The following is a 57,395-nucleotide window of genomic DNA, read 5'->3' as shown; positions in this document are numbered from 1 at the left end:
TGGCCCCGCATGCGCGTGCCGAACTGGCTGTCGTAGTCCTTGCCGCCGCGCAGCTGCTGGATGGTACTCATCACATGTGCGGCGCGATCTGGATGATGGGTGTCCAGCCACTCGCGGAACAGCGGTGCCACTTCCAGCGGCAGGCGCAGCAGCACATAACCGGCGGTGCTGGCACCGGCATCGTGTGCAGCCTCCAGCACGGCTTCCAGTTCGCTGTCGTTGATCCACGGAATCACCGGCGCCACCATCACGCCCACCGGAATACCGGCTTCATGCAGGCGCTTCATCGCGCGCAGCCGCGCATGCGGTGCAGACGCGCGTGGCTCCAGCTTCGCGGAGAGGTGCGGGTCCAGCGAGGTCACCGAGAAATGCACGCTGACCAGGTTCTCCGCCGCCAGCGGTGCAAGCAGGTCGATATCGCGCTCGACCAGTGCGTTCTTGGTGATCAGCGAGAAAGGATGCTTGGTCTCCAGCATCACTTCGATCAGTTGGCGGGTGAGTTTGAACTTGCGCTCGATCGGCTGATACGCGTCGGTGTTGATGCCCAGCGCGATCGGCTGCGGCACGTAGCCCGGCTTCGACAGCTCCTTGCGCAGCAGCTGCGGCGCATTGGTCTTGGCGAACAGCTTGGTTTCGAAATCCAGGCCCGGCGACAGGTTCAGATAGGCATGCGAGGGGCGTGCAAAGCAGTATGAGCATCCATGCTCGCAGCCGCGATACGGATTGACCGACTGGCTGAAGCCGACGTCCGGCGAGGTGTTGCGGCTGATGATGCTGCGCGCGGTCTCGGCACGCACTTCGGTACGCAGGCGAGGGGCAAGGAACTCCTCGCTCTCGTCGACCGCCCAGCCGTCGTCCACCGCCTCGCTGACAGTGCTTTCAAAGCGCCCGGCAAGGTGGGACGTGGAACCTCGGCCCTTGATCGCAATACCCATTGCGGCAGGGTACGTCGCGGCCGTCTCAGTGGCTGCGACGGCCGCCTGAAGGGTTCAGCGCCCCCGTAGAGTCGAGCCGTGCTCGACTCCCACCCAAGGTGGCCCAAGACCGAAGTCGAGCAGGGCTCGATGCTACAGGGGAGGGGTCAGAGCAGCGCCAGGTACCCGCGCACCGTGGCGTCCAGCCCGTCGTACAGCGCCTCACCGATCAGCGCGTGGCCGATCGACACCTCCAGCACGTCCGGCACGTTGGCCAGGAAATCGCGCAGGTTGTCCTGCGACAGATCGTGGCCGGCGTTCACGCCCAGGCCAACGGCCTGTGCACGGCGTGCGGCAGTGGCGAACAGCGCCAGCATCGCGTCAGCATCACCAGCCGCATGCGCCTCCGCATAGGGCCCGGTATACAGCTCGATGCGGTCCGCACCCACTTCGGCCGCCTGCTCCAGCAACGGGTTGCCGGCATCGACGAACAGGCTGACCCGGCAACCCATCGCTTTCAGTTCGGCAATCAGCGGGCGCAGTCGTTCGGCATCCCGCTCGAAGTCGAAACCATGATCGGAGGTGATCTGGCCGTCGCTGTCAGGCACCAGGGTAGCCTGCGCCGGACGGGTCTGTGCACACAGCGGCAGCAGCCCCGGATAACCCTCGCGCGGCGGTGCGAACGGATTGCCTTCGATGTTGAACTCCACCCCACGCGCACGGGTCAGCGTGGACAGGGCCAGCACGTCCTCGGCGGTGATGTGGCGACGGTCCGGTCGCGGATGCACGGTGATGCCGTGCGCGCCGGCATCCAGGCAGGCCTGGGCGGCGCGTACCACGTCCGGTTCGGCACCGCCGCGCGAATTGCGCAGGACGGCGATCTTGTTGACGTTGACGCTGAGCTGGGTCATGGAACGAAACTACTTGGAAAGAGGGGATGGATCGTGATCGTTGGGGTCGTCACCGCGGCGGGCCTGGGCCTGTTCGCGCAGGCGGCGCAGTTCTTCGGCATCGACCAGTGTGGACGGATCGCGCTGTGGATCACCGAAACGGGCCACATAGCGGCCGCGTACCCAGGCCAGCAGGAAGGCGAGGGCGGCCAGCAGGCACAGGGTCATCAGCCCGGGGCTGGGGGTCTTCAGCGCGAAGGCGAAACAGCCCAGCGCCAGCAGCAGGTACAACCAGTACATAGTCGGGCTCCCCGGATGATCGGCGCAGTGTAGCGCTGCGTCAGAGCAGCGGCGAGGCCAGCCGGGCGAAGGCCTCGGGCAGGCGGTGCAGCCACAGCGAACGACCGGCCTGGTCGTGCACCCGCGCGGAACGGTCGAATTCGCCCTGCAGCAGTTCGGCCAGCGCAGCCACCCGGTCACGGTCGCTGATCATCATCGACAGCTCGAAGTTCAGCCGGAAGCTGCGGTGATCGAAGTTGGCACTGCCGACGATGCAGACGTCGTCATCGGCGATGAAGGCCTTGGTATGCAGCATGCGTGGGCCGTACTCGTAGATCTTCACCCCGGCATGCAGCAGCTCGTCGAAGTAGGAGCGGGCGGCCTGGGTGACGAACCAGGAATCGCTCATCTTCGGCACCAGCAGGCGCACGTCCAGCCCGCCCAGCGCGGCCGAGGTCAGTGCCATCCGCGCCGCTTCGCCCGGCACGAAGTAGGGCGTGACCAGCCAGACGCGCTCGTGCGCTTCCTGGATCGCCGCCACATGCAGGCGATGGATCGTTTCCCAGCCCGAGTCCGGGCCGGAGACCAGCACCTGGGCGTTGATCGCACCATCGCCGCGCAGCGGCATGTCAGCTGGCCACAGACGCGCGATGTCCATGCGCGAGGGATCCTGTCCACTGGCGTAGAGCCAGTCCTCGGCGAACACCAGCTGCAGGCTGCGCACCACGTGGCCGCGGATGCGCATGTGCAGGTCGCGATAGGCATCCGCCCTGCGGCTTTCATCCTCGTCGTCGGTGATGTTGATGCCGCCGGTGAAGGCGAGGCGGCCGTCGACGATCACCAGCTTGCGGTGGGTACGCAGGTTCAACCACGGGCGCTTGAATGGCTTCAGCAGCTGCCGTGGGTGGAACCAGATCGCTTCGCCACCGGCGTCGAGCAGCGGCTGCAGGAAGCGGCGGGGCAGGGCCGACGAACCCACCGCGTCGAGCAGCAGGCGCACCTGCACGCCCGCGCGGGCGCGCTCGACCAGGGCGTCGCGCAGCGCGGTGCCGGCATGGTCCGGGTTGAAGATGTAGTACTCCAGGTGCACGTGATCGCGGGCCTGCGCGATGGCGTCCAGCAGGGCCGCGTAGGTTGCCGCGCCATCCACCAGCCAGGTGACTTCGGTGGCGCTGCTCGGCGCGAGCCCGGTCGTGGCCTGTGCGACCTTGGCCAGCTCGGTGCAGTCGGCGTCGGGTGGGCAGACATCGCTGTAGTGCTCCATCCCCGAGCGGGCACGGCCACGGCGCAGGCGCTGCCGCTTCACCTTCTGCGGGCCCAGCAGGTAGTAGATGAAGAGACCCAGGTAGGGCAGTAGCGCCAGCGACAGGATCCAGCTCAGCGTGGCCACCGGCTCGCGCTTCTGCAGCATGATCCAGCCCGCCAGCGCGAACAGGTACAGCAGATAGGCGACCGCCAGGATCGTGCCAAGGTGGGAGATGCCGTCGAGCCAGTGGCGCAGGGAGTCGAAGAGGGCGAGCATCCGCCGATCATAACGGTCCAGACCGTCAGGCATAAAAAAGACGCCCCTGTTTCCAGGGGCGTCTGCAGTCGCGTCATGACTGTTGTATTGCGGTGTAGCAGTTACTGCTGCACAAAACCGATCTTCTTCATCTGAGCGTTCTTCGCGGCAGCCAGAACCTTGGCCATCACGTCGTACTCGGAATCCGGGCTCGCATCGATGCGCAGTTCCGGCTGGTTGGTCGGGTCCTTCTGGACCTCGTTCTCCATCCGCTGCTGCAGCTCGCTCGCATTGATCGGGCTGTTGTTCCACGAGACCTGGTTGCTGGCGTCGATCTTGAGTTCGATCGGCGGCGGCGGTTCGACCAGCTGCGGCGGTGGGTTGAGCACGCGCTGCGGCAGGTCCACGGCGATCGGGTACGTCATGATCGGCGCGGTCACGATGAAGATGATCAGCAGAACCAGCATCACGTCCACGAGGGGCGTGACGTTGATGTCTGCCATGGGGCCTTTGCCACCACCACTACTGAATGCCATGGCTTACTGCCCCTTCTCTTTGGTCGCGACGAAGCCGACGTCCAGCATGCCCTGTTCCTGCGCGATCTTGGTCATCTCGTTGATGACACGCATCTTGGTGGTGCGGTCACCACGCAGGTTCAACGGCGGCTGCGGGGTCTGCTGGGCGGCGGTCGCCAAGCGCGACTCGAGAGTCTGCTTGTTGATTTCTTCGTCGTTCCAGTAGATCGAGCCATCTTCCTTGACTGCCAGGGTGATGGGGCCCTTGCGGTCGTTGGTGTCGTCCGGCTTCTGGACCAGGTTGGCCTCCGGCAGATCCACCTTGACCTTGTGGGACATCAGGGGCGCCGTGATGATGAAGATGATCAGCAGCACCAGCATCACGTCCACGAGGGGCGTAACGTTGATGTCGGCCATTGGGCCGCCGCTGTTACCACTACTGAAAGCCATAACGGGCTCCGTCTAGATCGTGTTGACTACGTTCTCGCTGGGTACAGCGCGTCGCAATTAGCGGACGCGCGAACCGGTGGCGAAGAAGTCGTGCAGGTCGTGCGCGAAGGTATCGAACTTGCTGATGGTCGCGCTGTTGATCTTGCTGAAGAAGTTGAAGGCGAACACGGCCGGGATCGCGACGAACAGACCGATCGCGGTCATGATCAGCGCTTCACCCACCGGGCCGGCAACGGCGTCGATCGAAGCGGAGCCGGTGGCACCGATCTTGATCAGCGCGCCGTAGATGCCCCACACGGTACCCAGCAGACCGACGAACGGAGCGGTCGCGCCGACGGTGGCCAGCAGGGTCATGCCCGACTGCAGCTTGTTGCTTTCGCGGGTCACGGCCTGACGCAGAGCGCGGTCGACGAACTCCGAACGGCTCAGGTTCTCACCCACGCCGCCGGTGGCGCCGCCTTCAGCGCGCTGGTGGTGGGCAGCCGCCTGGGCAGCGTCCAGGGCGATCTTGGAGAACGGCTCGGAAGCCGGCTGTTCTTCCATCGCACGGATGGCGTCCTGCGCGTTCGGGGTATCCCAGAACAGGCTGACGACGCGATCAGCGGCGCTCTTCAGGCGGGTGGCGCGGAAGATGTTGATGACGGTCCAGTACCAGGACATGGCCGACATGACGACCAGGGTCAGCAGCACGACCCAGGAAACCGCGAAATCACCCGGCTTGGTGGTCATTTCGTGGATCAGGTGCTCGAAGCCCATCTGCGACAGGGCGTTGGACGGATTGCCCCCGGCAGCAGCGGCGATGAAAATTTCCTGCAGCATGACGCTTACCTTTGTTGTGTGTGGTGATAAAGGGTGTAGCTAAGCTAAACAATCGAACTGGGAGCGGGGGTGGCCAAGCGGCCACCCGGACGCATCAGTTCAGCGCAAAGTTGACCGGGACGCGAACGCGACCTGCCGCCTTCTTACCGCCAGATTCAGCGGCGTTGAAGCGCCACTTGCGAGCTGCTTCCATCGCAGCACGGTCCAGGTCGCGGTTACGGCTGGACTTTTCCACCGTGACATTGGTGACGTTGCCGCTGGCATCGACATCAATGATCAGGATCACTTCGCCCTGGATACCCGCGCGGAAGGCTGCCGGCGGGTAGCGCGGCGGGTTCATGGCCTTCGACGAGATGTCCACGCTGGCCTCGATCGAGGTCGGCGGAGCCGGCGGCGACGGAGGCGACGGCGGGGTGACGATATCGCTCGGGCGCGGTTCCGGCACGTCCACGACCGGCGCCTGCGGCGGCGGCGGGACCGGCGACGGCTTCGGCGGCGACAGGTTCTTCACCGGCGGCGGCGGAGTATCCGTCGGCGGCGGCGGCGGCGGCGGCGGTGGCGGCGGCGGCGGGGCGTCGACGATCGTCACCATGACGTTGCGCTCCTTCTCAGCCACGGCCTTGGGAGCCACGGCGGGGATCAGGAGCATCATGAACGCGGCCAGATGCAGGGCAATTACAAACGCGATGCCGACGATGCGAGGCCAGCTCAGCCCCTTGTCATCGGGTTGTTCGTACCGGTGAACGACTAGTTGTTCCGTCATGCGCCAAGAGCTCAATAGTGGGGCCGGGATGCCGGGGGCGGAATCCCTGATCAGCGGTGCATGACACCGCAGGAACCTCCAAGCTTATACCAATCCTGAGCGCCTGCGCATCAACTGTGCAGGCATTCAGGCGTTATTCCTACTTACTTCAGGTTGATGATTTTTTTGGCATCAGCCTGGTTCTTCACACCCTTCGCCAGCGCCTGCTGGGCGGCCTGCTTGGCCTCCGGGATGCGACCTTCGGCATGCAGGACGCGTGCCAGGTTCAGGTAGGTCTCACCGTCCTTGGACAGCGGGGCAGCCTTCTGCCACGCATCGATCGCCTGCGGCACCTGGTCGGAGTAGTAGTAGGACTGGGCCAGCGCCAGGTAGACCTGGTAATCCGGCTTCAGGATGCCCTTCTGCAACCCTTCGTTGATGACCGCGATGACGTCCTTTTCCTTGTGTTCGGTGTTGGCATAGATCGAGTACAGCTGCTTGTACTCGCGCTCTTCGGTGAGCTGGCCGCTGCTGCGCAGCTTGTCCATCACCGCGGCAGCCTTCTCCATCTGATCGGCCTGCATGTACATGCTGGCCAGGTTCAGCTGGGCCTTCTTGTCGTTCGGGTTCTTGGCGGCCAGTGCCTCGGCTTCCTTCACCGCTTCACCGGACTGGCCGGCTTCGGAGAGGGCCGCCATCAGCAGCTGGTTCCAGTTGTCCTTCGGTTCGGTGGCGCCGGCGATGGCCTGCTTCAGCACCGGGATCGCTTCCTGGTAGCGCTCCAGCTGGTACAGCGCCTGGCCCTTGGCGATCAGCTCTTCCGGCTTGGTCGACTTGCTCTCGGCGAAGTACTTGTCCAGGGTCGCCAGGCCTTCGGCGGTCTGGTCTTCCTGCAGCTGCAGCTGGCCCAGCATCAGCATCGACTGGAAGTGGCCGTTGTTGTCCAGGCCGTTGAACTGCAGGACCTGCTTCAGGTAGGCCACGGCAGCCGGGGTGTCGTCGGTCTGGTAGGCGGCCTGCGAGGCCAGCTGCGCGGCCAGCGACTTGTCGTACTCGTTCGCGGCGCTGTCAGCCAGGATCGCGTCGGCCTGCGTGCGCGTCTCCGGGAACTTTTCCTTGTTGTAGCTGTCGATCATCTTCTGCAGCTTGCTGCCCAGCTTGGCCGATGCCTTGACGGTCGGCTCCTCGCGGGTCGCGTTCGGGTACAGCGCTTCGGCCTTGGCCTGCTTGCCGCCGCGGTTGCCACGCTCGGAGGAACGCGAGGACTGCGCGAAGGCATCGGTGACCACGGCGCCGGTCAGGGCGGTCGCGACGAGGACGGAAAGCACAGCTTTGTGGTTACGGAAAATCATCGTTCACCTCGATCGAACCGCCGGATAGCGGCAAAGTCGGACTGTCAGAAAAATCTGAGCCGCCAAACGTATCAGAAACAGATGGCGTGAGAAATCGTTTTATGTGCTGCAATACAGCATAGAACTGCGCACTCATCCGCACTTTGGCCGCAGCCCGGCCGCCTGCGCCTGCTGATAGACCGGCGTCAGTCCCGGTGCATCGCGTCGCAGTTCCTGGATACGGTTGGCTGGATCGGGGTGGGTGGACAGCCATTGCGGGCTGCGGCCGCCACTGGCGGCCATCATGTTCTGCCACAGGTCGACCGCCTGCGCCGGGTTGAAACCGGCCTGGGCCATCAGTCGCTGGCCGATCACGTCGGCCTCGCTTTCCTGGGTCCGTGAACCGGGCAGCAGGAAGGCGGTCTGCGCGCCCATGCCCCCGAGCTGGTTGACGGTGCTGGCAGCGCCTTCTCCGTAGGCCGCGCCGGCCAGCGCACCGAGCACGGCCAGCCCGGTCTGCGCACCCATCTGCCGGGTGATGCGCTCTTCGTGGTGGCGGGCGATGACGTGGCCGATTTCATGGCCGATTACGGCAGCCAGCTGATCCTGGTTCTTGGCGACGGTGAAGATGCCGGTGTTCACGCCGACCTTGCCACCGGGCAGGGCGAAGGCGTTGGGCTCCTTGTCGACGAACACGGCCGTCTCCCACCGTACGCCACGGTATTGAGGCGGCAGCTGCGCGACCAGGGCGTTGACCACGCACTGCACGTAACCGTTCTGGCGGCCGTCGGTGCTGATCTTTTCCTTCTGCTTGGTTTCGGCGAACGCCTGTGCGCCGAGCTGGTCCAGCTGCGCCTGCGACACCCCGCCCACCATCTGCCGACGGCCGGTAGGAGAGGTCGTGGTCGCGCAGGCGCTGACCAGGGTGGTGATGACAAGGGCCAGCAGCAGTTGTTTCATGGATCCACCCCCGTGTTCATATGCGCAGTGTGTAGCGTAGCGGCTTAATCTTTCGTCAAGCGGACACGGCGTTACGTTGCCCCGAAGAACACAAGCGCGGCAAGCGCCACGCCGTTGTTCAGCGCGTGCGCGGTGATCGCGGCCCAGAGCGTTCCGGTGCGCTGGTACAGCCAGCAGAACGCGGCACCCATGCCGCCATAGACCAGCCACAGCTGCGCGATCTCGGCCGGGCCGTTGGCACTGGTGCCAGGGATTTCATGGATCAGGGCGAAAGCAAGGCTGCTCAGTACCACGCCCAGCCACGGGCGCCCGGCCTTCCACAGGCGGCCAAACAGCACGCGGCGGAACAGCAGCTCCTCGTAGGCCGGTGCCAGTACCACCGCGAACAGCACCAGGAACAACGGGAAGCGCGCGATCGCACTCTGCATCAGCGCCAGATTGGTGGGAACCGGCTCGATGCCGAACTGCTTGGCCAGGAAGGCGATGCCATTGCTGCCGAGCACGATCAGGGTCGCCACCAGCAGGGTCCAACCCCAGGTGGAGGGACGGCGCAGCGCCTGGCGCGACGCGTGGCGCTCGGCGGCATTGGCCGGCCGTCGCCAGAAGTACAGCAGCAGCGCGGCGCCGCCGGTGGCAAACAGCGCCATGAGAATCTGCGCAAGCGCGCCCGGCTGGCCCAGTGACGCCGCTACCGAACTGGCGTCGGGGGCACCAGCGCCGGCCTGCGCGTTCGCGTAACCGACCACCACGCCACGGTACAGGCCCCATAGCAGGCCGCTGATCAGGCTCAGGCCGAACAGGGTGACAGCGGCGATACCCAGGTCGATGAAAAACCCCGCCAACGGCGAAACGGCACGCGGCGCGGCAGAAGCCGGCGGAACCGGGGGCGGAGCGGAAACCGGGGCGGATGCGGACATCAGGTACCTGCGTTCAAGAGTCGAAGGCCGGCGCGCCTCCCCGCGCACCGGCCGTGTCCCGATTGTGTCAGATATCCAGGTTTGCGACCTTCAGCGCGTTGTCTTCGATGAAGTCGCGACGCGGTTCGACGACATCGCCCATCAGCGTGCTGAAAATCTGGTCGGCAGCGACAGCATCTTCGATGCGCACCTGCAGCAGTCGACGGGTTTCCGGATTCACCGTGGTGTCCCACAACTGCTCCGGATTCATTTCACCCAGACCCTTGAATCGCTGGATCTGGCGGCCGCGCTTGGCCTCCTCGAGCAGCCAGTTCTGTGCCTTGGCAAAGCTGTCGACTTCGATCGACTTGGCACCGCGGGAAATGGTCGCGCCTTCGCGGACCAGACCGTGCAGCAGCTTCGATGCCTGGTGGATCGCGCGCAGTTCGCCGCTTTCGAAGGCCGACATCGGCAGCACCTGGATGTGCTGTTCGCCCATGTGGCGACGGGTCACCAGCACAGCGGCCGGGCGCTCGTCGTTGGCGTCCTGCAGTTCCAGCGTGAAACGCGGGCTGCCCAGGCTGCCCTGGTTGAGACGCTTGGCCAGTGCATCCAGGCCCTCGCCTTCGCCGGCAGCGCGCAGGCTTTCCAGGTCCATCGGGACGAAGTCGACCAGCGCTTCAAGCAGGTTGCGGTCGTAGCGGTGTGCGTTGCGCTCGATCGAATCCAGCGCCGCCGCGTAGGCCAGCAGCAGCTTCTCCAGCGCCAGGCCTTCGATGCCGGGCTCGCCGGTGGCCGGCACCAGTGCAGCGTTTTCCACTGCGCTGCTGGCCAGGTAGCTGTCCAGCGCCGGGTCGTCCTTCAGGTACAGCTCCTGCTTGCCCTGCTTGATCTTGTACAGCGGCGGCAGGCCGATGTAGACGTAACCGCGCTCGATCAGCTCCGGCATCTGACGGTAGAAGAACGTCAGCAGCAGGGTGCGGATGTGGGCGCCGTCGACGTCGGCGTCGGTCATGATGATGATCTTGTGGTAACGCAGCTTGTCCGGGTTGTACTCGTCACGGCCGATGCCGGTGCCCAGCGCGGTGATCAGCGTGCCCACCTGGTCGGAGGACAGCATGCGGTCGAAACGCGCGCGTTCCACGTTGAGGATCTTGCCGCGCAGCGGCAGCACCGCCTGGTTCTTGCGGTTGCGGCCCTGCTTGGCCGAACCACCTGCCGAGTCACCCTCGACGATGAACAGTTCGGACAGCGCCGGATCCTTTTCCTGGCAGTCGGCCAGCTTGCCCGGCAGGCCCGCGATGTCCAGCGCGCCCTTGCGGCGGGTCAGGTCGCGGGCCTTGCGCGCGGCTTCACGTGCACGTGCGGCATCGACGATCTTGCCGGCGATCGCCTTGGCTTCGTTCGGGTTTTCCTGCAGGAACTCTTCCAGGCGCGCACCGAAGGCGTTTTCCACCGCCGGGCGCACGTCGGAGCTGACCAGCTTTTCCTTGGTCTGGCTGGAGAAGCTCGGGTCCGGCACCTTCACCGACAGCACTGCGATCATGCCTTCGCGCATGTCATCGCCGGTCAGGTTGATCTTGGCCTGCTTGGCGATGCCGTTCTGCTCGATGTAGTTGTTGAGCACACGGGTCAGCGCACCGCGGAAACCGGCCAGGTGGGTACCGCCGTCCTTCTGCGGAATGTTGTTGGTGAAGCAGTACATCGTCTCCTGGTAGGAGTCGGTCCACTGCAGCGCCACGTCCACGACGATGCCGTTGTGCTCGCCGGTGACTGAAATGACGTTCGGGTGCAGCGGGGTCTTCAGCTGGGCCAGATGCTCCACGAAGCTGCGGATGCCGCCTTCGTAGTGGAAGTCATCGCGACGGCCGTCGCCACGCTCGTCGGCAAGGACGATCTTGACGCCGGAGTTCAGGAACGACAGCTCGCGCAGGCGGCGTGCCAGGATGTCGTAGTGGAATTCCACGTTGTCGTGGAAGGCGACAGTCGACGGCCAGAAGCGCACGGTGGTACCGCGCTTGGTGGTGGCTTCCAGCTTGGCCAGCGCAGTCACGGCTGCGCCGTTGCTGAATTCCTGCTGGTAGTGGGAGCCATTCTGGAACACGTCCACCAGCAGCTTCTGCGACAGCGCGTTGACCACGCTGACGCCGACGCCGTGCAGGCCGCCCGAAACCTTGTAGCTGTTGTCGTCGAACTTGCCGCCTGCGTGCAGGACGGTCATGACCACTTCGGCCGCAGACACTTCGCGACCGAGCTTGGCGCTCATCTGCTCGTGCTTGCCGGTCGGAATACCACGGCCGTTGTCGGACACCGAGACCGAGCCGTCGGCGTGGATCGTCACTGCAACGTGGTCGGCGTGGCCGGCCAACGCTTCGTCGATCGAGTTGTCGACGACCTCGAACACCATGTGGTGCAGACCGGTGCCGTCATGCACGTCGCCGATGTACATGCCGGGACGCTTGCGGACAGCCTCCAGGCCTTCCAGGGCGGTAATGCTGTTGGCGTCGTAATTGCCGTTGTTTGCCGGGGTGTTCTGTTCGTCGCTCATTGCGCTTGCCGTAGGCTCCGCAGGTCGGGCACCGCTTGGGGCGATGCGCCGAGAATGAAAGGATTCCAACCCGAATTATACCAGCCGGGGTCGAGCGGCCCTGGTGTGCTCACTATGGCACAGCCACGATCTGTGCATGTTCCACGTGGAACCGGGCGATGTGGGTCAGTTCCTGCAGCGCCGCTGGGGTTTCGGTGGCGGTAATGAAGATCTGTGCGGGCCCATTGAGCAGACGCTCCAATACCCGCGCCTGATGGGTACGATCCAGCTCCGAGGCCAGATCGTCCAATGCGATCACCGGCCATTCGCCGCGCTGTTCCGCATAGTCCTCCGCCTGTGCCAACAGGCACGCCAACGCTGTCAGCTTGGCCTGGCCGCGGGACAGCGCATCACGACCTGGAATGCTGTGGAAATCCACACTCCAGTCCGCGCGGTGCGGGCCCACCGAGGTATACCCGGCCTGCCGGTCACGTTCCCGGGCCAGAAGCAGGGCATCGGCCAAGGGAAGCTCATGCCGCCGCCAACCGGGGCTCAGCTCCAATCCCTGGATACCGAGTTGCGGAGCCAGGCTGGCGGCCAAGGCTACCGTGCGCTGCTGCAGACGCTCCAGGTAGTGCTGGCGGCGGCTGGTCAGCGGTTCTCCTGCCTCGGCCAGCTCGTGATCCCAGGTATCGAGCATCCGCGACGGCCCGCCCTGCTTGAGCAGGGCATTGCGCTGCTTCAGCGCCCGGGAATAGCGACGCCACAGGGACAGAAAATCCGGTTCCACGTGGAACAAGCCCCAATCGAGGAAGCGGCGGCGGGGTTCACCACCACCACTCACCAGTGCATGGCTCCCGGGCTCGAACGTCACTACGGCCAGCGCTGCGCAGAGATTACCCAGCTGTGCGACATCCTCGCCGTCCAGTCGCCCCTTCCAGTCCTGACCACTGTGGCGCAGGCCGGCTTTTCGGCGGTGGGGCGGGTGATGGGCACGCTGTTCGTCCCATTCCACGAAGATTTCCAGCGCTTCCTGGCCCTGGCGTACCAGACCGTCGCGCACCCGGCCACGGAAGCTGCGGCCATAGGCCATCAAGTGCAGGGCTTCGAGCACGCTGGTCTTGCCGGCACCGTTGTCGCCGGTCAGCAGGTTCAATCCCGGCTGGGGCGACAGGTCCACCGCACTGAAACGACGCAGTTGATGCAAGGCAAGGCGGCGGATCTGCATGGGGCGCGAAAGACCATCCGCACAAGGCGGTAGAGGGGCAGGGAATCCATCAGCTTACTGCATCGGTCAAGCCAGCCGTGCCGCGCCAGACATCGCCACTGTGCTGAAGCCTCCGCCTGGCAACCCTACGCGTGTTCCACGTGGTGGCGCTCCCTCACCTGGGCTCGCCTGGGTCTGGATACGCCCGGGAATCCTTGAATTCTGAGCGGCGGCGCAGGGTACCGTCCCTCAGATTTCAGCGATTTCAGCCCCATTCCGCGAGCATCGCCAGGTGCCCCGACGGTGGTTTGCGCGAGCACCGCGCAGATTTCTTTAAATCTACGATGCGATGCCCTGGAGGGTTCCACAGATTTCAAGGAATTCGAGCCCGCCGATTCACGCTGTCCACAGCAGGTCTGTATGACTTATACACAAGGTATGGGCAAACTGTGGATAAAAAAGCCCTTTTGCCCGACCTGCGAAACTATCCACAGGTTCCCCCCCAGCCTGAGGGGCCTCTATACAGGGGGTTTCAGGTGCATAAATATCTTAAAAATCAACTAGATAATGCATTTCTCCACGAAATCTGGGCCTACCATCACCACCATGCTTTAGATTTATACCCAGATTTAGAAGCTAGGCTGGCCCCGACCCGACCCCAACGAGACCTGTGGACAGTGGCGTCTGCAGATGAAGCAACCGCAGCGTTGCGACCCACGATCTGCTTCACCCCTCCGGCAAGTTCGGGGAACGTGCATCAGTCTGAAGACCCAGAACGGCATACTCGATCGAAAGCGGCTGGACAGCGCCCAAGCTCACAACCTGGATTCCAATCGCTCAGCACCGATTGCATCGGAAGGGCAGCCAGCATCAATCGGCAACCAGCAATCTCAAGGAAGGTATTCACCCATACCTGGAGATCCGGCCATCGCGATGCTCCACGTGGAACCTGCAAAAAAAACGCCCGGGAAGGTCCCGGGCGTCGTTCGGTTCCACGTGGAACAGGCTGCCGTCAGAGACGCAGCGGCATCACCACATGGCGCGACTTCTCGCTGCTGGACTCACGCACCAGTGCCGAGGAGTTGGAGTCGCGCAGCTGGATGATGACTTCCTCGTCGCGCAGGGCAGACAGGGCATCCAGCAGGTAGTTCACGTTGAAGCCGATGGCCAGATCGCTGACCGTGGTGTCGGCCTCGATCTCTTCCTGGGCTTCTTCCTGTTCCGGGTTGTGCGCGCTGATCTTCAGGTTGCCCGGCGAGACTTCCACGCGGATGCCGCGGTACTTCTCGTTGGACAGGATTGCGGCACGCTGCAGCGAGGCACGCAGTGCTTCGCGATCAACCTTCACTTCGCGGTCGGCACCGATCGGAATCACCGCTTCGTAATCCGGGAAACGGCCGTCGATCAGCTTCGAGGTGAAGGTGACATCGTCGCGCTTGACGCGGACGTGGCTACGGCCGACTTCCAGCTCGATCTCGCGATCGCCGCTCTCCAGCAGGCGCTGCAGTTCGGTCACGCCCTTGCGCGGCACGATGATCTGGCGCTTGGAACCACTGGGCTTGGCCAGGTCGGTTTCACACAGCGCCAGGCGGTGGCCGTCGGTGGCGACGGTACGCAGCGCATCGCCGCGCAGATCGAACAGCAGGCCGTTGAGGTAGTAGCGCACGTCCTGCTGGGCCATCGCGAACGCGGTGCGTTCGATCAGTTCCTTCAGGGTCGCTTCGCCGATGGCCACGCGCTCGGTGGCTTCCACTTCGTCAACCGACGGGAAGTCGTTGGAGGGCAGGGTAGCCAGGGTGAAGCGGCTGCGACCGGCCTGCACGGTGATCTTGTCACCGGTCTGCGAGACCGTGATCCGGCTGCCGTCGGGCAGGGCGCGGATGATCTCGAACAGTTTGCGGGCGGGGATGGTGGTTTCGCCGTCCTGGGCATCTTCAACCGCGATCCGCGACACCATCTCCACTTCCAGGTCGGTACCGGTCAGCGACAGCTGGCCGTTCTGCACCTGGACCAGGAAATTGGCCAGAACCGGAAGGGTCTGGCGGCGTTCGACCACGTTGACGACCTGTGCCAACGGCTTGAGAAAGGCTTCGCGCTGCAGTGTGAAACGCATGTGGTTCCGTGCCCCTATGCTTTAAAAAATGTGGAATAAATCAAAAGCTTGGTGGTGCTGGTAGAGACAGAATCGCTGGAAAACAACGCTAAGTCTTTGTAAATAAAAGAATTTCATACCTCGAAACCCTCTGTATTACCGACCCCCAGGGGGTGGGGAAAGCTGTGGATAAATCCAGCGCGATTTCAGACGCCATTTTTATCCACAACGTGTCCCGCGCTTGCTACCGGATTCTGCACCGTTTTGTGCGATGACGCCTCATCGGCATCCGTGCATCATTCGCTCAGCTTCCGGATCAGCTTGTCCCAGTCCTCGCGGAGCTTGCCGTCGGTTTCCATCAGGGTCCGGATCTGGCGGCAGGCATGCAGCACCGTGGTGTGGTCGCGACCGGCAAAGGCGTCGCCGATCTCGGGCAGGCTGTGCTCGGTCAGTTCCTTGGTCAGGGCCATGGCGACCTGGCGGGGGCGGGCCAGCGAGCGGGTCCGACGCTTCGACAGCAGATCCTTGATCTGCAGGCCGTAGTAGTCGGCAACGGTTTTCTGGATGTTGGGAATGCTGATCGCCTGCTGCTGGGCGCGCAGCAGGTCGCGCAGGGTTTCCTGGGCGAATTCGGTGGTGATCGCGCGGCCGGTGAAATTGGCGCGGGCGGTCAGGGTATTGAGCGCACCTTCGAGGTCGCGCACGTTGGAGCGCATCTTCTTGGCGATCAGGAACGCAACATCATCGGGAATCTCTGCACCGCGTTCGCGTGCCTTGGCCAGCACGATCGCAGCGCGGGTCTCGAAGTCCGGCGGTTCAATCGCGACCGACAGGCCCCAGGCAAGCCGCGACTTCAGGCGTGCTTCCAGGCCTTCGACCTCGCGCGGATAGCGGTCGCAGGTCAGGATGATCTGCTGCTTGCCATCGAACAACGCGTTGAAGGTGTGGAAGAACTCTTCCTGGGTGCGGTCCTTGCCGGCGAAGAACTGGATGTCATCGATCAGCAGCGCGTCCACCTGCTGGAACTGGCGCTTGAACTGATCCATGGTCTTTTCCTGCAGAGCCCGGATCATCGCGCTGAAGAACTGTTCCGAACGCAGGTACAGCACCTTCGCACCCGGATTGGCCTGGCGCATGGCATTGCCGGCGGCGAACATCAGGTGGGTCTTGCCCAGGCCCGTGCCTCCGTACAGCAGCAGCGGGTTGTGCGCGCGGTCGCCCGGCTTCTGCGCTGCCTGGAAGGCGGCGGCCAGGCCCAGCTGGTTGCTGCGGCCTTCGACGAAGTTGGCGAACGTGTAGTGATTGTCCAGGTTGCCGGCAAACGGCACCTGCGGTTCGCTGGACACATGCGCCGACGGCGTGGAAACCGGCGCGTTCTGCGCCTCCACGGGACGCGGGCGCGAGCCGATTTCAAGAAAAACGTCGCTGAAACCGGCGAAATGGGCCAGCAGTTCGCGGATCCGGGCCAGGTACAGCTCGCGGACCTGGTCGACGATGAAGGCATTCGGTGCATACAGCACCAGGCTGTCCACGCGCAGATCGGCCTGCAGCGGCTTCAACCAGGTATGAACGTCTTCCGGCGGGAACTCCGCTTCGAGGCGCTCGAGACTACGGGACCAGGCATCCATCAGCAATAATCGTCCGGTGGCCGGGGCATGGACGCGACAAGGCGCCCAAACACAGGCCGGAAAGGGGGGAAATGGATGGCTCAGACTACCACCGAGCGCCCGCCTTCGGAATGCTTGTCCCCTACTTATTCACAAAAACATCCACAGCTATTGCACAGCCCAGTGAATTCGCGTAGCTGCCAGGGGTTGACTTGGGGCGGGGTACCTCTCTAGAATTTCCGGTTCTTTCCGTCCCATTCATACGAGAGGCCCCCAATGGCCACGAAGCGCACCTACCAGCCCAGCAACCTCAAGCGTAAGCGCGACCACGGCTTCCGTGCCCGTATGAAGACCGCTGACGGCCGCAAGATCCTGTCGCGTCGCCGCGCCAAGGGCCGCAAAGTCCTGAGCGCCTGATTGCCATGCCGCACATCGCGGCAGACGCAATCCCTTCGACAGTGAATACTGCAGACCCGCGCAAGCGATTCCCTCGCTCTGCGCGGGTTCGCACGCGTGCCGAATACTCAACGGTCTTCAACGGCGCCCGCCGTGTGTCCGATCCGCTGATGACCCTGCACTGGCTGCCGGCTGACCGGCCGGCCAGGCTGGGTCTGGCGGTTTCCCGCAAGGTTGATCCGAACGCCGTCGGGCGTAACCGGATCAAGCGCGTCCTGCGCGACATCCTGCGTCAGACACGTACCGACATCCAGCCAGGCGACTTTGTCGTCGTGGCTCGAAGTGCTGCGCGTTCCGCCAGCAACGACGAGATCCGCCAGGCCTTCCTGCGCCTGCTGCGTCGCCTGCGTGCATTGCCCACGCCGGGCGTGGACGGCACAATGCCGCCGCCTGATGGCATCGCAACTCCTTCTTTGACCGAGCCGGCATCGCGTCCCGGCCCCGCCGAGCCTGTCCGCTGATGAACCAGACCCGCGTATTCCTCATTTTTGCCTGGCTGATGGTGGCCGTGCTGCTGTGGATGGAGTGGAGCCGTGAAAAGGCTGCTCCGACCCCGGCACCGACGACCACGTCGGCCCCGGCCGCCGCACAGAGCGTTCCGGGCGCAACCCCGGGCGCCATCCCCAGCGCCCAGGTGCCGGGTGCCCCCGGCCAGGCCGCCGTGCAGGCCCAGGCCAGCGCCACCCCGGCCAGCCAGCGCGTGACCGTCACCACCGACGTGCTGCGCCTGGTGCTCGACGGCGGCCGCGTGCTCGATGCCGAGCTGCTGCAGTTCCCGCAGACCAAGGACGAAGGCAGCCCGCCGGTCCGCCTGCTGACCGAAGACCCCGCGCACCCGTACAGCGCGATCAGTGGCTGGGCCAGCGAAGACAAGAACACCCCGGTCCCCGGCGCCGACGGCTTCAAGCTGGTCGGTGACACCAAGGACTTCGTGCTGGCCAAGGGCCAGAACGAGCTGCAGATCCCGTTCGTGTGGACCGCCGACAACGGCATGACCATCAAGCGCACGCTGACCGTCTCGCGCAACGAGTATGCCGTGCGCTTCAAGGATGAAGTCAGCAACGCCGGCGCCGCGCCGTGGAACGGCTACGTCTACCGCACCCTGGACCGCACCCCGACCATCCTGTCGCGGAGCATGACCAACCCGGATTCCTTCAGCTTCAACGGTGCCACCTGGTACGACAACGACAAGAAGTACCAGCGTCGTGCGTTCAAGGACTACCTGGAAGACGGCACGCTGAACCAGAACATCACCGGCGGCTGGCTGGCGATGCTGCAGCACCACTTCTTCACCGCCTGGATCCCGCAGAAGGACCAGACCGCACACTACGTGCTGTCGCAGGTGGCCGGTCGTGACCTGATCGAAGCGCGTGGCCCGGCCTTCACCGTGGCCCCGGGCCAGTCCACCAGCACCGAAGCCCGCCTGTGGGTCGGCCCGAAGCTGGTCAACCTGATCGCCAAGGAAGACGTGCCGGGCCTGGACCGCGTGGTCGACTACAGCCGCTTCTCGATGATGGCGGTGATCGGCCAGGGCCTGTTCTGGGTGCTGAACCAGGTGCACAAGCTGGTCGGCAACTGGGGCTGGGCGATCGTCGGCCTGGTGGTGCTGCTGAAGCTGGTGCTGTACCCGCTGTCGGCGACCCAGTACAAGAGCGGCGCCAAGATGCGTCGTTTCCAGCCGCGCATCGCGCAGCTGAAGGAACGCTATGGCGATGACCGCCAGAAGTTCCAGACCGCGATGATGGAGCTGTACAAGAAAGAAAAGATCAATCCGATGGGCGGCTGCCTGCCGATCCTCATCCAGATGCCGATCTTCTTCGCCCTGTACTGGGTGCTGGTGGAATCGGTCGAACTGCGTCAGGCGCCCTGGTTCGGCTGGATCCAGGACCTGACCGCACGCGACCCGTACTTCATCCTGCCGGTGATCAACGTGGCGGTGATGTGGTTCACGCAGAAGCTGACCCCGGCACCGGGCATGGACCCGATGCAGCAGAAGATGATGCAGTTCATGCCGCTGGTGTTCGGCGTCATGATGGCCTTCATGCCGTCCGGCCTGGTTCTGTACTGGGTGGTCAACGGCGGCCTGGGCCTGCTGCAGCAGTGGTGGATGACCAAGCGCCACGGCGGCGAGCCAGTCCCGGCCACCACCGCCCCGGCCCCGGTCAAAAAGAAGTAATCCGACCGGCAGGTCACCTGCTTGGTAGAGTCGACTGTTAGTCGACTGCTCCTGGCCCGACCGACCCGCAGAAGCCCGCCGCAAGGCGGGCTTTTCGCATGCGGCGTTAGAATCGCCGGCACACCGTTCCTCCCACCTTCGAGTCCACCATGCCGCGTGCGTCGTCGTTCCGCCTGTTCCTGCCCTCGCTGTTGTTGACGCTGGTTGTTGCCGGCTGCGGCGACAAGGACGCGAAGGCACCGGTAACCGGCGTGACCCAGCCCAGCGCGCAGGCCGCGGCCGCCGCCGACCCGGCCGCCGCGCCGTTGCTGGCTGCGCTGCAGAAGCAGCTCGACGGTTACCGTCGGATCATCGTGCTGCTGGCCGACGAAGAACAGCAGTCGGCCGCCGACCGCGGCACCTCCACGCGTGTGGGCCAGCAGCTGTTCCATGATGGCCTGGAGCAACGTACGGCCATCGCCGCGCAGTTCGACACCCTGCTGCGCGGTTCCAGTCCGCAGCGCTTCGCCACCCTGGGTACCGTGCTGGACTACATCGAGTCCGCGCCGGAACTGTTCGATGCCGACCGCCTGGCCTTCCGCGAAGTGCTGCGTGATCTGCATGAGCGGGTCGGTACCGATTCGTCGCTGCCGGCGGTGAAGCTGCACCAGCGCATCGGCGAGGACCTGGAGGCGCTCGACGAGATCGAACGCAACTACAACCAGGAACTGACCCGCATCTTCAGCCGCTTCGAGCGCACCCGCGCCATCGAGCTGAAGCGCGAGAAGTGGGACGATTACATCGCGCACCTGCACAAGGACTACAGCCGCGAAGCGATCCTGCGCGACTACGGGGTGATCGAGCCGTACCCGATGTCCATGAAGGACAGCGACCGCGAAATCTTCGGCCGCGACCTGCCGGCCAAGACCGTGGTGCTGACCTTCGACGATGGCCCGCACAAGGCCTACACCGATGAAGTGGTGGCCATCCTCAAGCGCTACGACGTGCCGGGCGTGTTCTTCGAAGTGGGCCGAAACCTGGGCAAGGTCGAGGCCGATGGCAAGGTCAGCCTGGGCCCGATGGCGAAGATCAGCCGTAACCTGATGGAGGAGGGCTATGCGGTCGGCAACCACAGCCTGACCCACGCCCAGCTGTCGCGCACCACCGGCGACGCGCTGCGCCAGCAGGTGCTGGACACCGACACGCTGCTGAAGGACGTGGACAGCAAGCGCGCGCCGCTGTTCCGCTTCCCGTACGGCGCGCGCAACGCCGAAGGCCTGCAGCTGCTCAACGAGGCCGGGCTGAAGTCGATCATGTGGAACATCGACTCGATGGACTGGGCCGACCCGGTACCGGAGTCGATCGTGCAGCGCGTGCTCGACCAGGTGAACAAGGAACAGCGCGGCATCATCCTGTTCCACGACATCCACGATCGTGCGGTGAAGGCGCTGCCGCAGATCCTCGACCGGCTGATCGCCGATGGCTACCAGTTCGCCGGCTGGAATGGCCGCGACTTCACCGTCGCCCGTGCGCGAAAGGGCGACGCCGGTGCCGCCACCGTCACCACCGGCTACGAGAAGTCATGGGCGATCGTGGTCGGCATCGACAACTACGCCAAGTGGCCGAAGCTGGAATACGCCAGCCATGATGCTCAGGCAGTGGCCGATACCTTGACCGGGCAGTTCGGCTTCCCGTCCTCGCAGGTGATCGTGCTGAAGAACGAGCAGGCCACCCGCAACAACATCCTGGCCGCCTTCCACGACCGCCTGGCCGACGACCGCACCGGTAAGAACGATCGCGTGTTCGTGTTCTTCGCCGGTCATGGCGCGACCCGCCAGCTCGCCTCCGGGCGCGACCTCGGCTACATCATTCCGGTCGATTCGGATCCGAAGGAATTTGCCACCGACGCGATCGCGATGACCGACATCCAGAACATCGCCGAAAGCATGCAGGCCAAGCATGTGATGTTCGTGATGGATGCCTGCTACAGCGGCCTGGGCCTGACCCGTGGCGGTCCCTCGTCGTCGTCGTTCCTGCGCGAGAACGCGCGACGCAGCGCGCGGCAGATGCTGACCGCCGGTGGTGCCGACCAGCAGGTGGCCGATGCCGGCCCCAACGGCCATTCGGTGTTCACCTGGGTGCTGCTGCAGGCGTTGGCCGGCAAGGGTGACCTCAATGGCGATGGCCTGATCACTGGCACCGAACTGGCCGCCTACGTGGCGCCGGCGGTGTCCGCGGTCTCGCACCAGACGCCGGCCTTCGGCAGCCTGCCCGGTTCGCAGGGCGGCGAGTTCGTGTTCCAGGTGCCGGACAGCCAGGAATTCCTCAACGCCGATACGCGCCAGCTGACCGCCGATGCGATCGCGCTGAACAACAAGGTGGATGCCGCCAGCGAGGCCAAGGGCAGCCAGGCACCGGTAACCGTGGCCGACCTGCAGGGTGGCAAGGCCAAGCTGGTGGTGCCCACCGCCGGCCCGGCGTCCGACCGCCAGCGCGCGCAGCAGGCCAATGACCGTGGCCTGCAGCTGTACCGCGAGAAGCAGTACGACGAAGCGGTAGCCCAGTTCACCGAGGCGCTGAAGCTGCGCCCGGACTTCGCCCAGGCCGCCAACAACCTCGGCTTCGTCTACTACCGCCAGCAGCGCTATGCCGAAGCGGCGCGCTGGCTGGAGAACACACTGAAGATCGACCCCTCGCGCGCCGTGGCCTATCTCAACCTGGGCGACGCCTACTTCAACGCCGGCGACAAGGCCAAGGCCAAACAGGCCTACACCACCTACCTGGCGCTGCAGCCGCAGGGCAGCGGCGCGGCCCAGGCGCGTGCGCAGCTGGAGAAACTCTGAGCCATGAACGACGCGATCCGCACCGACACCATCGTGGCCATCGCCAGCGCGCCCGGCGCCGGCGGTGTCGGCCTGCTGCGCCTGTCCGGCCCGCGCGCTGCAGCGATTGCCAATGCGCTGGGTGCACCTGCACTGCGTCCGCGCCACGCGCACTACGCGCGCCTGCGTGATGCCGACGGCGAGGTCATCGACGATGGCATCGTGCTGTGGTTCCCGGCACCGAACAGCTTCACCGGCGAAGAGGTGGTGGAACTGCAGGGCCATGGCAGTCCGGTGCTGTTGCAGCAACTGGTCGCGCGCTGCATCGCGCTCGGTGCGCGCCAGGCGCGCCCGGGTGAGTTCAGCGAACGCGCGTTCCTCAACGGCAAGCTCGACCTGGCCCAGGCTGAGGCCATCGCCGACCTGATCGCCGCGGGTGACAACCGCGCCGCACGCGCTGCACGCCGTTCGCTGGACGGCGTGTTCTCCCGCCGCATCGACGCGGTGGTCGAGCAGTTGGTGCTGCTGCGCATCCATGTGGAAGCAGCGATCGACTTCGCCGACGAACCGCTGGATACGCTTGGTGGGGCACAGGTGCGGCGTGGCCTGGAGCAGGCGCGCGGCGATCTTGCCCTGCTGCGGCGGGATGCCGAGCGCGGCCGCCGCCTGCGCGATGGCCTGCATGCGGTGCTGATCGGGCCGCCGAATGCCGGCAAGAGTTCATTGCTCAATGCGCTGGCCGGCAGCGAACGCGCCATCGTCACCGACATCGCCGGCACCACCCGCGACACCCTGCGCGAGACCATCCGCCTGGACGGCCTGGAGCTGACCCTGGTCGACACCGCGGGCCTGCGCGACGGTGGCGACGCCATCGAACGCGAAGGCATGCGCCGCGCGCATGTGGAAATCGAGCGTACGGACCTGGCGCTGATCGTGCTGGATGCGCGCGATCCAGCGGCCGGCGAAGCGGCGCTGGGCGATGCCGTGGCGGCGGTGCCGCACAAGGTCTACATCCACAACAAGTCGGATCTGCTGACGGCGCTGCCGACGCTGGACGATCCGGATTGCGTGTTCGTCTCGGCGGCCACCGGTGCTGGCCTGGACGACCTGCACGCGCGCCTGCGCTCGATTGCGTCGGCCGGGGCAGGCGAGCAGGTGGATGGCGAGTTCTCCGCGCGCACCCGCCACGTCGATGCGATCGAGCGCGCGCAGGAACATGCGCAGCGCGCCGATGGTGAGCTGGCGCATGAGCACCTGGAACTGGCTGCCGAGGAACTACGGCTGGCGCATGATGCGCTGGGCGAGATCACCGGGCAGATGAGTGCCGATGACCTGCTGGGAAGGATCTTCTCCAGCTTCTGCATCGGCAAGTAAGGTCGGGGTCAGATCCCCGGAGGGATCTCTGACCCCGTCATCGATCAATCGCGCGGCTCATGCTCTGGCAGGCGCCAACCTTCGCTCTGGTAGGTGCCAACCTTGGTTGGCACAGGACGCCCGGGGTCGTGGACGCCGGCTGGCAGAGCGCCGACCAAGGTCGGCGACTACCGGATCCATGGGGTCCCCCGCCTGTCACATTGCCGCCGCATACTGACGCCCATCACATACCGCTTGGGGAAGTCGCAGTGAAGTCGTGGGGTTGTGCGTTGCTGTTGTCGCTGGCCGTGGCACCATCGGTGGCCATGAGTGCTGAATCCTCCACCCCGGCCGCACACAAGGTGTCGGTCTATGGCCACCGCGGGGCAAGCGCACTGCTGCCCGAGCACACCCTGGCGGCCTACGCGCAGGCCATCGCCGATGGCGCCGACTACATCGAACCGGACCTGGTCATGACCAAGGACGGGGTGATGGTGGCCCGCCACGAGAACGAGATCAGTGGCACCACCGATGTCGCCTCGCATCCCGAATTCGCCAGCCGCCGCACCAGCAAGGTCATCGACGGGCAGAAGGTCGATGGCTGGTTCACCGAAGACTTCACCCTGGCCGAGCTGAAGACGCTGTACGCACGTGAGCGCCTGCCGGAACTGCGCAGCACCGCCTACGATGGCCAGTTCCGCATCGCCAGCCTCGACGAGATCCTTGCGTTCCTGGTGCAGCAGGCCGGCCGCGCCAACCGCGGCATCGGCCTGGTGCCGGAGATCAAGCATCCGACTTACTTCCAGTCGATCGGCCTGCCGATGGAAGACAAGCTCCTGACCGCGCTGCGCGGCAACGCCTATACCAACGTGGGCCCGGTCACCATCCAGTCGTTCGAGACCGCCAACCTGCGCTACCTGCGCGGCAAGATCGGGCGGGGCAGCAACATCCGCCTGCTGCAGCTGCTTTGGAAAGGCGATACCCAGCCGGCCGACATCGCCAAGGCCGGTGGCAAGCTGACCTACGCGCAGATGATGACGCCGGCCGGACTGAAGGACATTGCCAGCTACGCCGACAGCATCGGCCCGGAGCTGCGCTCGATCATTCCGCTGGACGCCAAGGGTGCACTGGGGACACCGACCACGCTGGTACAGGACGCACATGCAGTGGGCCTGATGGTGATTCCGTATACCTTCCGCCCGGAGAACCATTTCCAGGCCAGCAACCTGCGCAAGGGCGCCGACAACGCGCGCAATGCCGAGGGGTCAATTGCCGAGATGCGCGCCTACCTGGCCACCGGCATCGATGCCTTCTTCACCGACGACCCGGCACTGGGCCGGCAGGCGGTGGATGGCATGGGCGCGGCGGGGAATGCGGCGAACTGACCGGCCAATGCCGCCGGGCATGGCCCGGCGCTACCGGATGTGACGGAATGCTCTGGTAGTTGCCAACCTTGGTTGGCATGCAGCGGGAGCGCCGACCAAGGTCGGCCACTACCGGGTCATGAAGGTGCCGGACCCCGTCACCCGATCAACTGCGCGGCTCGTCCGGCCGGCGGAACGGGATCACCACGTAGTCCTGGCCCTCGCGCGGCTGCCACAGCACCGGCACGCGCTGCGGTGACGGCGGCTCCAGCTCGTCGTCGGCCAGCGGTTCGACGTCTTCTTCTTCGTCTTCCCAGCTGTAGCGCGGGCGCGGCGGCAGCGGGTCGGCGTTGCGGAACAGCAGCGCAGCAATGATGCCGGCGAAGGCGCCGCCCATGTGCGACTGCCAGGACACACCATCGGCGTGCGGCAGGATGGTCATCAGCATGCCGCCGTAGAACAGCATGCCGATCAGGCCGGTGGCGATGGCCGCGCGATCGCGGCGCAGCAGGCCCAGGCTGGCCAGCAGGAACATCAGGCCGTGGGTCACGCCGCTGGCGCCCAGGTGCACGCTGCCCGGATTGCCCAGCATCCACGCACCGATGCCCGAGCCCAGCCACAGCAGGGGCAGGGCGCGCACGGTGGCTTTCGGGTAGACGCTGCCAGCCAGCGTGCCGAGGATCAGGATCGCGATGCTGTTGGCGGCGATGTGCTCGACCGAGGCATGCAGCATCGGGCCGCCGATCAGGCCAAGCAGGCCCTTGGCTTCCAGCGGCGCGACCGCCCACGGTCGCCAATCGAACGTGCCCTGCAGGGCGAACACGGCCACCAGCACCAGCACGGCGGCCAGGCTGACATTGAACGCCCGCAGGATGCGCGAGCGGTCATTGCGGGGGGCCGGCACGTCGCCAGCGGGCAGGGGCACGTTGTTGTTCATACCTCAGCAATGGCGGTGGTTGGCGCGAAACCAAGGCCACCGCCGCGGGAGAGTGGAAACGGCCGGCGGGACAATCCCACCGGCCGCGCCATCCAGCGGGTCAGGCTCAGGCCTGGCCTTCGCCTTCCTTCGGCGGGTACTTCAGGCTCAACACCACGGTAGCGGCGATGATCACCGCCACCACGCCCAGCGAGATCGGGGTCGGGATCTTGAACAGGTCGATGATCATCATCTTGATGCCGATGAAGCCCAGCACCAGCGCCAGGCCGTACGGCAGCAGGTGGAAGCGGTCGGCCATGCCGGCCAGCAGGAAGAACATCGCACGCAGGCCCAGCACCGCGAACACATTGGAAGTGAGCACGATGAACGGGTCGGTGGTGATCGCGAAGATCGCCGGGATGCTGTCCACGGCGAAGATCACGTCGGTGACCGCGATCAGGATCAGCACCGCGAACAGCGGGGTGAACCAACGCACGCCGTCGCGCTTCACGCTCATCGCGTTGCCGGCGTAATCCGGCAGCAGGCGCAGGTGCTTGCGCATCCAGCGCAGGGCGGGGTTGGCCTCCAGGTCCGGCTCCTGCCCGGCGGCGAACCACATCTTCCAGCCGGTGAACAGCAGGAAGGCGCCGAACACGTAGAGCAGCCAATGGAACTGGGTGATCAGCACGCTGCCGGCGAAGATCATGATCGTACGCAGCACGATCGCGCCCAGGATGCCGATGATCAGCACCTTCTGGCGCTGCTCCTCCGGCACCGCGAAGTAGCTCATGATCATCAGGAAGACAAAGATGTTGTCGACCGCCAGCGCCTTCTCGACCAGGTAGCCGGTCAGGAATTCGAGGCCGACCTTGTTGGCCACCACCTGGCCCGCGGTCTCATTCAGGTAGTACCAGAGGCCCGCATTGAACAGCAGGGCCAGCGCGACCCAGCCGATGGACCACCACAGGGCCTCCTTGAAGGTGACCTTGTGCGGCCCACCATGGCGCATCAACACGAGGTCGACCAGCAGGGCGATGACCACCACCGCTGCGAAGCCGCCCCACAACCACACGTTACCGATCGTCTGCATTGGGAATGTCCGTTGGAAAGATGAATGCCAGGCCGGACGGCGAGGATCTGCAACGGAGGATCGGGAGGGGGATCCAGGGACAGAGCTTCGCCAGTACGGCGAAGGTCTCGCTCGCAGTTCCAGTCGCCTGGAACTGCCGTTGCACCGGAGCCTGCGGGCTCGAAATGACGGCGACAACGTCTGGGAGCTACTCCCCTTCTGGCGCCGATTCTGCGGCCTGGCCGGGCTGCCGTCAAATGCCGGGTGGCCGGGGCCCCCGCCCTGGTAGATGCCAACCTTGGTTGGCACGCCGGCCGGCCCGCCCTGGTAGGTGCCAACCTTGGTTGGCACGCCTTGCCCGGGCCGTTCAGCAACGCCCGTCGAGCCAGCTCGACTCTACGAAAGCGCCCCCCGGCTACAATAGGTGGATGAATACCCCCCTTCCGATTGTCCGCCTCAAGAATGCGTGGCGTTCCAGCCACCCGTGGATCTTCCAGAAACTGGTCGAGAAGCCGACCGTCCGGCCCAAGCCCGGTTCCATCGTCGACGTGGTCGGCATCGACGGCGAGTTCATTGGTCGCGGGTTCTACAACGGGCACTCGCGCATTGCCGTGCGCATCCTTGAAACCGACCAGAACGTGCCGGTGGATGCCGGCTGGTTCTCGCACAAGATCGCCCAGGCGGTGTCGCTGCGCCGTGAGGTGCTGAAGCTCGACGCGGTGTCCGACGCCTGGCGCGTGGTGCACAGTGAGGGCGATGGCTTGTCCGGCCTGGTGGTGGACCGCTACGGCGATCTGGTGGTGGTCGAATTCTTCGCCGCCGGCATGTTCCGCCACCGCGAGTGGATCTACGACGCCCTGCGCGAGCAGTTCCCGGGCTGCCGCTTCCACAGCTTCGCCGACGAGCACGTGCAGAAGCAGGAAAGCTTCGACTTCCACGGCAACACCACCACCGAAGCGGCGGTGATCACCGAGTACGGCATCAAGTTCCGCGCTGACCCGGCCGGTGCGCACAAGACCGGCTTCTTTGCCGACCAGCGCGAGAACCGCGAGTGGCTGAGCCAGCAGGTGGAAGGCAAGAGCGTGCTCGACCTGTGCTGCAACACCGGCGGTTTCGCCGTGTACGCAGCGGCGCGTGGTGCCACTGAAGTGGTCGGCATCGACATCGATGAAGACGTCATCCAGATCGCCAAGGGCAATTCGCGCCTGAACAACGTGCGCCCGAAGTTCGTCCAGTCCGACATCTTCCCGTGGCTGCGCGACGCCGCCAACCGCGGTGAGCAGTACGACGTGGTGATCCTGGACCCGGCGAAGATGACCCGCGACCGCGACCAGGTCATCACTGCGCTGAAGAAGTACCTGGACATGAACAAGCTGGCGCTGGGCGTGGTCAAGCCCGGTGGCCTGTTCGCCACGTTCTCCTGCACCGGCCTGGTGGCCGAGGACCAGTTCCTCGACATGCTGCGCCGCGCGGCCTATTTCTCCGGCCGCACGATCCAGATCCTGAAGGTGGCCGGCGCCGGTCCGGACCATCCGTTCATGGCCCACGTGCAGGAATCGCGTTACCTCAAGGCCGTGTTCTGCCGCGTGGTGGACTGACGGTCCGCTTCTGCGTTCGCCGGGCATGAATCATGTCCACTGCCCGGCGGTCAACTTTCCGCGCATTGCGATGCGTTCGTGAAAGTGGCGCCCCATTGATGAGGGGGCGCAGCTCGACTCTACAAATCCGCGGGCCGCAGCGCTATGGTCGGGCTCTTCCCATTGCCGGTGAGAGCCCATGCCATCGTTGCGCCACCTGTCCGTCGTGCTTGCCCTGGCGCTGTGCGCGCCGCTGTCGGCTCATGCCATCGAGTTCAGCGCACAGGAGCTGGCGCGCGCCAAGGCCCTGCAGCAGCGCCTGGTCACCCTCGACAGCCACCTGGATACGCCGGCCAATTTCGGCCGAACGGGCTTCGACATCGAGCAGCGTCACGACCGCAACGCGCTTTCGCAGGTCGACTACCCGCGCATGGTCGAAGGTGCGCTGGACGGCGGTTTCTGGGCGATCTACACCGATCAGGGCGACCGCAGCCCCGCCGCGCACCTCGCCGAGCGTGACCATGGCCTGCAGCGGCTGCTGGAGATCCGCGAAATGCTGGCGGCCAACCCCGAGCGCTTCGCGCTGGCATTGACCGCCGATGACGCGGCGCGGATCAAGGCCGCCGGCAAGCGCGTGGTCTACATCAGCATGGAAAACGCCAGCCCGCTGGTGGAAGACCCGAGCCTGCTGTCGTTCTACCACCGCGCCGGCCTGCGCCTGCTCAGCACCGTGCACTTCGCCAACAACGAGTTTGCCGATTCGGCCACCGACCCCAAAGGGGCGGAGTGGAAAGGCCTGAGCCCGGCGGGCAAGGATCTGGTGCGGCAAGCAGTGAAGCTGGGCATCGTGATCGACCAGTCGCATGCGTCCGACGCGGTGTTCGACGACCTGCTGGCGATGATGCCGGTGCCGTTCGTGCTGTCGCACAGCTCGGCCAAGGCGGTCTACGACCACCCGCGCAATCTGGATGACGCGCGCCTGCGCAAGCTGGCCAAGGCCGGCGGCGTGATCCAGGTGAACGCCTATGGCGGCTACCTGATCGACACCGCAAAGACGCCCGAGCGCAAGCAGGCCGAGGAAGCGCTGAGCAAGCAGCTGGGTGGCTGGGAAGGCATGGGCATCGAACAGGGCGTTGCCCTGCTGAAGGCCGAGCAGGCGCTGGACCACGAGCACCCGGTGCGCCATGCCAGCCTCGACGACTTCTTCGCCCACTTCGAGCACATCCTCAAGGTGGTCGGCCCCGAGCACGTGGGCATCGGCCTGGACTGGGATGGCGGCGGTGGCCTGAGCGACCTGCCCGATGTCAGCCAGCTGCCGAAGATCACCGCGTGGCTGCTGCGCAAGGGCTATACCGAGGAGCAGATTGCCGGCATCTGGGGCGGCAACCTGCTGCGGGTGATGCGCCAGGCGCAGGACTACGCTGCAAAGCAGGGCGGTTGACCGCCCTGCGGTAGTGCCGGCCGCTGGCCGGCATTGCCCGTATCAACAGGATGCGAGGTGCCGGCCAGCGGCCGGCACTACCGGTGATCCGGTTATTTCGCGATCAGCGCGTGGCGGCGGCTGTACAGGAAGTACAGCACCAGGCCGGCCAGGTTCCACAGCAGGAAGTACAGCTGGGTGCTGTGCGGCAGGCTGAGGAACAGGTAGATGCAGCCCAGCGCGGCCAGCGGACCGACCACGAAGGCCAGCGGGGTACGGAAGGTACGTTCGCGGTTCGGCTCGCGCAGGCGCAGCACCACCAGGCAGATGCCCACGGCGGTGAACGCGGCCAGGGTGCCGGCATTGGCCAGGGCGGCGATCTCGTCCAGGCGGGCCACGCCGGCCAGCGCCGACACCACCACCGCGGTGAACAGCGTGGTCGCCACCGGCGTGCCGGTACGTGCGTTGACCTTGGACAGGCCACGCGGCAGCAGGCCATCGCGGCTCATCACGAAGAAGATGCGGCTCTGACCGTACAGGAAGGCCAGCAGCACCGTCGGCAGCGCGATGATCGCGATCACGCCGATCACCATCGCCGCGGTCGGATGGCCCAGCTGGCGCATGATCAGGGCCAGCGGCTCGGCGCTGTGGCCGAACACCGCGTAGCTCATCGCACCGACCGCGGCCAGCGCGACCAGCACGTAGACGATGGTGCAGCCGATCATCGAACCGATGATGCCGATCGACAGGTCGCGGCCGGGGTTCTTGGTTTCTTCGGCGGCGGTGGAGATCGCATCGAAGCCGTAGAAGGCGAAGAAGATGATCGCTGCCGCCGCCATTACGCCGTGTTCGACGCCATCAGGGCCCATCGACTTGGCAAAGCCATACGGCATGAACGGCTGCAGGTTGGCGCTGTCGAAGGCGGGCAGGGCCACGGCCACGAAAATGGCCAGCGCGATCAGCTTGAACACCACCAGGATGGCATTGAGGGTGGCGCTTTCCTTGGTGCCGGCCATCAGCATGCCGGCCACCAGCCAGGTGATGACGATCGCCGGCAGGTTGATCATGCCGCCTTCCACGTGCGGGCCGGCTGCGAGCCACGCTGGCAGGTGCACGTTCCAGCCGAACTGGGTGTGGACCCATTCGAGGAAGCCGACGAAGTAGCCGGACCAGCCCACCGCCACCGTACTCACCACCAGCGAGTACTCCAGGATCAGGCTCCAGCCCACCACCCAGGCGAACACCTCGCCCAGCGCACTGTAGCTGTAGGTGTAGGCACTGCCGGCGGCCGGCATCATCGTCGACAGCTCGGCGTAGGACAGTGCCGCGCAGGCGCACACCGCACCGGCGATGGCGAAGGAGATCAGCACGGCCGGGCCGGCCAGGTTTGCACCGACGCCGATCAGCGTGTAGATGCCGGTACCGACGATGGCGCCAATACCCAGCGCGATCAGGTGCGGCCAGCTGAGCGTCGGGATCAGGCGCCTGCCGGCTTCGTGGACGGTGACGGAATCTAGGGACTTGCGCCGGAACAGGGACATGCAGGCCTCGGAAGGGGTGACTAAGAACGACAAGTTCCCGAGTGTGACCGAACGCAGCGCAGCATTACCACTGACGGGGGTCATGCGAGGGTCAGATGCGTCACCGGCGCGGCTGTACTCCGAGCATTCTGCCGGAATCGGCACAAATGCCGGCAGGATTCGAAATGATTCGATCCCTCAAGGCGAGCCGGGAGGCGCTTGAAGCGTGAGAGCAGGGGCCAGATCGATGCTGACCCGCTGCGGATCGACCACCGGCGCCGCACCTTGGGTTCTCAACTGGGCCACCAGCACTTCGAAGCCCTGGGCGCGGCCGAACGCGTGCTCGTCCAGGGTCAACGGCAGCAGCTGCAGGAAGTCGAATCGTCCCGATGGCAGTTGCTGGGGTCCCGGGAAATGCAACGACGGAACGAAGACGGCCGCCTGCAGCATGCTCCCTGCGTGATCCACCGGCCCCCCCAGCTTCAGCCGGTCCCATGGCGCCAACGGATTGCCGGGCATGCGTGAGTGGCACAGCAGCAGGTGGTACGCGGTGAACCAGCGCAAGGTGGTCAGTGCCCAGGTCGCTTCTTCCTGCGTCTCAAGCATCAGTTCGATGCCCAACCCCGAATCGCCATCTTCGTGCCGCCCTTCCCAGGGGTTGGACAGGCCGGAGCTGACATAGATCCAGTGCCTTCGATCACCGTGCGGAGGGCAGGCATTGACGCCGACATGCAGCCAGCGCGGGTCGATCTGGTCCTGCTTGAAGACGTTGCGCAGCAGATCCATGTCGATCGGATAGATCCCCGGCCCGGTATCGCCGAACAACCGCCGGTACAGCGTCTCCTCCCGATATTCCCAGCTGCGCTCCAGCAGGGTGTCGTCGTCCATGGTGCTCACTCGGCCACCTTGCCGGGCCAGCGGCAGCCGTCTTCCTGCCAGGCCTCGACGTCATCGTGGAAGGTGGTGCGACGTCCGTCGCGGCTACGCTCGTAGCTCAGGTCCAGCACCAGCGCGCCCTGCGTGCTCAGCAGGTAGCGGCCGTTGAGGCGCCCGTTGATGCGCTCTTCCCAGACGCTGTCGAACTGGTAGGGGCGGTCTTCGGCCAGCACGGTGGTCTCCATCGAAACCTGCCGCAGCAGCAGGCGTTCGCGCTGCCCGGCATAGCGAACGTCGGCCTGGCCGTCATCCAGCCAACGCCATTCCAGATGGATGCCGTCATTGCGGCCGCCGCTCAGGCAGCGATGATCCTGCGCGGTGGCCGCTGGGGCGGTCGTGTTGGCCAGAAGCAGCAGGGCGCCCATCGCCGTCGACCAGGGTTTCATCCGTTCAGCCCCAACCGGATGCCGAACCCCACCAGGAACAGGCCGGCCACGCGGCGCAGCGCATCGCTGATTCGCGGGTGCTGGATCAGGCGGCGGCGGGCCAGGTTGCCCACGCCGATCAACATCGAGCAGTAGGCGATGCTGACCACCAGGATGATGCCCGCCAGCGCCGCGAAGGTAGCAATGCCCTGATGCGCCTTCGGATCGATGAACAATGGCAGGAAGGCCATGTAGAACAGGATCGCCTTCGGATTGAGCAGGCTGACCAGGATCGCCTGCTGGAAGTAGCGCCCCGGCTGCATGCGGATCGGGCCGGCGTCGCCGCCCTCGTGCTTCGGCGTGCGCAGCAGGCTGATGCCGACCCACACCAGGTAGGCCGCACCCAGGTACTGCACGGCGTGGAACACCAGCGGGTTGGCCTTGAGCAGCGCGGCTACGCCGGCCAGCGCCAGCCACATCAGGATCTGGTCACCGACCAGCAGGCCGGCCAACGCGGTGTAGCCGCCACGCACGCCACCCCGGCCCGTGGCGGTCAGCAGGGTGAAGGTGCCGGGGCCGGGCAGGGCGAGAAACACCAGCACAGCGACCAGAAATGTCCACAGGTCCTGGATGCCCATCCACGGCATGGCGGCGTTCTCTTGTTACGGGGGGCCGCCATTGTCGGCCAGTGCCGCCGTTGGCGACAGGGGGCGGGTGAGGCCAGTGGGCATGCCAGACAGCAGCGGTTGCAGGTGCTGGCGCAGCTGCGCATGCAGTTGCCGTACCGCTGGCGAGAACTGCTTGCGGTGCGGGCATACCAGCTGCAGCGGGATGCTGCTGCCAACACCATCGAGCAGCAGCTGCAGGCGCCCGGCCAGCACGTCCTCGCGCAGGTCCAGCCAGGACTTGTAAGTGATGCCTTCGCCGGCCACGGCCCAGCGTCGCACTACATCGGCGTCGTCGCAGACCAGCGGACCGCGCACCGGAATCACGCTGCGACGCCCGTCGACCTCGAATGACCAGCGATCGTAGGCGCGGCCGTTGAGTTGATAGACCAGGCAGTCGTGCTCGCGCAGATCCTCCAGGCGGGTGGGCGTGCCACGCCGCTGCAGGTAGCCGGGCGAGGCGGCCAGCACGCGTCGATTGCCTTCCAGCAGCGGCAGGGCGACGTAGTTGGCGTCGTCGAAGTGGCCGATGCGGATGGCCACGTCGACCGGGTCGCGGAATACATCGGCCACCTCGTCGGACAGGCGCAGGTGCAGGCGCAGCCGCGGGTGCGCAGCTCGGAAGGCGCTCAGCCAGGGCAGCAGCAGGTTGCGGCCGAGGTCCGAGGGCGCCGACAGCTGCAGGGTGCCGTGCAGCTCGGTGTCCTCGCCCTGCACGCGCGCCTGGCCCTCGCGCAGGGTGGCCAGTACCTCCTGCGCATACGGCAGGTACAGCGCACCCTCGCCGGTGAGGCGCAGGCTGCGGGTGGTGCGCACGAACAGGCGCAGGTCCAGCTCGCGTTCCAGCCGCGCCACCGCCGCGGCGACCTGTCCGGGCAGCAGGTCGGCCTCGCGCGCCGCCTGCGAGAAGCTGCCCAGTGCGGCAGTGCGGACGAACAGCTGCAGATCGTCGAAGCGGATCATCTTCATTGCCAGAGTGAAAGTGCTGCCCGATTCTGCGCCTTTCTGCGGGAGCGCGTGCGGCGCAACCTGTCGCCTCCTTCCCCACTGGACCGCTGCCATGCGCGCCATTGCCTACACCCAAGCCGGCCTGCCGATCGATGATGCCCAGGCCCTGATCGACATCGAACTGGAGCTGCCGCTGCCCGGCCCGCGTGACCTGCGCGTGGCGGTACGCGCGGTGGCGGTGAACCCGGTCGACACCAAGGTCCGTCGCGGCGTGACCACCGATGGCCCGCGCGTGCTGGGCTGGGATGCGGTCGGCATCGTCGACGCGGTGGGCAGCGAGGTGACCCTGTTCCAGCCCGGCGATGCGGTCTACTACGCCGGCGTCATCGATCGCCCGGGCAGCAATGCCGAGTACCAGCTGGTGGACGAGCGCAGCGTCGGCCGCAAGCCGGCCAGCCTCGACGATGCCGCCGCCGCCGCGCTGCCACTGACCGCGATCACCGCCTGGGAGCTGTTGTTCGACCGCCTGAGAATTCCCGAGGGTGGCGGCGAAGGCCAGACCCTGCTGGTGATCGGCGCTGCCGGCGGTGTCGGTTCGATCCTGGTGCAGCTGGCGCGGAAGCTGACGAAACTGACGGTGATCGGCACCGCCTCGCGTCCGGATACCCAGGACTGGGCGTACGCAATGGGCGCACACCATGTGATCGACCACAGCCTGCCGCTGGCCGAGGGCCTGGCGCGGCTCGGCATCAGCGAGGTGCAGCACGTGGCCAGCCTGACCCACTCCGACCAGCACTACGCGCAGATCGTGGAACTGCTGGCGCCGCAGGGCCAGCTGGGGCTGATCGATGATCCCGGCCAGGTCGACGTGATGGCGCTCAAGCGCAAGGCGTTGTCACTGCACTGGGAGTCGATGTTCACCCGGCCGCTGTACAAGACCGCCGACATGCAGCGCCAGCATGACCTGTTGAACCGGGTGGCCGAGCTGATCGACACAGGCGTGCTGCAGACCACCCTGGGCGAGCATTTCGGGCGCATCGACGCGGCCAACCTGCGGTGTGCCCACGCGCTGCTGGAGAGCCACCGCGCCAAGGGCAAGATCGTGCTGGAAGGCTGGTAAGGCCCGGTTTTTCCTGTGGAGCCGAGCCTGCGCCCGGCTCTACAGCGCTTCATCCACGCATGGCGTGGATCAGCCGTGTCGACCAAGGTCGACACCTGCCAACAGCTGCAGAAGCCACTGCTCAGGCCACACCGTTGTCGACGTACTCGGCGAAACCGGGCTGCTGGCGCAGGCGTTCGAACCAGGCATCTACGTGTGCCAGTACCGGCTTGCTGCCCGGCGTGCTGCGCCAGCGTTGGGTCGACAGCCCGAGCACGATGTCGGCGAGGGTGAAGGTGTTGCCCGCCACGTAGCCGTCGGTAGTGGCCAGCTGTGCATCAAGGACGCCCATCAGCCGGTTCCACTGCGCCAGGCTGGCCTCGGCACGGGCGTCATCCGGATAGTCCGGATGCTGGCGCACGCGCGCCATGAACACATGGCGCCATGCGCTGTTGAGGTCGCTGGCCTGCCAGTCCATCCACTGCTCCACCCGGGCCCGGTCCTTTGCTGCATGTGGCAGCAGATCCTCGCGACCGGCGCGTGCGGCCAGGTAGCGGCAGATGCTGTTGGATTCCCACAGCACGAAGTCGGCATCACGCAGCACCGGCACCTGCCGGTTGGGGTTCAGCGTGGCCAGCAGGTCCGGCGAGGGGGCCGGTTCGTGGTGCAGGGGCAGACCCAGCCCCACGCACAGCCACAGCACTTTACGCACATTGATGGAGGTGGGCTTTCCGTAGAGGACGACCATGGTCCTGACGCAGCAGTTGAGACTCGGCCAGCCTACACTTGCCCCATGCAAACCGAATATCTGCTCATTGGCGGCCTTCTATTGGCCGTGCTCATCCTGCAGCTGGTCGCCCTGCTGCGCCGCCCGCCGCATGACCGCCTGGAACAGGCGGTGCGCGAGGAGGCGCGGGCCGGGCGCAGCGAGCTGCGCGAACAGCTCGATGGCTTCGCCCGCGCGCTGACCGATCTGTCCACCCGCACCGACCAGCGCCTGGACCTGCTGCGCGAAGCGCTGGGCGAAGATGCCCGCAAGGCGCGCGCCGAAGCGGCCGAGAGCCAGCAGCGCGGCGCGGCGTTGATGGGACAGCGGCTGCAGGAGCTGCGCGGCCAGCTGGAGACCTTCGGCCAGCAGCAGGAAGCCCGCATCCATGCGTTTGGCCAGCAGCTGCAGGAGCTCACCGGGCGTACCGATACCCAGCTCGGCGCGCTGCGGCAGACCCTGGTGGACGATGCACGCAAGGGCCGCGAGGAGGGCGCGCAGTCGCAGCAGCGCCTGACTGAAAGCCTTGGCCTGCGCCTGCAGGAACTGACCCAGCGCAACGAGCAGCGCATCGCCGAGATGCGCACGACGCTGGAAGAGCAGCTGCGCGCGCTGCAGAGCGACAATGCGCAGAAGCTGGAACAGATGCGCGTGACGGTGGATGAGAAGTTGCAGTCCACCCTGGAAACACGCCTTGGCCAGTCCTTCAAACTGGTCTCGGAGCGCCTGGAACAGGTGCAGCGCGGCCTCGGCGAGATGCAGCAGCTGGCCACCGGCGTCGGTGACCTCAAGCGCGTGCTGACCAACGTCAAGACGCGCGGCAGCTGGGGTGAAGTACAGCTGGAGAACATCCTCGAGCAGACCCTGATCCAGGAGCAGTACGCGCGCGGGGTGAAGGTACGCCCGGATAGTGGCGAAATGGTCGACATCGCCGTGCGCCTGCCGGGCCGCAGCAGCGATGACACGCCGGTGTGGCTGCCGATCGACTCCAAGTTCCCACGCGAAGACTACGAGCGCCTGCTGGACGCACAGGAGCAGGGTGACGCCGAACTGGTACGCGTGCAGGGTGCGCAGCTGGAGCGTGCGGTGAAGGTGCAGGCCAAGTCGATCTGCGAGAAGTACATCGTGCCGCCGCACACCACCGACTTCGCGGTGATGTTCCTGCCTACCGAAGGCCTGTATGCCGAGGTGATCCGGCGCCCCGGCCTGGTCGATCTGCTGCAGCGCGACCACCGCGTGGTGGTCGCCGGGCCGACCACGATCACCGCACTGCTCAACAGCCTGCAGATGGGCTTCCGCACGCTGGCCATCGAGAAGCGGTCCAGCGAGGTGTGGAGCCTGCTGGGTGCGGTGAAGACCGAGTTCGGCAAGTTCGGTGATGTACTGGACAACGTGAAGGCCAAGCTGGACCAGGCCAGCAAGCAGATCGACCAGACCGGGGTGCGCACCCGCGCGATCGCCCGCAAGCTGAGGGATGTCGAGTCGCTGCCGGTTGAGCAGAGCCGCCAGTTGCTGCCGGACGCGCTGCCAGCAGAGGAAGGCAGTGACGGCGACGAGGCCTGAGCCACGCTGACACGCCGCCTGCATCGCCGATGCGTATGCTGGCGGCCTGTCCGCCTCGATCAGGTATCGTCATGCGCCTGCGCCGCTTCACCAGCCTTGTCCTGACCGCGCTGCTTGCCGCCTGCAGCAGCGCACCACCGGCTGCCGATACGACCGCGGCACCTGCCGCAGCCACCAGCCCTGAAGCGGCCGAGGCGTATCGCGAAGCGCGCGACGTCGACTGCCAGGCCGCCGGCGGCAGCCTGCAACGGCTGGGCCGGCTGCAACGCGAGCAGTGCGTGATTCCCTATGCCGATGCCGGCAAGGCCTGCAGCCGCAAAAGCGACTGCACGGGCCAGTGCCTGGCCGGTCCCGAGGTGGCCGCTGGCAGCGCCGCTACCGGTACCTGCCAGCGCGATGTGCGCCAGAACTTCGGCTGCCGCCAGCGCATTGATGACGGCAAGGCGCAGGGCACGATCTGCGTGGACTGATCGTAGTGCCGGCCACTGGCCGGCAACCGCATGAACCCTTGCGAACGGTCGCACGATTGCCGGCCAGCGGCCGGCACTACCGCCATCGCGTGGCGCTATGCTGGTGGGCCATTCCCCGCTGTTGCCGGAGCCCCCGCGTGAGCACCCCGATCCAGGACATTTCCCTCACCACCATCGACGGCCAGCCGTCCTCGCTTGCCGACTACCAGGGCAAGGTACTGCTGCTGGTCAACGTCGCCTCCAAGTGCGGCCTGACCCCGCAGTACGAAGGCCTGCAGGCGCTGTATGCGGAAAAGCACGCGCAGGGTCTGGAAGTACTGGGCTTCCCCGCCAACAACTTCCTCGGCCAGGAGCCGGGCAGCGAGGCGGAGATCCAGCAGTTCTGCCAGCTCACCTACGACGTCAGCTTCCCGATGTTCTCCAAGATCAGCGTGGCCGGTGACGATACCCATCCGCTGTACCAGCAGCTGACCGCCGCCCAGCCGCAGTCGATCGGCGAAGGCCCGCTGCGTGAGCGCCTGGCCAGCAAGGAGATCCCGATCCACGCAGCACCGGCGGTGCTGTGGAACTTCGAGAAGTTCCTGGTTGGCCGCGACGGCAAGGTCATCGCGCGTTTCGCCCCGGACGTGGCTGCCGATGACGCGCGCCTGCGCGAGGCCATCGAGGCAGCGCTGGCAGCCTGAGGAAAGCGTGCCAACCAAGGTTGGCACCTACCGGAAAAGAAAAACCCCGCCGAGGCGGGGTTTTTCATGCGCTGCAGACCGGACTCAGTGCGTCCACTGCGGCATCGGCATCGCATCGACCGGGATCGGCGAATTGGCATCGTCATGGCCACGGTCGCGCTTGCTGCGCAGATCGTTCTCGATCTGGTAGTTGCGGCGCTGCATCCACGCATCGCGTACCAGCGAGTACTCGTCCACGGCGGTGTCACGCAGGTCGTCGATCGCCAGCAGCTGCGCGCGGGTATCGACCAGCTGCATGCCCTGCAGGCCGATGCGGATCTTGTCCTCTTCGATGCGGCGGATCGGCGACAGCGGAATGTCACCGGCCAGGCCGAACACATCGCGCACGGTGCGAGGGCCGAAGAACGGCAGTTCCACGTAACGCGAACGACGCCAGCCCCAGGCACCCAGGGTCTGCCCGAAGTCCTCATTGCGACGCGGCACCATCGCCTTGCTGGCCGGATCGAACAGGCCGCCGATACCCAGCGTGCTGTTCATCAGGAAGCGGCCGAGGCTGTCCCACGCATCGGCACCGCGGCCCTGCAGCAGCTGGTTGGTGATGGTCACCGGTGCGCGCAGGTTGCTGAAGAAGTTGCTGACGCCGGTGCGGGCGAAGCGCGGCACCACGTGGGTGTAGGCCGTGGCCAGCGGGCGGGCGATGCCACGGTCAACCGCGTTGTTGAACGTGTGCACCTTGCGGTTGAACGGTTCCCACGGATCGTAGGCTGCCGCGCTGCCAGTGTTGCCGGCACCGCCGTAGAGGGCATCGAAGTCGTCGTCACCACCGGGGGCGGTCGCCGCCGCGGCCCTGGCCGCATCGGTGTCGGCGCTGCGGGCCGGTGCGGATGGCGGCGTGGCCGGCGCAGGTGCGGCAACCACGGCTGTTGCCGGTGCGGCATCGACCGTAGCGGTATCGGCGGTGGCGGCAGAGGCCTCGGCGATGGTGCTGGCCGGGACCACGGTGCTGGCTGCGGGCGCATCGCTGCGTGCGGGCTTGCCGGCGCAGGCGGTCAGGGCGGTGGCCAGGACGATCAGGGGGAAAGTGCGTACGACGTTCATGTCAGCTCGCAGCAGAAGTAGCGTTGAAATCCAGGTCGGGCGACAGCCGGTAGGCTGCGCTCAGCTCGTTGTAGCCGGCCGGCGCGCCGGAGACTGCCAGCGGGTGACCGCTCTTGCGCGCACGTGCGGCCAGCTCGGCCAGCAGCGCCAGGCCGGCGCTGTCCACGCGTTCGACCTCACCCAGCTCCAGCCGTGACAGCTTTGCCGGCAGGGCCTGCAGCTGCGGCCACAGCGCGATCACCGCGGCACGGTCGAGCACCCCGCGCAGGCGCAGGGTGTCGCCTTCCAGCAGCGCCAGTGCGTTACTTGCCATTGCCCGCGGGCCCGGCCTGCATGCTGCCGCTGTGCAGTTCGTTGGCCACCTGCTTGATGCCCTTCTGGCGCAGCGGGGTGTCGAACTGGTTGCGGAAGGTCTGCACGTAGGAAATGCCTTCGATGTTGACGTCGAAGATCTTCCACTGGCCGTTCACGTTGCGCATCCAGTACTCGACCGGGGTCGGTTCGTTGCCAGCGCGCACCAGTTCGGTGCTCACGCGCACGCCACGATTGCCCGGCAGCGGGCTTTCACCCTTCAGGCGGAAGCTCGGCTTGCCCTGGATGTTGAGCAGGGTGGAGCCGTAGCGCTGCATCAGGCTGTCGGCCATGGCATCGGCGAACAGCTTGATGTCGGCGTCGGAGGCGCCGCGGGCGTGCGGGCCCAGCACCAGGCGCGCGGCGTAGTCGCGGTCGAAGGTGCGGGTCAGCTCGCTGTCGATGTAGCTGCGCAGGCTGGCCGGGTTGCTGGTGAACTCGCTCTTGCGCTGCTGCAGCGTGGACAGGATGCGGCTGCTGGCATCGATCACCACCTTGCCGGCCTGGCTCTGCGTTGCGGCAGCGGCCGGCGCAGCGGCCTGGGCCTGGGCCAGGAACGGGGTGGCCGCCAGCAGCGCCGAGGCGAGCAGGGCCGGGATCAGTTTCATCTTCATGGTTGCGGTTCCGTTGCAGGCGCCTGCGCGCCATCGTTGGGCTTCTGAGCAGCGCCGCCACCGGCACCGCCACTGAACATGTACTTGCCGACCAGCTGGATCAGGTCCACCGCTGGCTGGGTGAAGACGATCTCGTCACCGGCCTTCAGCACGTCCGGATCACCGCCCGGCTGCAGACCGATATAGCTCTCGCCGAGCAAACCGCTGGTGAAGATGCCGGCCGAGGTGTCCGCCGGCAGGTCCTTGACCTTGCTGTCCATGCGCAGGGTGACGATCGATTCGAACTTCACCGGGTCCAGGTCGATCGAAGCGACCTGGCCGACAGTGACGCCGCCGATCTTCACCGGTGCCTGCTTGCGCAGCTGGCCGACCTGGGAGAAGCGTGCCTTCAGGTCGTAGCCTTCGCTGCCCCAGCTCCAGCGCTGGTTGGTCGAGGCCACGGCCAGCACCATCAGCGAGGCCAGGGCCAGCAGCAGGAAGGCGCCGACGGAAAATTCGAGTCTGGGACCGCGGATGGCCATGTGGATTACCTGATCGAGTCGTTGTGGCCGCGCGCGCCTGCGCACCGCCGGTGGAGGGGTTAGGTGAACAACATTGCCGACAGCACGAAGTTGAACATCAGCACCAGCAGTGAAGCGTTGACCACCGCACGGGTGGTCGCCACCGAAGTGCCTTCAATGGTCGGCTCGGCGTGGAAACCCACATAGGCGGCAACCAGCGCGGCGGTGCCGCCGAAGATCGCCGACTTCAGCATTGCCACGCCGAAGTCGTCCCAGAAGTCCACGCTGTTGCGCAGCGCCGACCAGAACACGCCATTGTCCAGGCCCAGCACGTGCACCGCTTCGAAGTAGCTGGCACTGATTGCAAGCGAACAGAAGATACCGGTCAGCAGCGGCACGGTCAGCACCGCCGCCCAGAAGCGCGGCGCTACCGCCTTGGCCACCGGGTCGATCGCCATCAGCTCCAGCGCCTTGATCTGGTCGGTGGCACGCATCAGGCCCAGTTCGGCGGCGATCGAGCTGCCAGCGCGGCCAATGAACAGCAGCGCGGTCAACACCGGTGCCAGTTCGCGGTACAGCGACAGCCCGAGCAGGGTCGACAGTGCGTCGGCCGCACCGAAGGTGGTCAGCGTGCGGTAGCCCTGCAGGGTCAACACCAGGCCGACGAAGGCACCGCCGACGGCGATGATCGGCAGCGAGCGCGCACCGATCTTGTAGATCTCGCGGGTCAACTCGGCCAGGAAATCACGGGTCGGCAGCGAACCGCGCAGCACGGTCAGCGAGAACAGGCCGGCACGACCCAGCGAGCGGGTGGCTTGAACGAACGGCATCAGGCGACCCTCGCGCGCGGCGCGGCATCGAACGGGATGGGGCCATCGGGCTGGCCGTGCAGGAACTGCCGCAGCAGCGGGTCCTGGCTGGACTGCAGTGCCTCGGGCGTGCCCTGGAACACGATGCCGCCATTGGCGATCGCGATCACCTGGTCGCAGATCGGCAGGGTCTCGTGCACGTGGTGGCTGACGATGATGCTGGTCAGGCCCAGGCTGTGGTTGAGGCGCTGGATCAGGCTCATGATCACCCCCGAGGCGATCGGGTCCAGCCCGGTCAGCGGCTCGTCGTAGATCATCAGCGGCGGGTCCAGCGCCAGTGCACGGGCCAGCGCCACGCGGCGCGCCATGCCACCTGACAGCTCGCGCGGCCAGGCATCGGCGGCGGCCAGCAGGCCCACCGAATGCAGCTTCATCTGCACCAGCCGGCGCAGCACGGCGGTCGGCAGGCGGGTGTGCGTACGCAGCGGCAGCGCCACGTTCTCGGCCACGGTCAGGTCGGTCAGCAGGCCGTTGCCCTGCAGCAGCACGCCCACGCTCTTGCGCATTTCCAGCAGCGCGCCGCTGTCATGCGGAATCGGCTTGCCGAACAGGGTGACCTCGCCGGCGACCGGGCGCAGTTCGCCGGTCAGCGCCGCCAGCAGGGTCGACTTGCCGCTGCCGGACGGACCCAGAACGGCGGTGATGCTGCCCTTGGGCACCTGCAGCGACACGTCGCGCAGGATCGTGCGTCCGCTCCGGTCGATGCGGACGTTGGATAACTGCACCAGACTGGAGGTGGAAGCCGACATGGGCACCATTAACGTTTTTTAGACATCGAAGGATCGGGCCCGTCGGCTGAACATAAGCAGACTGGACGGTGCAGTATTGTTGCACGACAAGCCTCGGCGGAGGCCGGGACAATCGGCTGGCGTCCCGGAACAATCCGTACCGCTCGCGGCCCAGCCATTGAATACTGCCTGCCGTCCTGCACACTGTGCATGATGAGTGACCCAGGCAGCGATTTCCGCCTCTACCATTCCAACTCCCTGGACGTGCTGGCCGCGCTGCTGGCGCGCAATGTGCGTGCGCCCGTTCCTGGCCAGCCGCTGCTGGCACCGGAAGTGGTGCTGATCCCGCAGGTAGCGATGCGGCGTTGGCTGCAAGCGACACTGGCCGCCGAGTTCGGTGTGGCTGCGAACCTCGAATTCCTCACCCCGGGTGAGTTCGTGGCGCGCGCGCTGAAGGCCAACGTCAGCGGCGAGCAGGACGACCTGGACGCGGCCGGCCTGCATTGGAAGCTGTACCAGGCCCTGCGCGACCCGGCGTTGCTGGCGCAGCCACCGATGCGCGCGCTGCAGTCCTATCTTGCCGGCGATGACGCATTGAAGCCGTGGGCGCTGGCTGGCGAGCTGGCCTCGGTGTTCGAGAAGTACCAGGCGTGGCGCCGCGACTGGCTGCTGCGCTGGTCGGCCGGTGCCGATCCGTCCGATCCGCAGGCGATCCTGTGGCGCACCATCACCCACGGCCACGACTATCGCGCGCGCCGCATCCAGGAGTACCTGGACCGCTTCGAAGGGGCCGGCCAACCCTTGCCGAAGGGCTTGCCACCGCGCATGTCTGCGTTCGCGACGCTCAACATCTCGCCCGATGTGCTGCGGGTGATGGCCACCCAGGCACGTGTTGGCGAGCTGCACTTCTATATGCCCACCCCGGTGCAGTCGTACTGGGGCGATCTGCAGACGCTGGCCGAGCGCCTGCGCAGCGGCGCGCCCGATCCCTTCGGTGAAGCGGCCGGTGAGAACCGCCTGCTGGAAGCCTGGGGTGCGGCCGGCCGCGACTTCATGGCGGTGCTGGGCAGCTACGAGGTGGTGCACCCGGCCGGCGAGATTGCGGCCTATTCCGATCCGGAGGAGGACACCCGGCCGACCCTGGATGAGGGCGGCCTGTCCGACAGCCTGCTGCATCGCCTGCAGCGCGATCTGTTCCACCGCCGCGCGCTGCTTTCGGGGCAGCTGCGCGACGGCCTGCGCCGCGACGACCCGAGCCTGCAGGTGCATGCCTGCCATACCCGCCTGCGCGAGCTGCAGGTCCTGCACGACCAGCTGCGCAGCCTGCTGCAGGACCCGCGCTTCGATCCGCCGCTGCAGGCGCGCGAGATCGCGGTGCTGGCGCCAGACATCGATCCCTACGTGCCGTACCTGGAAGCGGTGTTCGGTGGTCGCGGCGGGGAGGAGGAGCACATTCCGTATGCGCTGGCTGACAGCAGTCCACTGGCGGGCGAGCCGTTGGCCGATGTGTTCGTACACCTGCTGGGCCTGCCGGTCTCGCGTTTCGGCCTGAACGAAGTGCTGGACCTGCTGGCCAGCGCGCCGCTTGCCGAAGCGGCCGGTCTGGAAGCGGTGGACTTCGACCGCCTGCATGGTTGGCTGCAGCAGGCCGGTGCACGCTGGGGCCTGGATGCGAAGCACCGCAACCAGCACCAGGCACCGGCCGACGACGCCTACACCTGGCAGTTCGCGCTGGACCGCCTGGTGCTCGGTCACGCGACCGGCAGCGAGGCCGACCTGGCCGGTGTTGCACCGTGGATCGAGCTGGAGGGCGGCGCATTGGAAGCGCTCGACCGGCTGCTGCGCCTGTTGCGCGTGTTGGCGATCTACCAGCGCCGCCTCGGCGAGCTGCTGACGCCGGCGCAGTGGCGGCAGCGCCTGCTGTCGTTGCTGGACGCGCTGCTGCCGACCGCGCCCAGCTCGTCCAACAGCCAGCGTGCGCTGGAGCGCCTGCGCAAGCTGCTCAACCAGTTCGCCGACGATGCAGCCAAGGCCGGTTTCGAAGACGGTGTGCCACCGGAGGTGGTGCGTTCGCACTTCGCTGGTGCGCTGGGCGAGGCCGATACGCGCGCGCCGCTGCTGACCGGTGGCATCAGCTTCGGCCGCATGGTGCCGATGCGTCTGCTGCCGTTCCGGGTGATCTGCGTGCTGGGTCTCAATGATGGCGATTTCCCGCGTCGTGACCCGGCGGCCGGTCTCAACCAGCTCACCGCCGAGCTGGACACGCCGCGCCGCCGACCGGGCGACCGCTCCACCCGCGAAGACGACCGTTTCCTGTTCCTGCAGCTGTTCGCCGCCGCGCAGGAGGTGTTCTACCTCAGCTATCTCGGCGCCGATCCGCGCGATGGCAGCGTGCGCGAGCCGTCGGTGCTGGTCAGTGAACTGATCGATGCCGCCGCTGCGTATCACCTCGATCCGCCTGCTGCGGTCCGCGACTTCACCGTGCGCCATGCCTTGCAGCCGTTCTCGCCCGCCGCGTTCGGTGACGGCGACCCCCGCCGCTTCAGCTATCGCCGCCAGTGGCATCCGGCGGCCGGTCGCCTCACCGGCCAGCGCGGTGGACTGCAGCCCTGGTTCGACGCACCGCTGCCGCCGCCGCTCGATGACGCAGTGGAGGACGAGGTCGCGCTCGATACCCTGCGCCGTTTCCTGTGCGACCCGGCCGGACAGTTCCTCGCACAGTCGCTGGGCCTGCGCCTGGCCGACGATATCGAGGAGGTCGATGACCTGGAACCGCTGGTGCTGTCATCGCGCGGGCCGGAAAAGCGCAGCGTGCAGGCGGCGGTGGTGCGTGCCACGCTCAGCGGCGATACCGAGCCGTTGTACCCGCGGCTGCGCGCGCGTGGACTGCTGCCATCGGGTCCATTGGGCGAGCGCCAATTCGAGGGGGAGCAGTTGAAGACGCGCCCGTATGCCAGTGCGCTGCTGGGCTGGATGCAGGGCGAACCGCTGGAAAGCCGTCGCTACGAAGTGGACATCGACGGCGTGCGCCTGCACGGCCGCGTGGCTGATCGGCATCCTGAAGGGCTGGTGCGCCTGCGCGCCGGCACGCTCAATGGCAATGCAGTGATCCGCCAGGGCCTGGACTGGCTGCTGGCCAACGCCGCCGGCGATGCGTTGCCGCTGGTGCAGTTCCACGATGGCGGTGACGCCGGGCCCGGCCCGCATGTGCTGCCAGCACTGAGCGCCCCCGCTGCACGCGCGGCGCTGCGTGCGCTGCTGCAATTGCGCGAGCGCGGCCTGCGTGAGCCGCTGCGCTTTGCCCCGTATACCGGCTGGGTGCTGTACAACGCGCCAGCAGAAAAACAGCGTAGCGAAGGCTGGAAGCAGTGGCATGGCAGCGACCGCAGTTGGGGTGAATCCAGCAGCGACGCCTGGCAGCTGCTGCTGCGCGGTGCCGACCCGTTTGCCACCGATGCCAGCTATGCCGAGCTGCTGCGCAACAGCCAGGTGGTCTTCAGCGCGGTGCGCGAAGGCCGCACTCTCGGTACCGAAGCACGCCAGGAGGGCAACGCATGAACACCGCCATCGCTGATCAGGAAACCCAGCGTATGGCGGGCGATCCCTACCTGGCCCTGCCGCTGGACGGCATCCGCCTGATTGAAGCCAGCGCAGGCACCGGCAAGACCTTCACCCTGGCCACGTTGTTCACCCGACTGGTGGTCGAGCAGGGCCTGCGTATCGGCCAGATCCTGGCGGTGACCTTCACCGATGCCGCCACCCAGGAACTGCGCAAGCGCATCCGCGAGCGCCTGGCGCTGGCCGCGCGCCTGGTCGATCTGGAACCGGCCGAGGGCGAAGCGCCAGACCTGCGGTTGACCCGCGAGGTACTGCAGCGCCATCTACAGGGCGGAACCGAGAGCGCGGTCGCACTGAAACGCCGCCTGCAGGTGGCTGCCGACGAGATCGACCTGGCTTCGATCTTCACCATCCACGGCTTCTGCACCCGCGTGCTGCGCGAGCATGCACTGGAAAGCGGCCATACCTTTGATCCGCCGGAACTGCTGGCCAGCGATCGTGAACTGTTGGAGGAGCTGGCCGCTGATCTGTGGCGCGTGCATGCCAATGACCCGGCCACATTGGAGCCGCTGACCTGGCTGTGGTCCAACCCGGACGCGCTGGCCGCCGATCTGCGCGCGCTGCTGGGCACGCCGCCCCTGCACCCGTTGCCACAGCCGGTGACGCTGGCTGATCCACACCCGGCCTTGCAGGCCACCGCCGCCGAACTGCAGCAGGCGCTTCGCGAGCATGGCGAGCAGTTCTTCATCGACCTCTGCGATGCCGTCGACAACAAGTGGATCAACGGCGTGTCCTACAAGCTGGGCTGGCTGCACCCGCTGGGCCGACAGCTGCTGGCCTGGGCCGAGCGTGCCGACCCGCGCGAGATGCTGGCCAGCGAGCGCCTGCCGGCACTGCTGCCGGAGGTGCTGGCCGACAAGACCAACAAAAAGTTCCCCGATCGCACGCCATCGTCGCCATTGCAGGCGCCGTTGGCGCGCTATGTCGCGCTGCTGGCCGAACGCGATGCCTGGTTGCGTGGTACCGCGCTGAATTTCCTGCACACGCTTCGCGCCGAAGCCACGCAGCGCCTGCAGGCGCTGAAGCGCACGCGCCGGGTGCAGACCTACGACGATCTGATCGATGGCGTGGCGGTGGCGCTGGAAGGCCCGCAACGGCTGACACTGGTAAAACAACTGCGTGCGCAGTACCGCATCGCGCTGGTCGATGAGTTCCAGGACACCGACGATCGCCAGTGGGGCATCTTCCACACCGTGTTCGGCGATTCGCCGGAGGTGCGCGAACTCGGCCTGGCGCCGGCACTATTCCTGATCGGCGACCCCAAGCAGGCGATCTACGGTTTCCGCGGCGGCGACATCCACACCTACCTGAAGGCCAAGCAGGTGGCGCAGCAGGCGCCGGTGCTGGACCAGAACTTCCGCTCGCGACCGGCTGTGTTGCGCGCGTTGCAGGCGCTGTACGACAACGGTGGCGAAGACGCCTTCCTCGAACGCGACATCCAGTTCGAGCCGGTGCGGCCCGGTGGCGTGCGCATCGACGAGGACTACCAGCGTGATGGCCATGCCGCCACGGCACTCACCCTGCGCGTGCTGCGCAGTGGCGGTGACAAGGCGATGAGTGCGGACGCCTCGCGTGATGCCGCGACCCAGGCCTGCGTGGCTGCGATTCACCAGATCCTGGTCGAGGCGCGTGCGGGCAATGCCGTGTTGCGTGGACGCCCGGTTCAACCCGGTGATATCGCGGTGCTGGTGCGCTCGCATCGCGAGGCCACGCTGGTGCAGCGCGCGCTGGCCGCGGTCGGCATCCCTGCCGTGGCGGCCGGCAAGCAGAGCCTGTTTTCCACCCCTGAAGCGCGTGATCTCCGCGCGCTGCTGCTGGCACTGCTGCAACCGGCCGACGAAGGCCGCCTGCGTGCGGTGATGGCCACCGTGCTGCTTGGCCAGCGGGCCAGTGCGATCGCGGCGATGGAACGCGAGGGCGACCTGCAACGCGAGTTCCAGGCACAACTGCTGCACTGGCGTGAGCGCTGGCAGCGCGGCGGACCGTTCGCAGTGATCGCCGACGTCTGTGCTGCACAGGGCGAACGCTTGCTGGCGCTGATCGATGGCGAGCGCCGCCTGACCAATTACCTGCAGCTGGGCGAACTGCTGCAGGAAGCCTCGGCGCAGGCGCTGGGCATGCACGGCCTGCTGGATTGGCTGCAGGGGCAGATGGCCAGCGCCGATCAGGATGACGAGCAACAGCTGCTGCGCCTGGAATCGGATGCGCGCCGGGTACAGATCATCACCCTGCACAAGAGCAAGGGCCTGGAGTACCCGCTGGTGTTCCTGCCGTTCGTCGGCATCGACGGCGGCGCGCCGAACACGTCGTCGCACTGCACGGTGCATGTGGATGGCCAGCGCCAGCTGCACTGGAAGCTCGACAAGGACGAAGCCTGGGAAGCGGCCAGCAACCAACGTGAGCGCGAGCAGCGCGCCGAGGATGCGCGCCTGCTGTATGTGGGACTGACCCGCGCCGAACACGCGTTGTGGATCGCGGTGGGCGATCTCGCCGGGCTGGGCAGGACGCGGCTGGCGCCGTTGCTGGGCGACCTTCAGGCGCTGCGCGCCCAGGCCGACGTGCACATCGATGACAGCGAGACACCGGCCGCGCTGCCGCAGCTGGCAGCCGAAGTGGAAGGTGACCTTCCGGCGGTGCGTGCCCTGACCCGGCGCGTACCGCACGACTGGTGGGTGTACAGCTTCACCCAGCTGGCGCATGCCGACGCGGGCGCTGGCAGTGATATTGAAGCCGCCGCCACCGAGCTGCCGGCACCGGCCGCCGACGAACCGGCCGGCCCGGAACTGCCGCTGGAACCCGCGCTGCCGGAACCCGCTGCGGCGGCCGAGGACAGCGCAGCGGTCGACCCGCGCTTCATGGGCAGTCGCTTCGGCAACGTGCTGCACGAAGCGATGGAGAACGTCGACTTCGCTGCCTGGGGTGACTGGCAGCCGGGCCTGGAAGCCCCAGAGGGCCAGGCCGAGGTGCTGCGCAAGGCGCTGCACGACGAAGGCTATGCCGATGCCGACCTGGACGATGGCGTGGCGGTGTTGGTGCCGCTGGTGGGCCACACGCTCACCGTGCCGCTGCCCGAAGGCGGTGCGCTGCACAGCCTGGGTGAAGGCGAGCGTCGCGCGGAAATCGACTTCCATTTCGCCATCGAACCGACCACGGTGCCGGCGCTGTTGCAGGTGCTGCATGCACATGGGGTTTCCAGTACGCGTCGCGGCTTCGGCCAGCGCCGCCGCCTGGAAGGGCTGATGACCGGCATGATCGACCTGACCTACGTGCGCGACGGGCGCTGGTACGTGCTCGACTACAAATCCAACCGCCTGCCGGGCTACAGCCCGGACCTGCTGGCCATTGCCATGCGCCACAGCGAGTACGACCTGCAGGCGCTGATCTATACGGTGGCTCTGCATCGCTGGCTGCGTTTCCGCCTGGGCGCGGCCTATGACTATGAGCGCGACATGGGCGGCATCCGCTACCTGTTCTGTCGCGGCCTGGATGCCGCCGGCAACGGCGTGCACGTGGACCGCTTCCCGCTGGCGCTGGTGGATGCGCTGGATGCATTGTTCGCCGGTGGCGAACAGGCCCAGGCCGAACTGGCCGCACGTGCCCGTGGAGCCAGCGCATGAGCCTGCTGAAGGAACTGCACCAGAAGGGTCAGCTGCGCACCCTCGACCATGCACTGGCGACCAGCCTGCAGCGGCTGCGCGACGACACGCCCGAGAGCGTGGCGCTGGCGGCCGCCCTGGCTTCTCTGGCGGTGTCGCAGGGCCACGCTGCGTTCGATCCGGCACAACCGCAGCGGCTGCTGGAAGGCGTGCCCGAGTGGCCTGCTGCGCAGGGCTGGCTGGCGCAGCTGCGTGCGTCGCCCTGGGTGGCGACACCCGAGCAGGCCGATGCCATCGCCGAGGATGCACCGCTGGTGCTGGAAAACGGGCTGCTCTACCTGCGCCGCTATCGCGAGTACGAGCGTCAGCTGGCGGCCGGGCTGCAGCGTATCGGCCGGCATCCGCTGCCGGCACCGGACATGGCCGCGCTGGCACCGTTGTTCGCGCAGCTGTTCCCGCAGGCATCGGGCAGCGAGGATCACCAGGCACGCGCCGCCGGCGTGACCCTGCGCCATCCGTTGGCACTGGTCACCGGCGGCCCCGGCACCGGCAAGACCACCACCATCGCGCGCCTGTTGCTGCTGTTGGCGGCACAGGCCCGGCACGCCGGCCAGGCGCTGCCCGAGGTGGCGCTGGCCGCGCCCACCGGGCGCGCCGCAGAACGGATGGCCGAGAGCCTGCGCGTCGCCGTGCAACGCCTGCAGGAACAAGGACTGGACCCGGCGCTGTGCGCGACTTTGCCCAGTACCGGCACCACCCTGCATCGCCTGCTCGGGGTGATTCCCGATTCACCGCGCTTCCGTCACCACGCCGACAATCCGCTGCCGGTGGATGTGGTGGTGGTCGACGAAGCCTCGATGATCGATCTGCCGATGATGGCCAAGCTGGTCGATGCGATCGCCAGCGGCACCCGGCTGATCCTGCTCGGCGATCCCGATCAGCTGCCGTCGGTCGAGGCCGGCGACGTGCTCAGTGCGATCCTGCGCGCCAGCGGTGATGGCATCGGCACCCGCGCCGATGACGCGCAGGCACTGCATGATCTGCTGCTTCCGGCCACGCTGCAGCCGCAGGCGGCACCACGCGCCTTCGCCGGGCGCCGCGTGCAGCTGCAGCGCGGCTACCGGCAGAGCAATGCGCTGGACCTGGCACCGCTGGCCCATGCCGTGCGCGAGGGCAACAGCAGCACCGCGCTGCAGCTGCTGCGCAGTGGTGAACTGGCCGGCGTGCATTTCCACGAAGGCGAAGCCGATCCGCTGCGTGGCCAGCGCGAGCACCTGCTGGGCCACTGGCGCGCACTGGCCGATGCGGCTGATCCAGTGCTTGCCCTGCAGCAGGCCGGGCGCCTGCGCGTGCTGACCGCGCTGCGCGAAGGCCCGCAGGGCGCGCGCGGGCTCAACAGCCGCATCGAACAGCTGCTGGCCGGCAACACCCCCGGCTACTTCCAGGGTCGCCTGCTGCTGGTCACCGAGAACAGCTACCGTCATCGCCTGTTCAACGGCGATATCGGTATCTGCCTGCGCGATGGCAGCGGCGCGATGGTGGCCTGGTTCCCCGGAGACAGCGTCGACCAGCCACGCGCCTTCCACCCGGCCGCACTGCCCGCGCACGAAAGCGCCTTCGCGATGACCGTGCACAAGGCACAGGGCTCGGAGTTCGATGAAGTGTGGTTGCAGCTGCCGCGCCAGGACAGCCGCGTGCTGTCACGCGAACTGGTCTATACCGGCCTGACCCGCGCCCGCCAGGTGCTGCATGTGGCCGGCAGCGCCGATGTGCTGCAGGCCGCATTGAAGCGCCACGCCAGCCGCTTGGGTGGTCTGGCCTGGCGGCTGGGTGCGGAAGCAGTGGCCGAAGCACCGGCGCGTATTGAACAGCCCACCGTGCAGGGCACGTTGTTCTGAAACGGGCGCGATGCGCCCCTGTAGAGTCGAGCCATGCTCGACTGCGCCGCAATAATGTAGAGCCGAGCCATGCTCGGCTGATGGGCCATGGAGTCGAGCATGGCTCGACTCTACAAAAGAGCGTCCTGATCGCTTCGGGGTTCATCCACGCATTGCGTGGATCTACGCGATCAGTACCAGGCCATCCGGGAACACGATCGCCGCTTCATCGGCACTCACGTCGAAGAAGCCCACGCCGTGCTTCTCGGCCAGATCCTGCACGCGGCCATGCGCGCGCTCGGCCACCGAATAGGCGAACGCGCCGTAGATCACCTGACTACCGATGCTGTACTCGGTCACCTCAGCACGATCATCGTCGTCATTGCTCAACGGCCCGTTCATTGGCGGAAATTCCTGTGCCATCTCCGCGAACCACGCCTGCAACGCGGGACTGCTGACCGTCGGGTCGTCGTACTCGTGGCGTTCGTTCCACTGCGTCTGCTTCTCGAACCAGGCGATGAAGGCCGCCGCCTCACGTGGAGCGGTGCTGGCCTCGAACACCATCATGTCGTAACTCATTGAACCGTCCTGCGGGCGTGGTGAAAGGCTGCCGGGCGTCGCCCGGCGCTAGTGCTCATTATCAGGCCGATGCAGTGTTGGCATCCGCCAACCCCGGCGCCAATGCCTTCGCCTCCGGGAACAGCGCGAAGCGCAGGCCGATCAGACCCATCAGGGCTTCATCGCGGGCCTTGCAGGCCGCAACGCTGCCCACCCGGCCCAGCGAGGTATCCAGCCGCTCGCGCAGCGCTTCGGCGGCAACAATCGGTTTGCGCGCGGCAATCTGCCGGCGGTAGTGCACGGCGATCTCTTCCAGGATGTGCTCGACCGCTTCGCGGCTGCGCTCGGGCAGTTCCAGCCGTGCGCGACGCAACTGCAGGATGTTCAGGCCGATGCGCGCCTCGTTGAGCATGTCCACCGAGGCGATGTCGCTGCCCTCGGGCGTCGCTGCCAGGCGCGGTGCGAGCAGGCCCAGCAGGTCGAGCATGCGTGCGGCGAAGCGCTGGCGGTCCTGCTGGCCGCGGCCTTCGGCGGCTTCGGCCAGCGTCGTCCAGCCCTGCCGCACCAGCCGGCGTGCGGTCCACTCGGCACCCACCGAGCGGAACAGGCGGGTCATCACCACCGCAAAGCCAATGCCGATGAACATCGCAATCGACGAGTTGAGGAAGGTCTGGATGTTGGCGCTGTAGGTGTTCTGCAGGCTCAGCAGCGCGGCCAGGTTCACCGTCAACGGCAACGCGAACAGCGCGCTCTTGGGGTGGTGCAGCATCAAGCCCAGCGGCAGGAACGCCACCGCCAGCACCAATGCCAGCAGGCCGAAGTCGTGCACCGCCGGGAACACGCCGAACAGGTACACACCAGCCACCACCGAGGCGACCATCGCCCACACCAGGAACGACACCATGCTCGGTGCCGGGTCGTCCTGTGCAGCGAAGAATGCAGCGGTCACCGCGGCCATCATCGCGCCGTTGCCACCACCTTCCCAACCCAGCGCGATCCACAGCACGCAGTAGCTCATCAGCGCCACGCCGGCACTGAGCGCGGAGAACAGCGCCATGCCGTAGTCGACGTGCTTGTCGGCGGCCACGCGTTCGGTGCGGATGCGGTAGTGCGCGCGGTCCAGCGGCGCGGTGCCGTGGTCGATCGCGTGCTGCAGGGTGCGGCAGTCCTGCCACAGGTCCACCAGTTCCTCCAGGCGCAGCAGCAGGCTGGCCAGCTGCAGGTGCTGCAGGTCGCGGTCCACCTGCGGCTTCAGTGCGCTGATGCGCGCGCGCAGGCGGGCGTATTCGCTGGCGTTGGTCGGCCCGTCCAGCCAGTCATGGATATCGTCGACCAGTGCCGGCAGTCCTTCCGGCAGGGCCTGGCCATCGCTGCGCAGCGCGCTCAGGCGGTCGGCAATCGAGGACAGCACCGGCAACAGCAGCAGCATGCGCTCGCGCAGGCGCTCCATCGACACCGCCGAACCGGCATGGCGTGGATCATCGCGGCGCAGGAACTCGATCAGCGCCTCGAACTGCACCAGGTCGGCGGCGAGCCGGTTGCGCGGCGCGTGTGCGCGGCCGCGTTCGAGGATCTGCCGGCACCACTGAGCCGCGTCCTCCATCCAGTTGCCGATGCGGGCGCGCAGCATCGGGCGTACCGAGGCCGGGAACAGCAGCGAAGCAAACAGCACTGCCACCACGGTGCCGAGGATGATCTCCTCGCTGCGCGCCACCACGGTGTCGAAGATGGTTTCCGGCGAGGTCACCGCCGGGAAGCCGATGAAGGCGGTGGTGTAGCCGGCCAGCAGGAACGCGTAGCCGCGCGGTCCGCGGTTGAGCAGGGCCATGAACAGGCACCCGGCCAGCCAGATCGACATCGCCGCGCTCAGCACCAGCGGCGTTTCCACCAGCGCCGGCAGCACCAGCAGGGTGGCCAGGCCGGCCACCAGGGTGCCAACGATGCGGTACACGCCCTTGGCGCGGGTTGGGCCCAGCAGCGGCTGGCTGACGATGTACACCGTGCCCATCGCCCAGTACGGGCGCGACAGGTTGCCGGCCATGGCGATGTACAGCGCGGCCACCGCGGCCAGGTAGGTCTTGATCGAGAACAGCCAGGCCTGGCGATCGGTCAGCGCGTTCATGGCTTACTTCGCCGAGGCCTGTGCGGTGGACGGCGCGGGCGGGGCAACCGATGCCTGCCAGCCACCACCCAGCACCAGGAACAGGTGGATCTGGTCGCGCGAGACCTGCGCTTCGGCGGCGGCCAGGGTGGCATCGCTGGTGGCCAGGCTGCGGTCGGCATCCAGGCTGGACAGGTACGGCGTGCGGCCGCCCTGGTACAGCCGGCGGTTCTGCTCGGCGGCCAGTGCGGCCTGCTCCTGCGCGATGCGCAGCGACTGCAGCCGGCGCAGATCCTGCGCATAGCGGTCCAGCGCGGTCTGGGTCTCGCGCAGTGCTTGCAGCACCGTGTGGTCGAACTCGGCCAGGGCCGCATCGGCACCGGCTTCGGCAGCGTGGATGCGTGCGTGCGTGCCGGACGACGGCAGCGTCCACGAGATCAACGGGCCGATCGACCACTGCTGGGTCATCGGCGTGCCGAAGTCCTCGAGCAGGCCGGCGGCACCGAGCGAGGCACCCAGGCGGATGTCCGGGTACAGCTCGGCGGTGGCGACACCAATCCGCGCCGTGGCCGAGGCCAGCTTGCGCTCGGCCTGGCGCACGTCCGGGCGACGCTGCAGCAGTGCACGGCCATCACCGACCGGCAGCGGCTGCGCCAGGCTGGGGGCATGTGCACAGTCGATCACACCGGCCGGCAGCTGGCCCGGGGTCTGCCCCAGCAGCGCGGCCAGCGAATAGGCGGCGGCCGAGCGCTGCGCCTGCAGCGGCGGGAGTGCAGCTTCCAGCAGCGCCACCTGGGCATTGGCGCGGGCCAGTTCCGGCGGCGTGCCGCGGCCGGCCGCGATCAGGCGCTCGGTGACCGTACGGCTGCGCTGCTGCAGCTGCAGCGAATGCTCGGCCACGTGCAGTTCGTGGTTGGCGTGGCAGATTTCCAGATAGCTGTCGGCCACCTGCGCGACCACGCTGACCTGGGCCAGATCGCGTGCCGCGGCGACCGACTGCTCGTCGGCACGGGCCGCTTCGGCGCCGCGCTTGAGCTTGCCGAACAGGTCGAACTGGTAGCTGACCGCGAACTTGCCATCGGCCAGGTTGATCACCGGCAGCTCGTGTTCCTGCAGGAACGATTCGGCCGACAGCTGCGCGCGGCTGACCCCGGCCTCGGCCTCGTACTCGAAGCCACCGGCGTCCAGCGCCTGTTCGTACACCGCCGCCGCACGACGCAGGTGCGCATCGGCGGCCTTCAGCTCCACGTTGTCACGCAGCGCCTGGGTGATCAGGCCATCCAGCACCGGGTCGTTGTACAGCGACCACCAGCGGTCGGGCAGCGCCTGGTTGGCGGCGATCTGCGGGTTCTGGGTATCGATGAAGGCGGCATTGGCCTGCGGGCGCTTGAACGCCGAGCCCTCCGGCAATGCATAGTCCGGGCCGACGGTCCTGCACGCGGCCAGGCTGGCCAGCGCGACGATCAGGCCGAGACGGGGCAGGGCGGCGTTCACAGGCCCGCCTGTGTCGGCGCGGTGCCGGCCTTGTCGTTGTGCGGGTGGCGGCCGGTGTCCACGGTTACGGTGGCGGTGCGGCCGGCGATCAGTTCCACGCCCTTGGGCACCTCGTCGATGGCGATGCGCACCGGGATGCGCTGGGCCAGGCGCACCCAGTCGAAGGCCGGGGTCACGTTCGGCAGCAGGGTGCTGCCATTGCTGCGGTAACGGTCCTCGATGCCGGCGGCGATGCTTTCGACATGGCCACGCAGCGGGGTCGATTCGCCCATCAGGCGGATGTCCACGGCTTGCCCCGGGGCCACGCCACGCAGGCGGGTTTCCTCGAAATAGCCATCGATGCGGAACGAGCCGGTATCCAGCAGCGCCAGCACCGGCTTGCCGGCCACCACGTAGTCGCCCACGCGCATGGTGCGGTCGTTGACCCGGCCATCGGCCGGTGCGCGCACCTCGGTGCGCCCCAGGTTGAGCTCGGCCAGGTCGACCGCCGCCTGTGCGGTGGCCAGCGCGGCCTGTGCGGCCTGCAGCTTGGCGCGGCGTACTTCGGCGTCCTCGGCGGCGACCAGGTCCTGCAGGCTGCGGTCACGGCCGATCTCGCGGCGCAGCTGTGCCACCGAGGCCTGGCGCTCGCCCAGGCTGGCCTTGGCCTGTTCCAGCGCGATGCGGTAACGGGCACGGTCGACCACGAACAGCAGGTCACCCTTCTTCACCGCCTGGTTGTCGGCCACCTGCACTGTTTCCACCAGCCCGGATACGTCCGGCGCCACCTGCACCACGTCGGCGCCGACATGGGCATCGCGTGTCCACGGCTCATCCATGTAATAGACCCACAGCTGGCGCAGCACCAGCAGGGCGACGATCACGGCTGCGCTGGTGAGCAGCACCGGCAGGGTCTTCTTCACGATCTTGTTCACGATTGCATCCAACGCAGGAGGTGGAACAGCAGGCCCAGCACGATTCCGTACAGCGCCAGGTTGAACAGCGCCGGGTGCCATACATGGCGATAGGCGCCGGCACGCTGCAGCAGCGCGTGCAGGCCGCTGTTGACCAGATAGGCCAACAACATCAACCCGAGCAGGGTCGGGACGAACACTCCGTGGAGACTGAATTCACC

Annotated in this window: 49 protein-coding genes (1 of these 49 running past the window's edge); 15 read left to right on the top strand and 34 right to left on the bottom strand. The window is 66.7% G+C overall.

The window, feature by feature from the left end; genetic code table 11:
- The 15 genes from QRO95_RS07620 to dnaA all read right to left on the bottom strand — a co-directional run.
- Window positions 1-935, bottom strand: the 5' portion of a protein-coding gene (locus QRO95_RS07620) for a PA0069 family radical SAM protein (protein WP_253143499.1). It extends 157 nt beyond the left edge of the window; the window shows 935 of its 1,092 coding nt (coding positions 1-935); its start codon is at window positions 933-935; the stop codon falls past the left edge of the window.
- A gap of 146 nt (window positions 936-1,081) precedes the next feature.
- The gene (locus QRO95_RS07615) at window positions 1,082-1,825 is read right to left on the bottom strand and encodes a pyridoxine 5'-phosphate synthase (RefSeq protein WP_121504965.1); all 744 of its coding nucleotides are present in this window, start codon (window positions 1,823-1,825) and stop codon (window positions 1,082-1,084) included.
- A gap of 9 nt (window positions 1,826-1,834) precedes the next feature.
- A complete protein-coding gene (locus tag QRO95_RS07610; protein ID WP_032129280.1) occupies window positions 1,835-2,104 on the bottom strand; it encodes a hypothetical protein in 270 nt (89 codons plus the stop codon).
- Between the two features lie 40 nt (window positions 2,105-2,144).
- Window positions 2,145-3,605 carry a cardiolipin synthase gene (gene cls, locus QRO95_RS07605; protein ID WP_285302180.1) on the bottom strand — a complete coding sequence of 487 codons (1,461 nt, stop codon included), beginning with the start codon at window positions 3,603-3,605 and terminating at the stop codon, window positions 2,145-2,147.
- Window positions 3,606-3,706: 101 nt separating this feature from the next.
- Window positions 3,707-4,120 (bottom strand): biopolymer transporter ExbD, encoded by a 414-nt coding sequence (locus QRO95_RS07600; protein WP_032129281.1) that lies wholly within the window; start codon window positions 4,118-4,120, stop codon window positions 3,707-3,709.
- A 3-nt stretch (window positions 4,121-4,123) separates the two neighbouring features.
- Window positions 4,124-4,549, bottom strand: coding sequence for a biopolymer transporter ExbD (locus tag QRO95_RS07595; RefSeq protein WP_012509603.1), 426 nt, complete (start codon window positions 4,547-4,549; stop codon window positions 4,124-4,126).
- 57 nt (window positions 4,550-4,606) lie between these two features.
- On the bottom strand, window positions 4,607-5,368 hold the full coding sequence (exbB, locus tag QRO95_RS07590) for a TonB-system energizer ExbB (protein WP_004132614.1): 762 nt from the start codon (window positions 5,366-5,368) through the stop codon (window positions 4,607-4,609).
- Window positions 5,369-5,462: 94 nt separating this feature from the next.
- A complete protein-coding gene (locus tag QRO95_RS07585) occupies window positions 5,463-6,020 on the bottom strand; it encodes an energy transducer TonB (RefSeq protein ID WP_180836271.1) in 558 nt (185 codons plus the stop codon).
- A gap of 254 nt (window positions 6,021-6,274) precedes the next feature.
- The gene (locus QRO95_RS07580; RefSeq protein WP_032128511.1) at window positions 6,275-7,462 is read right to left on the bottom strand and encodes a lipopolysaccharide assembly protein LapB; all 1,188 of its coding nucleotides are present in this window, start codon (window positions 7,460-7,462) and stop codon (window positions 6,275-6,277) included.
- A gap of 132 nt (window positions 7,463-7,594) precedes the next feature.
- Window positions 7,595-8,401: a M48 family metallopeptidase gene (locus QRO95_RS07575; RefSeq protein ID WP_032128510.1), complete on the bottom strand. Its 807-nt coding sequence runs from the start codon at window positions 8,399-8,401 to the stop codon at window positions 7,595-7,597.
- 71 nt (window positions 8,402-8,472) lie between these two features.
- Entirely contained in the window at window positions 8,473-9,318 is an 846-nt protein-coding gene (locus tag QRO95_RS07570) for a CPBP family intramembrane glutamic endopeptidase (RefSeq protein ID WP_049399023.1), read from the bottom strand.
- Between the two features lie 67 nt (window positions 9,319-9,385).
- Window positions 9,386-11,845 carry a DNA topoisomerase (ATP-hydrolyzing) subunit B gene (gyrB, locus tag QRO95_RS07565; protein WP_032128508.1) on the bottom strand — a complete coding sequence of 820 codons (2,460 nt, stop codon included), beginning with the start codon at window positions 11,843-11,845 and terminating at the stop codon, window positions 9,386-9,388.
- Between the two features lie 112 nt (window positions 11,846-11,957).
- Window positions 11,958-13,052: a DNA replication/repair protein RecF gene (gene recF, locus QRO95_RS07560; RefSeq protein WP_032128507.1), complete on the bottom strand. Its 1,095-nt coding sequence runs from the start codon at window positions 13,050-13,052 to the stop codon at window positions 11,958-11,960.
- A gap of 991 nt (window positions 13,053-14,043) precedes the next feature.
- On the bottom strand, window positions 14,044-15,144 hold the full coding sequence (dnaN, locus tag QRO95_RS07555; protein WP_005411731.1) for a DNA polymerase III subunit beta: 1,101 nt from the start codon (window positions 15,142-15,144) through the stop codon (window positions 14,044-14,046).
- A 275-nt stretch (window positions 15,145-15,419) separates the two neighbouring features.
- Window positions 15,420-16,751: a chromosomal replication initiator protein DnaA gene (gene dnaA / locus QRO95_RS07550; RefSeq protein WP_005411730.1), complete on the bottom strand. Its 1,332-nt coding sequence runs from the start codon at window positions 16,749-16,751 to the stop codon at window positions 15,420-15,422.
- Window positions 16,752-17,006: 255 nt separating this feature from the next.
- Here dnaA and rpmH point away from each other — a divergent pair, with 255 nt between their 5' ends.
- From rpmH to QRO95_RS07520, 6 genes are all read left to right on the top strand, one after another.
- Window positions 17,007-17,147, top strand: coding sequence for a 50S ribosomal protein L34 (gene rpmH / locus QRO95_RS07545; protein ID WP_005411729.1), 141 nt, complete (start codon window positions 17,007-17,009; stop codon window positions 17,145-17,147).
- Between the two features lie 5 nt (window positions 17,148-17,152).
- On the top strand, window positions 17,153-17,647 hold the full coding sequence (gene rnpA / locus QRO95_RS07540) for a ribonuclease P protein component (protein WP_021203275.1): 495 nt from the start codon (window positions 17,153-17,155) through the stop codon (window positions 17,645-17,647).
- Window positions 17,647-19,362 (top strand): membrane protein insertase YidC, encoded by a 1,716-nt coding sequence (yidC, locus tag QRO95_RS07535; protein ID WP_285302178.1) that lies wholly within the window; start codon window positions 17,647-17,649, stop codon window positions 19,360-19,362. The genes rnpA and yidC overlap by 1 nt, the downstream gene beginning before the upstream one ends.
- 149 nt (window positions 19,363-19,511) lie before the next feature.
- Window positions 19,512-22,184 (top strand): polysaccharide deacetylase family protein, encoded by a 2,673-nt coding sequence (locus QRO95_RS07530; protein ID WP_285302177.1) that lies wholly within the window; start codon window positions 19,512-19,514, stop codon window positions 22,182-22,184.
- A gap of 3 nt (window positions 22,185-22,187) precedes the next feature.
- Window positions 22,188-23,537: a tRNA uridine-5-carboxymethylaminomethyl(34) synthesis GTPase MnmE gene (gene mnmE / locus QRO95_RS07525; RefSeq protein ID WP_285302176.1), complete on the top strand. Its 1,350-nt coding sequence runs from the start codon at window positions 22,188-22,190 to the stop codon at window positions 23,535-23,537.
- Window positions 23,538-23,785: 248 nt separating this feature from the next.
- The gene (locus QRO95_RS07520; RefSeq protein WP_285302175.1) at window positions 23,786-24,901 is read left to right on the top strand and encodes a glycerophosphodiester phosphodiesterase; all 1,116 of its coding nucleotides are present in this window, start codon (window positions 23,786-23,788) and stop codon (window positions 24,899-24,901) included.
- A gap of 145 nt (window positions 24,902-25,046) precedes the next feature.
- Here the strand turns inward: QRO95_RS07520 and QRO95_RS07515 are convergent, their stop codons facing one another.
- Window positions 25,047-25,817: a rhomboid family intramembrane serine protease gene (locus tag QRO95_RS07515; RefSeq protein ID WP_285302173.1), complete on the bottom strand. Its 771-nt coding sequence runs from the start codon at window positions 25,815-25,817 to the stop codon at window positions 25,047-25,049.
- Window positions 25,818-25,923: 106 nt separating this feature from the next.
- The gene (locus QRO95_RS07510; protein WP_032128501.1) at window positions 25,924-26,886 is read right to left on the bottom strand and encodes a TerC family protein; all 963 of its coding nucleotides are present in this window, start codon (window positions 26,884-26,886) and stop codon (window positions 25,924-25,926) included.
- A gap of 407 nt (window positions 26,887-27,293) precedes the next feature.
- On the opposite strand from QRO95_RS07510, the gene QRO95_RS07505 reads away from it, so the two are divergent.
- The gene (locus tag QRO95_RS07505; RefSeq protein ID WP_285302172.1) at window positions 27,294-28,463 is read left to right on the top strand and encodes a class I SAM-dependent rRNA methyltransferase; all 1,170 of its coding nucleotides are present in this window, start codon (window positions 27,294-27,296) and stop codon (window positions 28,461-28,463) included.
- Between the two features lie 178 nt (window positions 28,464-28,641).
- Window positions 28,642-29,883: a dipeptidase gene (locus tag QRO95_RS07500; RefSeq protein ID WP_285302171.1), complete on the top strand. Its 1,242-nt coding sequence runs from the start codon at window positions 28,642-28,644 to the stop codon at window positions 29,881-29,883.
- A gap of 92 nt (window positions 29,884-29,975) precedes the next feature.
- Here the strand turns inward: QRO95_RS07500 and QRO95_RS07495 are convergent, their stop codons facing one another.
- The 5 genes from QRO95_RS07495 to QRO95_RS07475 all read right to left on the bottom strand — a co-directional run bounded on the left by QRO95_RS07495 (window position 29,976) and on the right by QRO95_RS07475 (window position 34,317).
- The gene (locus QRO95_RS07495) at window positions 29,976-31,403 is read right to left on the bottom strand and encodes an amino acid permease (protein WP_032128498.1); all 1,428 of its coding nucleotides are present in this window, start codon (window positions 31,401-31,403) and stop codon (window positions 29,976-29,978) included.
- Between the two features lie 177 nt (window positions 31,404-31,580).
- Window positions 31,581-32,270 (bottom strand): suppressor of fused domain protein, encoded by a 690-nt coding sequence (locus tag QRO95_RS07490; RefSeq protein ID WP_219629534.1) that lies wholly within the window; start codon window positions 32,268-32,270, stop codon window positions 31,581-31,583.
- A 5-nt stretch (window positions 32,271-32,275) separates the two neighbouring features.
- The gene (locus QRO95_RS07485; protein WP_285302170.1) at window positions 32,276-32,704 is read right to left on the bottom strand and encodes a hypothetical protein; all 429 of its coding nucleotides are present in this window, start codon (window positions 32,702-32,704) and stop codon (window positions 32,276-32,278) included.
- On the bottom strand, window positions 32,701-33,330 hold the full coding sequence (leuE, locus tag QRO95_RS07480) for a leucine efflux protein LeuE (protein ID WP_005411716.1): 630 nt from the start codon (window positions 33,328-33,330) through the stop codon (window positions 32,701-32,703). Before leuE ends, QRO95_RS07485 begins: the two co-directional genes overlap by 4 nt.
- Window positions 33,331-33,345: 15 nt before the next feature.
- Entirely contained in the window at window positions 33,346-34,317 is a 972-nt protein-coding gene (locus QRO95_RS07475) for a LysR family transcriptional regulator (protein ID WP_121504956.1), read from the bottom strand.
- A gap of 91 nt (window positions 34,318-34,408) precedes the next feature.
- Here QRO95_RS07475 and QRO95_RS07470 point away from each other — a divergent pair, with 91 nt between their 5' ends.
- Window positions 34,409-35,416, top strand: a complete 1,008-nt coding sequence (locus tag QRO95_RS07470; RefSeq protein ID WP_285302169.1) for a zinc-binding alcohol dehydrogenase family protein — start codon at window positions 34,409-34,411, stop codon at window positions 35,414-35,416.
- 121 nt (window positions 35,417-35,537) lie between these two features.
- On the opposite strand, the gene QRO95_RS07465 is transcribed toward QRO95_RS07470, so the two are convergent.
- A complete protein-coding gene (locus QRO95_RS07465; protein WP_285302168.1) occupies window positions 35,538-36,143 on the bottom strand; it encodes a glutathione S-transferase family protein in 606 nt (201 codons plus the stop codon).
- 45 nt (window positions 36,144-36,188) lie between these two features.
- Between QRO95_RS07465 and rmuC the strand changes: the two genes are divergently transcribed.
- From rmuC to QRO95_RS07450, 3 genes are all read left to right on the top strand, one after another.
- Window positions 36,189-37,724, top strand: a complete 1,536-nt coding sequence (rmuC, locus tag QRO95_RS07460) for a DNA recombination protein RmuC (RefSeq protein WP_049400349.1) — start codon at window positions 36,189-36,191, stop codon at window positions 37,722-37,724.
- Between the two features lie 71 nt (window positions 37,725-37,795).
- Window positions 37,796-38,194, top strand: a complete 399-nt coding sequence (locus QRO95_RS07455) for a hypothetical protein (protein WP_071228677.1) — start codon at window positions 37,796-37,798, stop codon at window positions 38,192-38,194.
- Between the two features lie 137 nt (window positions 38,195-38,331).
- Window positions 38,332-38,877, top strand: a complete 546-nt coding sequence (locus QRO95_RS07450; RefSeq protein WP_010487473.1) for a glutathione peroxidase — start codon at window positions 38,332-38,334, stop codon at window positions 38,875-38,877.
- A gap of 84 nt (window positions 38,878-38,961) precedes the next feature.
- Here QRO95_RS07450 and QRO95_RS07445 read toward each other — a convergent pair whose 3' ends face one another.
- From QRO95_RS07445 to QRO95_RS07420, 6 genes are read right to left on the bottom strand one after another with little or no spacing between them, the layout of a single operon-like run.
- The gene (locus tag QRO95_RS07445) at window positions 38,962-39,975 is read right to left on the bottom strand and encodes a VacJ family lipoprotein (RefSeq protein WP_049420935.1); all 1,014 of its coding nucleotides are present in this window, start codon (window positions 39,973-39,975) and stop codon (window positions 38,962-38,964) included.
- 1 nt (window position 39,976) lies between these two features.
- Entirely contained in the window at window positions 39,977-40,288 is a 312-nt protein-coding gene (locus QRO95_RS07440) for a lipid asymmetry maintenance protein MlaB (protein WP_032128488.1), read from the bottom strand.
- A complete protein-coding gene (locus QRO95_RS07435) occupies window positions 40,278-40,940 on the bottom strand; it encodes a phospholipid-binding protein MlaC (protein WP_010487479.1) in 663 nt (220 codons plus the stop codon). Before QRO95_RS07435 ends, QRO95_RS07440 begins: the two co-directional genes overlap by 11 nt.
- Entirely contained in the window at window positions 40,937-41,461 is a 525-nt protein-coding gene (mlaD, locus tag QRO95_RS07430) for an outer membrane lipid asymmetry maintenance protein MlaD (protein WP_010487482.1), read from the bottom strand. The genes QRO95_RS07435 and mlaD overlap by 4 nt, the downstream gene beginning before the upstream one ends.
- Before the next feature lie 59 nt (window positions 41,462-41,520).
- The gene (locus tag QRO95_RS07425; RefSeq protein ID WP_005414955.1) at window positions 41,521-42,270 is read right to left on the bottom strand and encodes an MlaE family lipid ABC transporter permease subunit; all 750 of its coding nucleotides are present in this window, start codon (window positions 42,268-42,270) and stop codon (window positions 41,521-41,523) included.
- Window positions 42,270-43,058: an ABC transporter ATP-binding protein gene (locus QRO95_RS07420; RefSeq protein ID WP_049462908.1), complete on the bottom strand. Its 789-nt coding sequence runs from the start codon at window positions 43,056-43,058 to the stop codon at window positions 42,270-42,272. The genes QRO95_RS07425 and QRO95_RS07420 overlap by 1 nt, the downstream gene beginning before the upstream one ends.
- A gap of 189 nt (window positions 43,059-43,247) precedes the next feature.
- Here QRO95_RS07420 and recC point away from each other — a divergent pair, with 189 nt between their 5' ends.
- Genes recC through recD form a run of 3 tightly spaced genes read left to right on the top strand, consistent with a single transcriptional unit; the run spans window position 43,248 to window position 52,149 of the window.
- The gene (gene recC, locus QRO95_RS07415) at window positions 43,248-46,595 is read left to right on the top strand and encodes an exodeoxyribonuclease V subunit gamma (protein ID WP_285302167.1); all 3,348 of its coding nucleotides are present in this window, start codon (window positions 43,248-43,250) and stop codon (window positions 46,593-46,595) included.
- On the top strand, window positions 46,592-50,272 hold the full coding sequence (gene recB / locus QRO95_RS07410; RefSeq protein WP_285302166.1) for an exodeoxyribonuclease V subunit beta: 3,681 nt from the start codon (window positions 46,592-46,594) through the stop codon (window positions 50,270-50,272). The genes recC and recB overlap by 4 nt, the downstream gene beginning before the upstream one ends.
- Window positions 50,269-52,149: an exodeoxyribonuclease V subunit alpha gene (gene recD, locus QRO95_RS07405; protein WP_285302165.1), complete on the top strand. Its 1,881-nt coding sequence runs from the start codon at window positions 50,269-50,271 to the stop codon at window positions 52,147-52,149. The genes recB and recD overlap by 4 nt, the downstream gene beginning before the upstream one ends.
- 162 nt (window positions 52,150-52,311) lie before the next feature.
- Here recD and QRO95_RS07400 read toward each other — a convergent pair whose 3' ends face one another.
- From QRO95_RS07400 to QRO95_RS07380, 5 genes are all read right to left on the bottom strand, one after another.
- A complete protein-coding gene (locus QRO95_RS07400; protein ID WP_285302164.1) occupies window positions 52,312-52,707 on the bottom strand; it encodes a hypothetical protein in 396 nt (131 codons plus the stop codon).
- 61 nt (window positions 52,708-52,768) lie between these two features.
- The gene (locus QRO95_RS07395) at window positions 52,769-54,808 is read right to left on the bottom strand and encodes an FUSC family protein (RefSeq protein WP_197655743.1); all 2,040 of its coding nucleotides are present in this window, start codon (window positions 54,806-54,808) and stop codon (window positions 52,769-52,771) included.
- 3 nt (window positions 54,809-54,811) lie between these two features.
- Window positions 54,812-56,281, bottom strand: a complete 1,470-nt coding sequence (locus QRO95_RS07390) for an efflux transporter outer membrane subunit (protein WP_285302163.1) — start codon at window positions 56,279-56,281, stop codon at window positions 54,812-54,814.
- Window positions 56,278-57,195: an HlyD family secretion protein gene (locus QRO95_RS07385; protein ID WP_032973896.1), complete on the bottom strand. Its 918-nt coding sequence runs from the start codon at window positions 57,193-57,195 to the stop codon at window positions 56,278-56,280. The genes QRO95_RS07390 and QRO95_RS07385 overlap by 4 nt, the downstream gene beginning before the upstream one ends.
- Window positions 57,192-57,395 (bottom strand): DUF1656 domain-containing protein (locus tag QRO95_RS07380; protein ID WP_285302162.1); only part of this gene is annotated, 204 nt, incomplete at its 5' end. The genes QRO95_RS07380 and QRO95_RS07385, both read right to left, overlap by 4 nt.

Origin of the sequence: Stenotrophomonas maltophilia group sp. Smal13 (assembly GCF_030236855.1) — a bacterium.
Lineage (GTDB): Bacteria > Pseudomonadota > Gammaproteobacteria > Xanthomonadales > Xanthomonadaceae > Stenotrophomonas > Stenotrophomonas maltophilia_A.
This window is presented reverse-complemented; position numbering and strand designations above follow the sequence as displayed.

Coding starts and splice junctions, on each gene's coding strand:
- QRO95_RS07615 (WP_121504965.1), bottom strand. CDS start 1,825: ATGACCCAGCTCAGCGTCAACGTCAACAAGATCGCCGTCCTGCGCAAT.
- QRO95_RS07610 (WP_032129280.1), bottom strand. CDS start 2,104: ATGTACTGGTTGTACCTGCTGCTGGCGCTGGGCTGTTTCGCCTTCGCG.
- cls (WP_285302180.1), bottom strand. CDS start 3,605: ATGCTCGCCCTCTTCGACTCCCTGCGCCACTGGCTCGACGGCATCTCC.
- QRO95_RS07600 (WP_032129281.1), bottom strand. CDS start 4,120: ATGGCATTCAGTAGTGGTGGTGGCAAAGGCCCCATGGCAGACATCAAC.
- QRO95_RS07595 (WP_012509603.1), bottom strand. CDS start 4,549: ATGGCTTTCAGTAGTGGTAACAGCGGCGGCCCAATGGCCGACATCAAC.
- exbB (WP_004132614.1), bottom strand. CDS start 5,368: ATGCTGCAGGAAATTTTCATCGCCGCTGCTGCCGGGGGCAATCCGTCC.
- QRO95_RS07585 (WP_180836271.1), bottom strand. CDS start 6,020: ATGATGCTCCTGATCCCCGCCGTGGCTCCCAAGGCCGTGGCTGAGAAG.
- QRO95_RS07580 (WP_032128511.1), bottom strand. CDS start 7,462: ATGATTTTCCGTAACCACAAAGCTGTGCTTTCCGTCCTCGTCGCGACC.
- QRO95_RS07575 (WP_032128510.1), bottom strand. CDS start 8,401: ATGAAACAACTGCTGCTGGCCCTTGTCATCACCACCCTGGTCAGCGCC.
- QRO95_RS07570 (WP_049399023.1), bottom strand. CDS start 9,318: ATGTCCGCATCCGCCCCGGTTTCCGCTCCGCCCCCGGTTCCGCCGGCT.
- gyrB (WP_032128508.1), bottom strand. CDS start 11,845: ATGAGCGACGAACAGAACACCCCGGCAAACAACGGCAATTACGACGCC.
- recF (WP_032128507.1), bottom strand. CDS start 13,052: ATGCAGATCCGCCGCCTTGCCTTGCATCAACTGCGTCGTTTCAGTGCG.
- dnaN (WP_005411731.1), bottom strand. CDS start 15,144: ATGCGTTTCACACTGCAGCGCGAAGCCTTTCTCAAGCCGTTGGCACAG.
- dnaA (WP_005411730.1), bottom strand. CDS start 16,751: ATGGATGCCTGGTCCCGTAGTCTCGAGCGCCTCGAAGCGGAGTTCCCG.
- rpmH (WP_005411729.1), top strand. CDS start 17,007: ATGGCCACGAAGCGCACCTACCAGCCCAGCAACCTCAAGCGTAAGCGC.
- rnpA (WP_021203275.1), top strand. CDS start 17,153: ATGCCGCACATCGCGGCAGACGCAATCCCTTCGACAGTGAATACTGCA.
- yidC (WP_285302178.1), top strand. CDS start 17,647: ATGAACCAGACCCGCGTATTCCTCATTTTTGCCTGGCTGATGGTGGCC.
- QRO95_RS07530 (WP_285302177.1), top strand. CDS start 19,512: ATGCCGCGTGCGTCGTCGTTCCGCCTGTTCCTGCCCTCGCTGTTGTTG.
- mnmE (WP_285302176.1), top strand. CDS start 22,188: ATGAACGACGCGATCCGCACCGACACCATCGTGGCCATCGCCAGCGCG.
- QRO95_RS07515 (WP_285302173.1), bottom strand. CDS start 25,817: ATGAACAACAACGTGCCCCTGCCCGCTGGCGACGTGCCGGCCCCCCGC.
- QRO95_RS07510 (WP_032128501.1), bottom strand. CDS start 26,886: ATGCAGACGATCGGTAACGTGTGGTTGTGGGGCGGCTTCGCAGCGGTG.
- QRO95_RS07505 (WP_285302172.1), top strand. CDS start 27,294: ATGAATACCCCCCTTCCGATTGTCCGCCTCAAGAATGCGTGGCGTTCC.
- QRO95_RS07500 (WP_285302171.1), top strand. CDS start 28,642: ATGCCATCGTTGCGCCACCTGTCCGTCGTGCTTGCCCTGGCGCTGTGC.
- QRO95_RS07495 (WP_032128498.1), bottom strand. CDS start 31,403: ATGTCCCTGTTCCGGCGCAAGTCCCTAGATTCCGTCACCGTCCACGAA.
- QRO95_RS07490 (WP_219629534.1), bottom strand. CDS start 32,270: ATGGACGACGACACCCTGCTGGAGCGCAGCTGGGAATATCGGGAGGAG.
- QRO95_RS07485 (WP_285302170.1), bottom strand. CDS start 32,704: ATGAAACCCTGGTCGACGGCGATGGGCGCCCTGCTGCTTCTGGCCAAC.
- leuE (WP_005411716.1), bottom strand. CDS start 33,330: ATGCCGTGGATGGGCATCCAGGACCTGTGGACATTTCTGGTCGCTGTG.
- QRO95_RS07475 (WP_121504956.1), bottom strand. CDS start 34,317: ATGAAGATGATCCGCTTCGACGATCTGCAGCTGTTCGTCCGCACTGCC.
- QRO95_RS07470 (WP_285302169.1), top strand. CDS start 34,409: ATGCGCGCCATTGCCTACACCCAAGCCGGCCTGCCGATCGATGATGCC.
- QRO95_RS07465 (WP_285302168.1), bottom strand. CDS start 36,143: ATGGTCGTCCTCTACGGAAAGCCCACCTCCATCAATGTGCGTAAAGTG.
- rmuC (WP_049400349.1), top strand. CDS start 36,189: ATGCAAACCGAATATCTGCTCATTGGCGGCCTTCTATTGGCCGTGCTC.
- QRO95_RS07455 (WP_071228677.1), top strand. CDS start 37,796: ATGCGCCTGCGCCGCTTCACCAGCCTTGTCCTGACCGCGCTGCTTGCC.
- QRO95_RS07445 (WP_049420935.1), bottom strand. CDS start 39,975: ATGAACGTCGTACGCACTTTCCCCCTGATCGTCCTGGCCACCGCCCTG.
- QRO95_RS07440 (WP_032128488.1), bottom strand. CDS start 40,288: ATGGCAAGTAACGCACTGGCGCTGCTGGAAGGCGACACCCTGCGCCTG.
- QRO95_RS07435 (WP_010487479.1), bottom strand. CDS start 40,940: ATGAAGATGAAACTGATCCCGGCCCTGCTCGCCTCGGCGCTGCTGGCG.
- mlaD (WP_010487482.1), bottom strand. CDS start 41,461: ATGGCCATCCGCGGTCCCAGACTCGAATTTTCCGTCGGCGCCTTCCTG.
- QRO95_RS07425 (WP_005414955.1), bottom strand. CDS start 42,270: ATGCCGTTCGTTCAAGCCACCCGCTCGCTGGGTCGTGCCGGCCTGTTC.
- QRO95_RS07420 (WP_049462908.1), bottom strand. CDS start 43,058: ATGTCGGCTTCCACCTCCAGTCTGGTGCAGTTATCCAACGTCCGCATC.
- recC (WP_285302167.1), top strand. CDS start 43,248: ATGATGAGTGACCCAGGCAGCGATTTCCGCCTCTACCATTCCAACTCC.
- recB (WP_285302166.1), top strand. CDS start 46,592: ATGAACACCGCCATCGCTGATCAGGAAACCCAGCGTATGGCGGGCGAT.
- recD (WP_285302165.1), top strand. CDS start 50,269: ATGAGCCTGCTGAAGGAACTGCACCAGAAGGGTCAGCTGCGCACCCTC.
- QRO95_RS07400 (WP_285302164.1), bottom strand. CDS start 52,707: ATGAGTTACGACATGATGGTGTTCGAGGCCAGCACCGCTCCACGTGAG.
- QRO95_RS07395 (WP_197655743.1), bottom strand. CDS start 54,808: ATGAACGCGCTGACCGATCGCCAGGCCTGGCTGTTCTCGATCAAGACC.